General features: G+C 71.2%; 47 protein-coding genes and 4 pseudogenes. 19 read left to right on the top strand and 32 right to left on the bottom strand.

The window, feature by feature from the left end:
• Positions 1–124: 124 nt before the first annotated feature.
• From ACZ63F_RS02965 to ACZ63F_RS02955, 3 genes and pseudogenes are all read right to left on the bottom strand, one after another.
• Complete coding sequence (locus ACZ63F_RS02965; RefSeq protein ID WP_469708100.1) at positions 125–1,225, bottom strand: PP2C family protein-serine/threonine phosphatase; 1,101 nt, start codon at positions 1,223–1,225, stop codon at positions 125–127.
• Between the two features lie 182 nt (positions 1,226–1,407).
• Positions 1,408–1,524 (bottom strand): annotated as a pseudogene (locus ACZ63F_RS02960) (IS5/IS1182 family transposase); the annotation flags it as partial.
• Between the two features lie 87 nt (positions 1,525–1,611).
• A pseudogene (locus ACZ63F_RS02955) lies at positions 1,612–1,680 on the bottom strand (DUF6233 domain-containing protein); the annotation flags it as partial.
• Between the two features lie 331 nt (positions 1,681–2,011).
• On the opposite strand from ACZ63F_RS02955, the gene ACZ63F_RS02950 reads away from it, so the two are divergent.
• Complete coding sequence (locus ACZ63F_RS02950) at positions 2,012–2,305, top strand: hypothetical protein (RefSeq protein ID WP_469708097.1); 294 nt, start codon at positions 2,012–2,014, stop codon at positions 2,303–2,305.
• Here ACZ63F_RS02950 and ACZ63F_RS02945 read toward each other — a convergent pair.
• From ACZ63F_RS02945 to ACZ63F_RS02930, 4 genes and pseudogenes are all read right to left on the bottom strand, one after another.
• A pseudogene (locus tag ACZ63F_RS02945) lies at positions 2,285–2,539 on the bottom strand (transposase); the annotation flags it as partial. The gene ACZ63F_RS02950 and the pseudogene ACZ63F_RS02945 sit on opposite strands and share 21 nt — an antisense overlap.
• A 15-nt stretch (positions 2,540–2,554) precedes the next feature.
• Complete coding sequence (locus tag ACZ63F_RS02940; RefSeq protein ID WP_469708095.1) at positions 2,555–2,791, bottom strand: DUF2283 domain-containing protein; 237 nt, start codon at positions 2,789–2,791, stop codon at positions 2,555–2,557.
• 135 nt (positions 2,792–2,926) lie between these two features.
• On the bottom strand, positions 2,927–3,553 hold the full coding sequence (locus ACZ63F_RS02935) for an EamA family transporter (RefSeq protein ID WP_469708093.1): 627 nt from the start codon (positions 3,551–3,553) through the stop codon (positions 2,927–2,929).
• A gap of 213 nt (positions 3,554–3,766) precedes the next feature.
• Positions 3,767–4,186 carry a MarR family winged helix-turn-helix transcriptional regulator gene (locus tag ACZ63F_RS02930; RefSeq protein WP_469708091.1) on the bottom strand — a complete coding sequence of 140 codons (420 nt, stop codon included), beginning with the start codon at positions 4,184–4,186 and terminating at the stop codon, positions 3,767–3,769.
• Positions 4,187–4,777: 591 nt separating this feature from the next.
• Between ACZ63F_RS02930 and ACZ63F_RS02925 the strand changes: the two genes are divergently transcribed.
• From ACZ63F_RS02925 to ACZ63F_RS02915, 3 genes are all read left to right on the top strand, one after another.
• Positions 4,778–10,867, top strand: a complete 6,090-nt coding sequence (locus ACZ63F_RS02925; RefSeq protein WP_469708089.1) for a DNRLRE domain-containing protein — start codon at positions 4,778–4,780, stop codon at positions 10,865–10,867.
• A gap of 120 nt (positions 10,868–10,987) precedes the next feature.
• Entirely contained in the window at positions 10,988–11,632 is a 645-nt protein-coding gene (locus tag ACZ63F_RS02920; protein WP_469708088.1) for a hypothetical protein, read from the top strand.
• A gap of 227 nt (positions 11,633–11,859) precedes the next feature.
• Positions 11,860–12,630, top strand: coding sequence for a transposase (locus ACZ63F_RS02915; RefSeq protein ID WP_469708087.1), 771 nt, complete (start codon positions 11,860–11,862; stop codon positions 12,628–12,630).
• Positions 12,631–12,651: 21 nt separating this feature from the next.
• Here ACZ63F_RS02915 and ACZ63F_RS02910 read toward each other — a convergent pair whose 3' ends face one another.
• The gene (locus ACZ63F_RS02910) at positions 12,652–13,068 is read right to left on the bottom strand and encodes a nuclear transport factor 2 family protein (RefSeq protein WP_469708085.1); all 417 of its coding nucleotides are present in this window, start codon (positions 13,066–13,068) and stop codon (positions 12,652–12,654) included.
• Positions 13,069–13,374: 306 nt separating this feature from the next.
• On the opposite strand from ACZ63F_RS02910, the pseudogene ACZ63F_RS02905 reads away from it, so the two are divergent.
• Positions 13,375–14,153, top strand: a pseudogene (locus ACZ63F_RS02905) (IS5 family transposase); the annotation flags it as partial.
• A gap of 31 nt (positions 14,154–14,184) precedes the next feature.
• Here the strand turns inward: ACZ63F_RS02905 and ACZ63F_RS02900 are convergent.
• From ACZ63F_RS02900 to ACZ63F_RS02890, 3 genes are all read right to left on the bottom strand, one after another.
• Positions 14,185–14,586, bottom strand: a complete 402-nt coding sequence (locus ACZ63F_RS02900) for a hypothetical protein (protein ID WP_469708083.1) — start codon at positions 14,584–14,586, stop codon at positions 14,185–14,187.
• Between the two features lie 971 nt (positions 14,587–15,557).
• Positions 15,558–16,115, bottom strand: a complete 558-nt coding sequence (locus ACZ63F_RS02895) for a hypothetical protein (protein WP_469708081.1) — start codon at positions 16,113–16,115, stop codon at positions 15,558–15,560.
• Positions 16,116–16,362: 247 nt separating this feature from the next.
• A complete protein-coding gene (locus ACZ63F_RS02890) occupies positions 16,363–17,640 on the bottom strand; it encodes an MFS transporter (protein ID WP_469708079.1) in 1,278 nt (425 codons plus the stop codon).
• 76 nt (positions 17,641–17,716) lie between these two features.
• On the opposite strand from ACZ63F_RS02890, the gene ACZ63F_RS02885 reads away from it, so the two are divergent.
• Complete coding sequence (locus ACZ63F_RS02885; RefSeq protein ID WP_469708077.1) at positions 17,717–18,601, top strand: LysR family transcriptional regulator; 885 nt, start codon at positions 17,717–17,719, stop codon at positions 18,599–18,601.
• A 648-nt stretch (positions 18,602–19,249) separates the two neighbouring features.
• On the opposite strand, the gene ACZ63F_RS02880 is transcribed toward ACZ63F_RS02885, so the two are convergent.
• Complete coding sequence (locus ACZ63F_RS02880; protein ID WP_469708076.1) at positions 19,250–19,948, bottom strand: helix-turn-helix domain-containing protein; 699 nt, start codon at positions 19,946–19,948, stop codon at positions 19,250–19,252.
• Between the two features lie 205 nt (positions 19,949–20,153).
• On the opposite strand from ACZ63F_RS02880, the gene ACZ63F_RS02875 reads away from it, so the two are divergent.
• Entirely contained in the window at positions 20,154–20,537 is a 384-nt protein-coding gene (locus tag ACZ63F_RS02875; RefSeq protein WP_469708074.1) for a hypothetical protein, read from the top strand.
• A gap of 261 nt (positions 20,538–20,798) precedes the next feature.
• On the opposite strand, the gene ACZ63F_RS02870 is transcribed toward ACZ63F_RS02875, so the two are convergent.
• Together ACZ63F_RS02870 and ACZ63F_RS02865 are read right to left on the bottom strand one after the other, a co-directional pair.
• The gene (locus tag ACZ63F_RS02870) at positions 20,799–22,274 is read right to left on the bottom strand and encodes a bifunctional aminoglycoside phosphotransferase/ATP-binding protein (protein WP_469709303.1); all 1,476 of its coding nucleotides are present in this window, start codon (positions 22,272–22,274) and stop codon (positions 20,799–20,801) included.
• A gap of 103 nt (positions 22,275–22,377) precedes the next feature.
• Positions 22,378–23,247 carry a universal stress protein gene (locus tag ACZ63F_RS02865; protein ID WP_469708072.1) on the bottom strand — a complete coding sequence of 290 codons (870 nt, stop codon included), beginning with the start codon at positions 23,245–23,247 and terminating at the stop codon, positions 22,378–22,380.
• Between the two features lie 328 nt (positions 23,248–23,575).
• Here ACZ63F_RS02865 and ACZ63F_RS02860 point away from each other — a divergent pair, with 328 nt between their 5' ends.
• From ACZ63F_RS02860 to ACZ63F_RS02845, 4 genes are all read left to right on the top strand, one after another.
• Positions 23,576–24,271, top strand: a complete 696-nt coding sequence (locus ACZ63F_RS02860) for a CBS domain-containing protein (protein ID WP_469708070.1) — start codon at positions 23,576–23,578, stop codon at positions 24,269–24,271.
• 426 nt (positions 24,272–24,697) lie between these two features.
• Complete coding sequence (locus ACZ63F_RS02855; protein ID WP_469708068.1) at positions 24,698–25,048, top strand: DUF1918 domain-containing protein; 351 nt, start codon at positions 24,698–24,700, stop codon at positions 25,046–25,048.
• Entirely contained in the window at positions 25,032–25,916 is an 885-nt protein-coding gene (locus ACZ63F_RS02850; protein WP_469708066.1) for a universal stress protein, read from the top strand. The genes ACZ63F_RS02855 and ACZ63F_RS02850 overlap by 17 nt, the downstream gene beginning before the upstream one ends.
• Before the next feature lie 367 nt (positions 25,917–26,283).
• Complete coding sequence (locus ACZ63F_RS02845; RefSeq protein ID WP_469708065.1) at positions 26,284–26,742, top strand: Crp/Fnr family transcriptional regulator; 459 nt, start codon at positions 26,284–26,286, stop codon at positions 26,740–26,742.
• An 18-nt stretch (positions 26,743–26,760) separates the two neighbouring features.
• Here ACZ63F_RS02845 and ACZ63F_RS02840 read toward each other — a convergent pair whose 3' ends face one another.
• The 5 genes from ACZ63F_RS02840 to ACZ63F_RS02820 are packed head-to-tail and all read right to left on the bottom strand — an operon-like array spanning position 26,761 to position 31,483.
• Positions 26,761–27,240, bottom strand: coding sequence for a hydrogenase maturation protease (locus tag ACZ63F_RS02840; protein ID WP_469708063.1), 480 nt, complete (start codon positions 27,238–27,240; stop codon positions 26,761–26,763).
• On the bottom strand, positions 27,237–28,568 hold the full coding sequence (locus tag ACZ63F_RS02835; protein WP_469708061.1) for a Ni/Fe hydrogenase subunit alpha: 1,332 nt from the start codon (positions 28,566–28,568) through the stop codon (positions 27,237–27,239). The genes ACZ63F_RS02840 and ACZ63F_RS02835 overlap by 4 nt, the downstream gene beginning before the upstream one ends.
• Positions 28,565–29,488, bottom strand: a complete 924-nt coding sequence (locus ACZ63F_RS02830) for an NADH-quinone oxidoreductase subunit B family protein (protein WP_469708060.1) — start codon at positions 29,486–29,488, stop codon at positions 28,565–28,567. The genes ACZ63F_RS02835 and ACZ63F_RS02830 overlap by 4 nt, the downstream gene beginning before the upstream one ends.
• A 1-nt stretch (position 29,489) precedes the next feature.
• Entirely contained in the window at positions 29,490–30,308 is an 819-nt protein-coding gene (locus ACZ63F_RS02825; protein ID WP_469708058.1) for an FAD/NAD(P)-binding protein, read from the bottom strand.
• The gene (locus ACZ63F_RS02820) at positions 30,305–31,483 is read right to left on the bottom strand and encodes a 4Fe-4S dicluster domain-containing protein (protein WP_469708057.1); all 1,179 of its coding nucleotides are present in this window, start codon (positions 31,481–31,483) and stop codon (positions 30,305–30,307) included. Before ACZ63F_RS02820 ends, ACZ63F_RS02825 begins: the two co-directional genes overlap by 4 nt.
• Before the next feature lie 453 nt (positions 31,484–31,936).
• On the opposite strand from ACZ63F_RS02820, the gene ACZ63F_RS02815 reads away from it, so the two are divergent.
• Entirely contained in the window at positions 31,937–33,451 is a 1,515-nt protein-coding gene (locus ACZ63F_RS02815; protein WP_469708055.1) for a DUF1254 domain-containing protein, read from the top strand.
• A gap of 241 nt (positions 33,452–33,692) precedes the next feature.
• Here ACZ63F_RS02815 and ACZ63F_RS02810 read toward each other — a convergent pair whose 3' ends face one another.
• Complete coding sequence (locus ACZ63F_RS02810) at positions 33,693–34,367, bottom strand: CBS domain-containing protein (protein ID WP_469708053.1); 675 nt, start codon at positions 34,365–34,367, stop codon at positions 33,693–33,695.
• 727 nt (positions 34,368–35,094) lie between these two features.
• Here ACZ63F_RS02810 and ACZ63F_RS02805 point away from each other — a divergent pair.
• Positions 35,095–35,535, top strand: coding sequence for a universal stress protein (locus ACZ63F_RS02805; protein WP_469708052.1), 441 nt, complete (start codon positions 35,095–35,097; stop codon positions 35,533–35,535).
• A gap of 146 nt (positions 35,536–35,681) precedes the next feature.
• Here ACZ63F_RS02805 and ACZ63F_RS02800 read toward each other — a convergent pair whose 3' ends face one another.
• The 9 genes from ACZ63F_RS02800 to ACZ63F_RS02760 form a co-directional block, all read right to left on the bottom strand.
• Positions 35,682–36,302: a V-type ATP synthase subunit D gene (locus tag ACZ63F_RS02800; protein ID WP_469708050.1), complete on the bottom strand. Its 621-nt coding sequence runs from the start codon at positions 36,300–36,302 to the stop codon at positions 35,682–35,684.
• A complete protein-coding gene (locus ACZ63F_RS02795) occupies positions 36,299–37,696 on the bottom strand; it encodes a V-type ATP synthase subunit B (RefSeq protein WP_469708048.1) in 1,398 nt (465 codons plus the stop codon). Before ACZ63F_RS02795 ends, ACZ63F_RS02800 begins: the two co-directional genes overlap by 4 nt.
• Before the next feature lie 161 nt (positions 37,697–37,857).
• A complete protein-coding gene (locus ACZ63F_RS02790; RefSeq protein WP_469708046.1) occupies positions 37,858–39,579 on the bottom strand; it encodes a V-type ATP synthase subunit A in 1,722 nt (573 codons plus the stop codon).
• Positions 39,576–40,085 (bottom strand): hypothetical protein, encoded by a 510-nt coding sequence (locus ACZ63F_RS02785; protein ID WP_469708044.1) that lies wholly within the window; start codon positions 40,083–40,085, stop codon positions 39,576–39,578. The genes ACZ63F_RS02790 and ACZ63F_RS02785 overlap by 4 nt, the downstream gene beginning before the upstream one ends.
• Entirely contained in the window at positions 40,082–40,309 is a 228-nt protein-coding gene (locus tag ACZ63F_RS02780) for a V-type ATP synthase subunit F (RefSeq protein WP_469708041.1), read from the bottom strand. Before ACZ63F_RS02780 ends, ACZ63F_RS02785 begins: the two co-directional genes overlap by 4 nt.
• Before the next feature lie 2 nt (positions 40,310–40,311).
• A complete protein-coding gene (locus tag ACZ63F_RS02775; RefSeq protein ID WP_469708039.1) occupies positions 40,312–40,728 on the bottom strand; it encodes an ATP synthase subunit C in 417 nt (138 codons plus the stop codon).
• 4 nt (positions 40,729–40,732) lie between these two features.
• The gene (locus ACZ63F_RS02770; protein ID WP_469708037.1) at positions 40,733–42,157 is read right to left on the bottom strand and encodes a V-type ATPase 116kDa subunit family protein; all 1,425 of its coding nucleotides are present in this window, start codon (positions 42,155–42,157) and stop codon (positions 40,733–40,735) included.
• A complete protein-coding gene (locus ACZ63F_RS02765; protein WP_469708035.1) occupies positions 42,144–43,076 on the bottom strand; it encodes a hypothetical protein in 933 nt (310 codons plus the stop codon). Before ACZ63F_RS02765 ends, ACZ63F_RS02770 begins: the two co-directional genes overlap by 14 nt.
• Positions 43,073–43,507: a hypothetical protein gene (locus ACZ63F_RS02760; RefSeq protein WP_469708033.1), complete on the bottom strand. Its 435-nt coding sequence runs from the start codon at positions 43,505–43,507 to the stop codon at positions 43,073–43,075. Before ACZ63F_RS02760 ends, ACZ63F_RS02765 begins: the two co-directional genes overlap by 4 nt.
• Positions 43,508–43,675: 168 nt before the next feature.
• Between ACZ63F_RS02760 and ACZ63F_RS02755 the strand changes: the two genes are divergently transcribed.
• A complete protein-coding gene (locus tag ACZ63F_RS02755; RefSeq protein WP_469708031.1) occupies positions 43,676–44,518 on the top strand; it encodes a CBS domain-containing protein in 843 nt (280 codons plus the stop codon).
• 88 nt (positions 44,519–44,606) lie between these two features.
• Positions 44,607–45,515 carry a universal stress protein gene (locus ACZ63F_RS02750; RefSeq protein ID WP_469708029.1) on the top strand — a complete coding sequence of 303 codons (909 nt, stop codon included), beginning with the start codon at positions 44,607–44,609 and terminating at the stop codon, positions 45,513–45,515.
• A 57-nt stretch (positions 45,516–45,572) separates the two neighbouring features.
• Here ACZ63F_RS02750 and ACZ63F_RS02745 read toward each other — a convergent pair whose 3' ends face one another.
• Positions 45,573–46,727, bottom strand: coding sequence for a site-2 protease family protein (locus tag ACZ63F_RS02745; protein ID WP_469708027.1), 1,155 nt, complete (start codon positions 46,725–46,727; stop codon positions 45,573–45,575).
• A 530-nt stretch (positions 46,728–47,257) separates the two neighbouring features.
• On the opposite strand from ACZ63F_RS02745, the gene ACZ63F_RS02740 reads away from it, so the two are divergent.
• Positions 47,258–48,952 carry a sensor histidine kinase gene (locus ACZ63F_RS02740; protein WP_469708025.1) on the top strand — a complete coding sequence of 565 codons (1,695 nt, stop codon included), beginning with the start codon at positions 47,258–47,260 and terminating at the stop codon, positions 48,950–48,952.
• A 302-nt stretch (positions 48,953–49,254) separates the two neighbouring features.
• Positions 49,255–49,911: a CBS domain-containing protein gene (locus tag ACZ63F_RS02735; RefSeq protein WP_469708022.1), complete on the top strand. Its 657-nt coding sequence runs from the start codon at positions 49,255–49,257 to the stop codon at positions 49,909–49,911.
• 149 nt (positions 49,912–50,060) lie between these two features.
• Here ACZ63F_RS02735 and ACZ63F_RS02730 read toward each other — a convergent pair whose 3' ends face one another.
• Positions 50,061–52,466 (bottom strand): SpoIIE family protein phosphatase, encoded by a 2,406-nt coding sequence (locus ACZ63F_RS02730; protein ID WP_469708020.1) that lies wholly within the window; start codon positions 52,464–52,466, stop codon positions 50,061–50,063.
• 696 nt (positions 52,467–53,162) lie between these two features.
• Here ACZ63F_RS02730 and ACZ63F_RS02725 point away from each other — a divergent pair.
• Both ACZ63F_RS02725 and ACZ63F_RS02720 read left to right on the top strand, forming a co-directional pair.
• A complete protein-coding gene (locus ACZ63F_RS02725; RefSeq protein WP_469708018.1) occupies positions 53,163–54,038 on the top strand; it encodes a universal stress protein in 876 nt (291 codons plus the stop codon).
• Positions 54,039–54,123: 85 nt separating this feature from the next.
• A complete protein-coding gene (locus tag ACZ63F_RS02720) occupies positions 54,124–56,529 on the top strand; it encodes a glycoside hydrolase family 65 protein (protein WP_469708016.1) in 2,406 nt (801 codons plus the stop codon).
• A gap of 55 nt (positions 56,530–56,584) precedes the next feature.
• Here the strand turns inward: ACZ63F_RS02720 and ACZ63F_RS02715 are convergent, their stop codons facing one another.
• The gene (locus ACZ63F_RS02715; protein ID WP_469709354.1) at positions 56,585–57,103 is read right to left on the bottom strand and encodes an adenine nucleotide alpha hydrolase family protein; all 519 of its coding nucleotides are present in this window, start codon (positions 57,101–57,103) and stop codon (positions 56,585–56,587) included.
• Positions 57,104–57,314: the final 211 nt, after the last annotated feature.

The following is a 57,314-nucleotide window of genomic DNA, read 5'->3' as shown; positions in this document are numbered from 1 at the left end:
TGCAGGACCGGTTCGACGGCGGCTTGGTCAGGCGGTCCAGCGCCGTCGGCATGCTCCTCACAGCCGGCGTTGCGTCAACGCATCTGCTGGGGCTCGCGTGCAACGGGCGTCCAACTCCCTGCTGCTAGCGGCGCATAGGGGGCCGAGCAGTCTGTCCACCAACCGATGGCCCGTTCGTGTGGTGTATTCCAACGGGATGACGTTCGATTGCGATCAAGGCGGCGTCGTCGCCGAGTTGTCCGCCGACGTGGTTGAGAAGGTCGTTGCGGAGGCGGTCGAGGAGCGCCGCGGGATGGCGGTAGTTGTGTGGGATGGGCCGTTCGGCGAGCGGGTAAAAGGCGCCGTCGGCATTGCGGGCTTCCAGGGCGCCGTCGGTGTAGAGGAGGAGCATGTCTGTGGCATGCAGGCTGAAGGTGTCGAGGTGGTAGGTGCTTTGCGTCAATGCGCCCAGGCCCAGCGGGGGCGCGGGGTGGCCGGCTTCCAGGGGCACGACGTCGTTCGCGCGCAGGAGCAGCGGTGGGGGGTGTCCGCAGGTGACGCTTCGCACGAGGGGCCTGTCGTCGGGGATTTCGAGGATGGTGGCGGTGACGAACGCCTCTTCGACCTCGTCGCGTTCCACGTCTTCGAGCGCGTTGCTGCGGACGCTTGAATCCAGGTAGTCGGCGAGTTCGGGCAGGGTGGCCAGCCGACGGGCGGCGTCGCGGAACGTGCCGATGAGGTGGGCAGCGCCGCTGACCGCAGGCAGACCCTTGCCGCGAACGTCGCCGATGATCAACCGAGTCCCAGTGGACGTGCGCACGGCGGCGTACAGATCTCCGCCGATGCGTGCTTCCTCCTCGGCCGCCAGGTACACCGAGGCCAGACGAAGCGGTCCGAGCCGGCTGGGGAGGGCAGGCAGTATGGCGCGTTGCGCGGTCTCGGCGACGGCGCGCACCTGGATCAGCTCTCGCTGTCTGCGTTCCGCCAGGTATCGGCCGATCGTGACGACCACCGAGGTCGCAAGCAGAGCAACCACCTGTGGCGGGTTCACCGAACCGCGGACCATGCAGATGGCCATCAGGGCCCCCACGGCCATGACCGTGACCAGTGCGGTCACACGAGAGTCCGCATACCAGGAAGCTATCGCAGGCACCATGATCAGCAGGTCGCCCAGATGAACCGAGTGAGGCACCTGAACATCAATCAGCGTGATCGTCAGAATAAGCAGCACGGCGACTGTCAGCACGGATCGTGATTGCGACAAGTCACCCGAGAGAGGGAGCGACGCAAAAGGCTTCACTCCTCGCCGCACCGTGGGTAGCTCCTGCCTGCGGCGTGAAGCCCCGTGCGCAGGTTCGGAGAGCGTGAGCACCATGTATCACTCCGTGACAATAGTCCGTTTTGTCGATTTTGATGAGATTATCACTCTATACGCAGGGATCCGCGCCAGTGCAAGAGCGTGAAGGCGGACTCGACGCCCCACCGATGGACGCCCAGGCCGGAGCCGTGTTCGGTCCCGCGGCGGGCGATGACCGGGCGGATGCCCAGATCGAGTCCTAAGCCATCGGCGATGTGCAGTGAGGTGTCCGGGCGGCAGATCGGGCAGGCCGGCACCCCGTCGGCGGTCAGGAGGCGGCGGGCGGCGGCCTGCCCGACCGGCTGTCTCCGGCGGCCGGTCATCCCGCAGTCGCCGGCGTGCACCGCTAGGGGGTGTCCCGTCCCACGGTTGAGTTCGAGGATCCAGTCCGGCGCCGGCGGGCGGCGGGCCCGGCCGCGCTCCTCTTCGGCCTGCCGCTGCCGCAGGTCGGCGGCCTTGCGGTCGATGCGCTCCAGCCACGGGCATGCCGGATCCGCAGCGTCTGGAGCCGGTCCAGGTCGTCCGGAAGGTGCCGTGAGTTATCGAACACATTTTTCATTCTAGGCGCGTGACCATGCCGTCGCTCTCGTACGTTCGATTTTCTGTTCGATAGCGATGCGGGGGGGTGAGCGCCGGATGAATGCGGAGTCGACGGGGCGTCGGCCGGGTGTGGTGATGCATGTGCGCTGCCCGGACCGGCAGCCGGAGGGGACCTACCGGCAGGTCCTGGAGCAGCTGCACGAGCTGTCGGCGGTGGTGGAGGCCCTGCCGCCCACGGCGGCGCTGGTCGACCTGCGCGGCGCGCTGCGCTACCACCGGGCGGCCGCCTCGCACCTGGGGGAGATCCTGCGGTTGCGGACGGTCTCCCGTTACGGCGTCGACGTCCGGGTCGGCATCGGCCCGACCGTCACCGTCGCCGCGACCGCCTCCGCACAGGTGGAGCGTCCGCCTCGGCTGGGGATGCTGTAGCAGCCGCTCCCTGGTACCGTCCGCCGACCAGCGGCGATGCCTCTCATGCACCGTCTTCCACGGCCCGTACCGATCCGGCAGATCCCGCCACTGCACACCGGTCCGAATGCGGTACAACACCCCGTTGACCACTTGTCGATGGTCTCGCCACCTGCCGCAACGACGATTGCTCACGGGCAGAAGCGGCTTGAGCCGCTCCCACTGGGCATCCGTCAGATCGCCCCTACTCCCCAGAGCCGTGTCAACGACTCACGTGCTCGGTGGATTCGGCTCACGGTCGATCCTCTCGGCAGCGCCCAGCAGATCGGGGTGCAGCCGGCGTCCGGCGCTGAACAGTTCGATGCCCAGCAGCCGTCCGTCCGAGTCGTAGTCGAGTATCGCCGTGTTGTCCTCGACGGGTACCTGCCGCACGGCCTGTCCCGGGCCAATCTTGTCGACGAGGTAGACGTACGCCATATCCGCTGAGGCGTCGTATTCGACCCGCATCGCTGGCCCTCCCCATCGTTCGCCGACCTGGGGCGTCAGGGCCGGCGTCTACCGCAAGCCTACTGACGCCGAAGATCGCCAGGACAGTGCCTAGCGGCGCCCACCGGCCCCCGGCGGTAGAAGGGGCCATCGGGCTCATCGCAGCGCGATGAGCCCGATGGCGAGCCCCGCACAGGCCAGACCAGCGGCCTGACGGCGATTGAGACGCTCGTTCAGGAGCACGAGGGCGAGGAGGACGGGGATGGCGGGGTAGAGAGCCGAGAGCACGGTGGCGATGGCCATGAGCTGTTGCCTGGTGGCCTCCAGGTACAGCACGATCGCCAGTGTGCCGAGGGCACCGGCCGCAACCGTGGCCGCCCATGACCGTCCCGTCAGCCTCCAGCCGGCGCCGTAAGATCCCACGACTACTGCGATGACGGCGACGGAGACCACTCGGCTCAGCACCACCGGCCACAAGCCGCTGTCCTTGCCCACCTGTGCCATGGCCAGGAACTGAACACCAAACCCCACGCTGGCTGCCAGGGCACTGGGCACCCCGGCGGACACCGTCCTTCGCTGCCTGTCGCCCGGGGCCGGCGAACTCTGCGAGACCAGCCACAGCGCCGGCAGGACAGCGGCGATGCCCACCCATGCGGGGAGTGCCGGGCGTTCCCCGAGGAAACACACCCCGACAAGGACCGGCAGAGCCACAGCCCCGACGTCGCTGACCGGGACGACCACGCTCATCGCCCCTTGGGACATCGCCCGGTACAGGAAGGCCACTCCCACTCCTGTCCCCACCCCAGACAGGGCCCCCACCCGTAGTCTGCGAGCGTGGCGGCCCCGTCGTTCAGGAACAGGGCCAGAAGTAACCCCAAGGCAGTGCCGCCTAATTGGGCGTGCAGTGCCACGGTCAGCCCATTGTGTCTGCGTGAGACCAAGCCGTTGACGAAGTGCGTGATGCCGAAGCACAGAGCGGACAGCAGAGCGAGCAGCTCACCCAAGGTCAGGCTCGTCGCTCACTCGGTGGTTCCGGTCCGCCTGACCCACTGGGCAGATCGCACCGTCCCTGACGCAGACACCCCGGTCGCACAGCCGACATATGCGCTCGGCGTCACCGGGCCGCCGGTACAGGCCCGTCAGAAGCTTGTTCAGCAACTGGCCGAGCTGCTCCTGCTCGCGATCGTCGAGGTGGCACAGGACCTGTCGCAGCATGTCGCCCCGAGAGCTGAGGAGCCCATGTGCCGCCTGCGTGCCCAGATCGGTGAGCTGGAGGCGGACCCACCCTCTCAAACTGTCCTCTTTGTGTACCAGTCCCTGTTTCTCCAGGCCGTCGACCATGCGGGCCGCCGCGGACTGGCTCAGTCCCACCCGCCGCCCCAGCTCCGTCACACTCAAGCCGGAATCCGTGGACAACGGCGATTTACCCCTCAGGGTGTACCAGGTGCCCCTTGCAAGTATTTTGTTGCTTTCGTGCTTATTGATTCACTCATTCCTTTATTTTTTAGGAAAGCCTTAAGAGGGTTCACTGAACCTGCCCGCCGCCCCGTCCGTCGATCATGTGCAGTATAAAACGCGCAAAAAGCCCAATTAGCCACCGATGAGGCTGCGGTATTGGAGTGCAATTTTTAGCGTTCGTTGATCACTTCCAGGGTTTAAGTTGACTAACCCCAGTGACTCCGTAGGCATGCCGTGGACCTTCCGTGAAGATCAGTTCGTTTCTGTTGGCTCCGCAATGCGGAGTGTCAGGGGAGGGACCTGATCGTGCATCGCAGACCTGTGACCCGTCACAGACCAAGAAGGGGCCGCGTGCACCAAGCGCGTCGGCTGCGGCAGATAGCCATCGGCGTCGTGATGCTCATGGCAGCTGAGACGGCCCTGGTAGTCGAGGGGGGCGGGCTTGCGTTCGCCGACAACACGACGAGTGCGTCATCCGTTTCCGCATCATCTGACACGAGTAATGTGTCGGGTCCTGCGGAGGCACAGGACGAGGCTTCGGCAGTGCTGATGGCCCGTCTGCAGGACCGGAAGATCGAGGTGCTGTCGGCCCGGACGACGGACTCAACGACGTACGCGCTGCCCAGTGGGGAGCTGGAGACCGAGGCGTACGCGGGTCCGGTCCGGGTGAAGCAGGACGGCGCCTGGAAGGCTATCGACACCTCACTGTCCGACACCGGTGCGGACTTGACGCCCGAAGCCGCAGCCGCGGACATCGCGGTCTCGGACGGCGGTGACACAGATCTGGCCTCAGTGACGAAGGGTAACGATTCCTTCGGGCTAGGCTGGCAGGACAAGCTTCCCACTCCCGAGGTGAAAGACAGCACCGCCTCCTACGACCTGGGCAGCGGCCAGACCCTGTCCATCACCGCGCTGGCGCAGGGGTTCTCGGAGAACATCCAGCTCACCCAGCAGCCGGACGGCGACGCGGTGTCGTACCGGATTCCGCTGAATCTGGACGGATTGAAGCTGTCCCAGGCCGACTCCGGGCACCTGCTGCTGAAGAACAGCGCCGGCGACCTGGTGGCCGAGGCCCCGGCTCCGATGATGTGGGACGCCAGCAAGGACCCGGTCTCGGGTGAGTCCGCGCACCAGGAGCAGGTCTCCACGAAGATCGAGACCGCGGACGACGGCTCGCAGACGCTCGTCCTGACGCCGGACACGGATTTCCTGGCCACCGCGACCTACCCGGTGACGGTCGACCCGACCTCCACCCTCGCGGTGACCACGGACACCTGGGTGCAGAACCCGGACTACCCCGACTCTCAGGTCTCCTCACAGGAGCTGAAGTCAGGCACGTACGACTCCGGCACCGACACGGCACGGTCGTATCTGAAGTTCGACGTCTCGAAGTTCACCGGCAAGCACATCACGTCGGCGACCATGTCGCTGTACAACTACTACTCGGCGACCTGCTCCACCTCCGGGGCGGCCACGGACGCGAAGCGGATCACCTCCTCGTGGTCCTCGTCGTCGATCACCTGGGGCGCACAGCCGTCGACCACGACCACGGGCATGGCCTCCAACACCGGGCACTGGGGCTACACAGGCTGCGCGGCGAACTGGTCGAACTGGAACCTGCAGTCGATCGTGCAGGCATGGGCGGACGGCTCGACCAACTACGGCCTCCAGATCCGCGCCGACAGCGAGAGCGACTCCACCACCTGGCGGCGCTTCCGGTCGGCGAACTACACCACCTCCGGCTACGCCCCGAAGCTGGTGGTGACCTACAACTCGTACCCGACGACGAGTGCGCTGGCGATCTCGCCGAGCTCAGTGAACGCCTACAACGGCAAGCGGTACGTGACGACGTACACGCCGACGCTGTCGGCGAAGGTGACGGACGCGGACGGCTCCACGGTCAAGGCGCAGTTCGAAATCACCAACGACCCGTCGTACAGCGGTGAGACCTCCTACTCCTACACCGGCACGTCCTCTTCGGTGGCCTCCGGCAGCACCGCGACGCTGACCATCCCGTCCGCGAGCCAGCTGGCCGCCTCGCATCTGCGGATGCGGGTGCGTGGCTACGACGGCACGGACTACGGCGCCTGGTCGTCCTACATCTACTTCGTGCCGAACGTCGCCAAGCCCGCCGCACCCACCATCTCCTGCGACGCGTACCCCTCTGGTGCTTGGACGGACAAGTCCAGCAGCGGTGCGACCTGCACGCTCGACACCTCATCGAGCGACGGGCAGGGCTACGAGTGGGGCCTGGACAACTCGGCCGTCCCCAACAAGGTGGTCGACACGACTGACGGCAACGGCGGAGACCCGCTGACCGTCCACATCACCCCGGCCAACGGCTGGCACACCTTCTCCGCGAAGACCATCGACTCCGGCGGCAACATCTCCACCTCCACCACCTCCTACTCGTTCGGCGTCGGCAAGGCCAGCCTGAACTCGCCGACGACCGGCGACACCACCGATGACGACGTGACGCTGGCGGCGACGCAGTCGGGGGCGTTCACGGGGCTGACCTACCAGTACGAGATCGGGTCCGCCGACCCCTACGGCTGGCAGCCGATCCCGCTGACGTACGTGACTAAGGCGTCCGACGGTACGGCGGTGTCGTCCTGGCCGCTGTCCTTCTCCGCTTCCTCCCAGCCCGTCGACCTGGACTGGGCCGCCACCAGCCAGCTGGGCGACGACGGCCTGGTACAGGTGCGGGCGCTGTTCACTGACGGCACGAACACCTACGCCACCAGTCCGGCCACTGTCACCGTCGACCGCCAGGCCGACAACGTAATCACCGAGGCCGTCGGTCCAGGGTCCGTGAACCTGCTGACTGGTGACTACGGCCTGGACGCTACGGATGCCTCCGCGTTCGGGGCGTCGGTGACCCGTACGTTCTCCTCCCGCGACCCGCTGGGCGCGTCGGAGCAGGACGGCCAGGTTGCGATCTTCGGCCCCAACTGGATCTCTGGCATCAAGGCCGACACGGCCGACTGGGGATATATCAAGCCGACATCGGCCAGCTCTGTCGCCGTGGTGGACTCCTCCGGTGCCTCGACCGGGTTCACTCTCCTGGACGCCACGGCAGGTACGTGGACCCCGGAGCCGGGCTCCGAGAGTCTGACCCTGACCGGCACGTTGTCCGGATCCTCCTTCACGCTGAAGGACACCGACGGCACCACGGCCACCTTCACCAAGCCCAACGGCAACTCGACGACCTGGCAGCTCGCCTCGTCCTACACGGTCAGCAGCGACTCGGCGACCACCACGACGGTGGTCTCGCACGCGGTCGCGGTGGCCGGCGGGGGGTACCTGGCCGAGCCGCAGTACGTCATAGCCCCCAGCAGCGCCGTCTCGGCGGCCACCTGCGCGGGTGACCCGTCCACGGTGGGATGCCGTGTCCTGGAGTTCGTCTACGCGCCCTCCACCACCGCGACCGCCTCGACCCCCGGTAACTACGCAGGCCAGGTGCAGCAGATCAACCTGTGGGCCACGGCTCCGGGCGCCTCGGCCGCCACCGCCACCCCGATCGCCGCCTACGACTACACCAGCAGCGGCCAGCTTGCCGATATCTGGGACCCGCGGCTGTCCACCCCGCTCAAGACTTCCTACACCTACGACAGCGCAGGCCGGGTCACCACTCTGACCCCGCCCGGTCAGCTGCCATGGACCTTCACCTATGACAAGGTCGGCAGCAACAGCGACGCGGGCGACGGCATGCTGCTGACCGCATCGCGCCCGACCCTGCAGGCCGGCACCACCGGCACCACCGACGGCGGTACAGCCACCACCAGCGTGGTCTACGACGTCCCGGTCTCCGGCTCAGCAGCCCCATACGACCTGTCCGCCACGGCCACCGCGAACTGGGCCCAGAGCGACAATCCCACCATAGGCACCGCCATCTTCCCGCCCACCTCCGTTCCGTCCAGCCACGACGGCACCGCCCTCGGGTCCGGTGCCTACACCAAGGCGACCATCACCTACCTGGACAAGAACGGCATGGATGTGAACACCGCGAGTCCGGGCGGCCACATCACCACCACCGAGTACGACGACCTGGGCAACACCACACGCGAGCTGACCGCAGCCAACCGCGAACTGGCCCTCGGCACCACCACCAGCTCCGACCCCCTGGTGGCCGGCGCGATCGCGAATGCCAGCTCCACCGCAGACGCCGCCAGCCTGCTGTCGACCACTACGACCTACGAAACCGTCGACGACGGGCTCGAACTGAACTCCGACGTGTACGGACCGCTGCACACAATCACCTTGCAGCACGCCCTGGCAGGCGGGGCCAGCGCCGCCGACCTCGCGGCCGGAGACGAGACCCTGGCACGAGCCCACACCGCCTACGCCTACGACGAGAACCGTCCAGACACCGCCACCGTCTCCGACCTGCTCACCTCAACCACCACCAGCGCCGCCGTTCCCCTCTACCCGTCCGACGGCGACAAGCAGACCACGGCCACCACCTACGACTGGACCACCGGCCTGCCGCTGACCACGGTCACCGATCCCTCGGGTCTGGCCATCACCACCACCTACAGCTACGACAGCGACGGCAACCAGACCAAGGAAGTCCAGCCAACATCCTCCGGTTCCGACGCCAAGACCACACTGACCAGCTACTACACCGGCACCGGTACCGGCACCTGCGCCGGCCGCCCGGAGTGGGCCGGCCTGGTGTGCACCAAGTCTCCCGCGAGCGCGATCACGGGCGGCGGCAGCAACCCGGACCAATTGCCCACCCAGACCTACACCTACGACAGCTACGGCCAGGTCAAGACCTTGACCGAGACCGCTAACAGCGCCACCCGCACCACGACCACGGACTACGACAGCGCCGAGAGGCCCCAGACAGTCACGACGACCGGTGGCGCGGGCACCACCACGCCCTCCACGACCTACGCCTACGACACCGCCACCGGCGCCGTCTCCTCCACAACCTCCAACAGCCAGACCGTCACGGCAACCTACGACAAACTCGGCCGCCAGGTGACCTACAACGACGGCACCGGCAACACCACATCCACGGCCTACGACAGTTCAGACCGCCCGGTCAGCCGCACCGACTCGGCTCCCTCCACCACCACCTACACCTACGACGCCACCACCGGCCTACCCACCACACTCACCGACTCCGTCGCCGGCACCTTCACCGCCACCAACTACGACGCTGACGGCAACCTCACCGGCGAAACCCTCCCCGGCAGCTACACCCTCACCCAGACCTACGACACCGCAGGCGACAAAACGGCCCTCGCATACGCCGACTCCAGCAAGACGCCCGTCCTCACCGACACTGCCGACTACACCGCAGGCGGCCAGCAAGCCAGCCACATCGAGAACAACGGCGTCGCAACCGTAAGCACCTACAGCTACGACACCGCCGATCGCATCACAAAGGCGAGCGACGACACCGGCAACGCCTGCACCACTCGCAGCTACGGCTTTGCCAGCAACGCAAGCTACAACCGGACCTCACTGACCACCGACGCGAGCACCACAGACTGCCCCGACGCCACCAGCGGCACGACCAGCACCACGACGGCCACCCACACCTACGACAGCGCCGACCGCATCACCGACACCGGCTACACCTACGACGCCTTCGGCCGCACCACCGCACTGCCGGGCGGTACCGCCCTCTCCTACTACACCAACGACCTCGTCCGCCAGGAAACCACCAGCGCCACCAAGCAGACCTGGACCCTCGACGCCGCTCACCGCCTCGCCGCCTCCACCCTTATGAGCAGCACCGACGGCGGAACCACCTGGACTACGACCGCCACCCGGGCCAGCCACTACGACGACGACAGTGACAGCCCCGCCTGGATTGCCGAAGACACCTCCGGGACCATCACACGCAACATCACCGGCGTCGCAACGGGTCTTGCGGCCACCACCACGGCCACCGGCGGCACAACGCTGCAATTCGCCAACCTCCACGGAGACATCGGCGCCGAACTCGTCATCAGCACCACAACAGCCACCGCCTACACCTACGACGAATTCGGCAACACCACCAACTCTCCACGCTACGGCTGGCTCGGCAGCATGCAGCGGGCATCCGACACACCCGACAGCGTCGTCCTCATGGGCGTCCGACTCTTTGACGCCGCCACCGGACGATTCCTCCAGACGGATCCGATCCCTGATGGAAGCGCCAACGCGTACGAATACGCGGGCCAAGATCCCGTGAACAACATGGATCTGGACGGCCGGCGCATCAAGGAACGCGAAGTTCGCCACTGCACGAAATACGACTGCGTAACACTGATAAGAAGGTGCGACTCCAGTCGGCACATGAAGTGCTCGCTCCAGTGGAACCTCTCCTTCCGGGACTGGTGGAGAAACGCGCGAATCACCGCCGGGTGGAAATGGGACCTCTACGACTGGGGAGTCAAACTCGGCGGAGGCAGCTACAATCACTCAGAGTGGGGCGACTACGGATTCCATGCCAACTGGTACGGAAATGACGGCTACGACCCCGACAAGCGCGGATACTTCCGTTGCTACGGAATGACATGCTGGTCCGACCCCAGCGACTCGATATTCTTCATGGCAGAGGGCACCGCCTGGTATGGCGGTAGAGAGTACGTTTTCAGCATTGGCCAGAGCTTCTCCGGAGGAGGAACCTACCACTGATCGGCTGATCGGCTGGGCCGGCCAGGGCGTGAAATCCCTGGCCGGCCCAGCGGTTTCCGAAAAAGTGGGTGACCACCCGAGCATTTCTGACGGCAAATCAAGTCTCTATAGGGAGGAAGCGTGGATGCAGAGGAATTCCAGCGCACGATGGACGACCTCGGCGGCAAAATATATGTTGCCCTTCGAGAGGGGCGGCCGGTAGCAAGTCTTGCTGTAGAACTCGCATGCTTCCTCTTTGACTGGGGTCGCGCAACTCCAGCGGTCCGTCAGTTGATCGAAACGAGGCTCGCTGATCTTTCAGGAACTCAGTTGGCAGGATTGGCGGCAGAGCTTCTGCAAGACATTAATTTCGATCCCGGTTTCGTACTCGCGCCCCATCGGATCGACAACCTTAAGATGGCACTTCAGGGGGTCCAAGCGGACCTATCCGGAGTCCGGTTCGTTGACGGACTGCACCTGAGGTTCGACGAAGAAGAATACGGAGCCAGGGCAAGGGTAGCTTTGCCTGGTCAGTCGCTTCTCAGCAGTGGAAATGGAGTCCCTGCGGCAGCCGGGGATGATCTAGCTGACTCTTTGGTTGCTGTCGCGGAAGAAGTGCAGGACGAGATTGCTGACCGATTTTGGCTCGTATGGCCGGAGTGTCCGATGCACAAGCTAGGGATTCATCCGGTCAAAGCAGAGTCATCAGCCTGGTGGCATTGTCGTGCGGATGGAGGGCACTTCGTCGCACGCATCGGGAGCATGCCGCACGCGTATACTCCCTAACCTCCCCTTTTCGCTTCGAGTGGCTGCGCTGGTGTGATCGCCTTGAAGTGGGGTTCTGGTTGTTGGCTGCCGGAGGGCATGGTCGAGGCCCGACGCGCGGTTCGGGTTCTCCAGGGTTCCTCGGGTAGTGGGTGGGCATGGACGGTGCCGGGGTTCAGTTGGCTGGCCGTGGCAGCACCGCTAAGAGTTGTCCCGTAACTGCTGGTCACGGGTGAGATGATCTTGATGTGGCTGGTGTGATCACGGCGTCAGAGCCGTCCTGGATAGCCCCGTTCGCCGGGCTGAGCCCGCGGCAGTTCGGCAAGCTGGTCACCACCCTGCGGCGCGAAGGCGCGGACTCCGCCTGCAAGGGCCGGCCCTGGAGCCTGCCGCTGCACGACCGGGTCTTGCTGGTCACCGCGTATTGGCGGACGAACCTGACGCTGCGGCAGCTCGGCCCGCTATTCGGTGTCTCCAAGTCGACTGCCGCCCGGATCATCGGTCACCTCGGGCCGTTACTCGCCCTGCGGCAGCGCCAGCGGTTCCGCAAGGAGACCGTGCTGATCGTGGACGGCACTCTGGTCCCCACCCGCGACCACACAGTCGCCGAGCAGTCGAAGAACTATCGGTACTCCACCAATCACCAGGTCGTCATCGACGCCGATACCCGGCTCGTCGTCGCCGTCGGCCGGCCCCTGCCCGGCAACCGGAACGACTGCAAGGCATGGGAACTGTCCGGTGCCAAGGCCACTGTAGGGAAGGCCGTTGTCATCGCCGACGGTGGATACGAGGGCACGGGCCTGGTCATCCCGCACCGCCGCGAGCCCGGCCAGGACGAACTGTCCGCTTGGAAGGAGGAGCACAACGCCTCCCACCGCAAAGTCCGGGCCCGTGTCGAGCACGTCTTCGCCCGCATGAAGACCTGGAAGATCCTGCGCGACTGCCGCTTGAAGGGCGACGGTGTCCACCACGCCATGCTCGGCATCGCCCGCCTGCACAATGCCGTCCTCACCAGCTAGGACCAGGTGAGACGTGCTTGGTTAGCCGGGCTTTGTGCTCCCGCTCAAGGGAGTTCGGCGTGGCGACACCTTGCGATGACTGATCCGCCAGCCGTCAGCGGTGCGCACGACGGTGTCGGCGTAGGAGACGGAACCGCAGGAGCCGTCTGCCTTGATGCCCAGCCCCTTCGACCGGACCTGCACCTGACCGTCTGCCGACGCGATTACGACGACGTTGGTGACGTGATGCGCGACGGGGTTGGCGGCTCCCAGCGCCCAGGCCGCTTCTCGGATGGCCGCCACCCCGAACAGCGGTGCCTGGCCGAAGTCGGTGAGGTCGTAGACCACATCGGAGGTGAACAACTCCTCCAACCGGTCAAGGCTTCCGTCGTCAACGACGTGACCGTGCAACGAGACAAGCTCGGTGATGGCCAAGCGATCTTCAAGAGCGAGCGACACACGCATCCTCTCCGGCCCGGCTTGGAGAGCGCCAGGCCGAACATCGATCCGTCGATAGCACGGCACCACACCGCTCAACACGTTCGGGCGCGTCTGGCAGGAACAGGGCCGTGCACGTCGTGATCGTCCCTTACCGACGGTCAGCCTGCCACCCGACTTCTCCACCTGCGCCCTGTCACCGTCAGTCGAAGAACGGTTTCGGGACAGCCCTTAGAGCTTGTAACACGATCTTGTTGAGGTGTCCTGGTCGGGCGTGACTGATGTGACGATTCAGCCGTTCGGGACGGTGTGAGTACTCGGCCGTGGATCGTGGATGACGACTTGTGGGCATTGATCGAGCCATTGCTGCCGCCCTGGCCTGAGCGATCACCGGGGCCGCGGCCTGTGCCGGACCGGCTGTGTCTGCAGGGCATCCTGTACGTGCTCCACAACGACATAGCCTGGCAACTGCTGCCCCTGGAGTTGGGGTTCGGCTCCGGACAGACCTGCTGGCGGCGTCTGGAGCGGTGGCAGCAGGACGGGGTCTTCGACCGGCTGCACCGCATTCTGCTCGCCGAACTGAATGCCGCGGGTGGGCTCGACTGGTCCAGGGCGTGTGTGGACGGCTCCCACATCCGTGCGAAAAGGGGGGAGCCGACACCGGTCCGTCACCGGTCGACCGCCGGAAGACGGGCAGCAAGCACCACTTGATCTGCGACGGACGCGGCACCCCGCTCAAGGTCATCACCACCGCGGCGAACGTCAACGACGTCACCCAAACCCTCGCCCTGGTCGACGGCATCCCGCCCGTGGCCGGGCGAGCCAGCCGGCCACGCCGCCGCCCCGATTCGCTGCTCGGGGACAAGGGCTACGACTCCAACCCCAACCGCGAGGAGTTACGCAAGCGCCGGATCCTGCCGGTCATCTCCCGCAAGGGCGCCCCGAACATCAAGGGCCTGGGCAAGCTCCGCTACGTCGTCGAGCAGACCTTCGCCCTGCTCCACCAGTTCAAACGCCTCGCCGTGCGATGGGAACGCCGAACCGAACTCCACGACGCCTTCGTCTCATTGGCCTGCGGCCTCATCTGCTGGAGGCGCCTGAAGAAACACCGATCACGATCGTGTCACGAGCTTGTGGCTACAACTCACACCACTCACCCAGAGGGCCGGCCACCCGCGTCTGCGTGAAGTCGTGCACCAGGTCCCACGCCCGATCGATATCCAGGACAAAGTCGCCCGTGAACGCGGCGAGATCGTCCATGATCGGGACCTCGACCTCGGCACCCGAGGGCGTGGTGCCGTCTCCTACGAGCAGAGACACCCGCCCGGTGTCACTCATCAGGTGAACGACCGCGTGATCATCTCGAAAGGCCAGGGTCAGCACCGGGAACTCCCTGTTCGGCGACCGAACCTCGACGTATCCCTGGCCACAGGAACGCAAGTCATCGAAGCGATCTGACAGATCCTTCACCTCTGTGCATCGCTCAACCGGATCGAACAGTCCCGATTCCGGCGACGTCGCCGCCCACACCACGCTCACCGAGTCCCGCTTCCCCCCACACAGGCCATCGCCCACGATCCAGGGCCACGCTCCCACGCTCCACCACGACACGACTACCCGGGCTGAGTCACAAGATCGTGTTACGAGCTCTTAGGCAGGCCCAGCAGGACACGGTGGCGCATCCGCAGATCGGTGGACTCAACGAACACCCGCTTGAGGCCTCTAGCCAGGCGTCTTTGAGCTCTTGCGCCTCATCCAGAGCGGGATCACGTACCCCAGCGGGTCCATACGCTGGGGACCGATTTGCACGCAAAGGCACGTGGGCGCAGTACCAGGCCCGCACGGCCCCCGCTCGCTCAGCATCCGTTCCGGTCCGTAGGTAGTCGACCAATGCTGCCATCACACGGCGGCGTCCGAACGCGTAGACCGCTGGCTCGACGAACCAGCGGCAGAAGCTGGGATCTGGGTCGTAAACGGCTGCCGCCATCAACGGGTCGAACAACTCCTCGGGCAGACTTGCACGTTCGAGCAGGGGCTTACGCACCACCGCGGCGAGGTGGCGGGCATGTCGGCCGTCCCGCCCCACAGCGACGACTTCGACACCCAGCAGCCGGGCCACCTCCGTCGCGCACATCAGGAATGAACACGGTTTCATGCCGCTCTGTTCGGTTTCGACCACGACAGCATTCTGGACTGGCTGCGTCTTCAGGCATAGCACCGTTGGCTGCTGCCCCTTGCACGCAAGCGCACTCGCTCGGCCCCTCCCTGGGATGGAACGATCGAGGTGTGGCTGGTGTGATTACGGCGTCGACGCCGTCCTGGATAGCCCCCTTCACCGGGCTGAGCCCGCACCGCTTCTGCGGTCCCGGGGACTGAGCGCGGGGTCTGCCCACACCTGGCTGTACAGGGGATCCTCCACCAGCTCGGTCAGGGCCGGGGTGAAGGCGCGGGCCATTTCACGCGGCGACGCAGGCGTGGAATGCGCGGCGGGCTGCGTGGTCACTGCGTGGTCACTGTGCGCTCCGTGCCTGGGCGTGGCGGGCGATGCTGGCGGCGAACAGCGGGGTTTCCCGCCGGTTGTGGTCACCGGAGGCGGCCTGCCGTGCGGCGGCGGCCTCCTCGAAGGTGCCGCCGGTCTTCTCGAGGAAGTCCATGAACTCCTGGGTGGGGTGGCTGGTGACCTGGTTGGTGTAGGTGACGGTGCCGTCGCCGTTGTCCTTGGCCGACAGGTCCCAGATCACCTGGACCGTCGTCCAGCCGTGCGGGGTAAGCACATCGGAGGTGGACACCATGTGGCAGTGGTGCTTCTCTGCGATCTCGGCGACGTAGTGCTGGATCACCAGCCCGGTGCCGATCATCTCCACGTTGATCGACATCGGCCGGCCGTCGTCGGTCGTGGTGTAACCGGCCGCCTTGTGGTCCGGCGGAGCGCAGCGCTGGTACTCCTTGTCCGGGAGGTTAAGCAGCCACTCGGCGATGTCGATCGCCTCCCAGGGCGCGTCGAGCGGAGCGTGCTCCGTCGAGGCGGACAGCACCAGATCGGTCAGGACCTTCTTCGCATCACTCATGATGTGTTTCCTTCTGTGGGGGCCACGGCTGGTGCCGGGCCGGCTTGTGCAGGTCATGGCCGACCGGACACTGCCAGTTCGACCACCCTTGGTGATCTGCCGACTGCCTTGTGGCCGTCGACCGGAGGGGGGCGACCAGGGGTTCGCCGCCTTGTGCCGTCACCGTAGAACCGGTGGTCGAGGGGTCCATGCTCGTCAGCGCACGGCCGCTGTACCCACCGTGCACCGCGCGTCGAGCACGCGCAGTTCATGACGCGGGAGAGATGGATGGACGGTGGGCATCCCGTAGACGAGGCCCTTCACCCCCTCGCTGTGCTCTGGCTGCGAGCGCGGCTCCCAGTGCGGCCAGGGCTGCGGCGACCAGTGCGGTGACAGTCCAGCCGCCGTGTGCGAAGAGCAGTGCCCCTGCCGCGGAACCGAGCGACCCGGCCGCGAAGTACACCGTCATGTAGAGGGTGTTGAGGCGGGCGCGTGCCTCGGGATGCTGTGTGAGGGCGTGGGTCTGATTGGCGACGTTGCTGACGCGGGCACCGGAGTCCAGCAGCAGTGCCCCGACGATGAGGGCACCGACCGACAGGCCCCATACACCGGCGACGAGGAGGCCGAGAGCCATCGTCCCCGCGGCCGCCACCGCGAGACGTCGCCGCATGCGGCCGTCGAGGAAGCGGCCGATGGCCAGTACCGTGGCGGTGCCGACGACGCCCACCAGGCCCAGCAGTCCGGCACTGGTGGTCGACCAGCGGTGCGCCGGGCCGGTCACGTACAGCGTCACCGCGGTCCAGAAGACGTTGAAGCCGGCGAATCCGGCGGCCGCGGTCAGCGCCGCCCAGCGCAACCCGCGCTGACCACGCAGGAGAGGAAGAAGCGAAGCCAGCAGGGCCCGGTAGCCCAGCCCATGGCGCACAGGCGGCTCGGGCAGGCCTCGCAGCGCAAAGTGCACGATGAGCGTCATCAGCGCCGACAGCACATACACCGAACGCCAGCCGAGGAGACCGTCGAGCGCCCCGGCGATGACCCGGGCACCGACGATGCCGCCGAAGAGGCCGGCCGTGATGCGTGCCGTCGTGCGCCCCACCGCCTCGCGCGGCGCAAGCGACGCCGCGGCCGGCATCAGGATCTGTGCCAGCACGCTGGTTGCTCCCAGCAGCACTGATGCCGCCGCGAACAGCGCGTAGTCGGTGGCGGATGCGGCAAGCGCCAGAGCGATCAGCCTGCCGGCGCTCAGCCAGCGCATCAGCCGGTGCAGTCCCGTCCTTTCCAGGGCGGGCACCACCAGCAGCAGCCCGGCCGCGTAGCCGACCATGGTGATCATGGGCAGCAGTCCGGCGAGCGCGTCGGACACGCCGAAGGAGGCGGCCAGTGGCCGCAGCAGCGGCTGCAGGTAGTAGACGTTGGCGACGCTCACGCCGGCCGCGACCGACATCCACGTCACCTGCCCCTTGCTGAACCCGGGCGGGCCAAAGGTGTCCGCAAGCTTCGTCTTCGTCCCGTCGAGGCTCCTCGGCGCCTGTGTCACGTCTGCCATGCCTCTACAGTGGAGATAAACAAGGAAGAGGTCAAAGACCAGTTTTTGATGTCATTAATAAATGAGGTTGATGATCGTGGAATTGAGGACCTTGCGGGTCTTCGTGGCCGTGGCCGAGGAGCAGAGCTTCACCCGCGCCGCCGAGCGGCTGTCGGTGGCACAGCCCGCTGTCAGCCACCAGATCCGCTCCCTGGAGAAGGAACTCGGCGAAGCGCTCTTCGAACGCAGCACACGCACCGTCCGACTGACCGAAGCCGGACGAGTGCTGCTCCCCCTGGCATCCCAGACCCTCGCCGATGCCGACCGAGTGACCGCCGAATTCGCCTCCCGCGCCGCCCTGGTCACCGGCACACTCGTCCTGGGCACCGTAGACGGGGCCGAGCACACCCCCCTGCCCGCACTCCTGGGCACCTTCCACCGCCAGTACCCGGGCGTCGCCGTGCAGCTCGTCGAAGGACGCAGCGCCGGACTCATCTCGCGCGTCGAAGAAGGCGAACTGGACGCCGCCGTGGTGGCCCTGCCCCAGCAGCCCCTCGCCGAAGACCTGCGCAGCGTGGTCATGCTCGAGGACGAGATCGTGGCCGTCGTGCAGGCCGACTCTCCCCTGGCCGGCCGGGAGAACATGCCCATCGAGCTGCTGTCCGGCAAGACCCTGGTCAGTTACGACCCCGACAGCGGACTCCGGCCACGCCTGCAGACCGCGTTCGACGCCGCCGGCATCGACTTCACCACCCAGTACGCAACCAACGACGGGGGCCTGCACGCCGCCCTGGTGGAAGCCGGAGTCGGCATCTCCCTCACGGTGAGCACCGACCGGGCCGTCACCGGAAACCCCCGGATCCGTGCCGTCCCGATCAGCCCCTCCCTCACCTACCGCAAAGCACTGATCTGGCGCGGCATCCCCCAACCCACCCGGCCACTCCAAGCCCTCCTCGCCCTCGGCGGCCCCGCAGCATCCTGACGACGTGCTCCACCAACGCGGAGGCGACTCTTAACCGCTGCCGTCCTTGCTATCCGATGGAGCACTGGCCTCCTGGGGGTCAGATGCACCTGGGACGGGGATCAGCCGACCCGATCGGGGACACGGTTATCCGGCCCCCGGGGGGAACCTGCTTGTCCGTGGTGGAAGACATCCACGGCGCGCGAAGGCGTGTTCTCGACAGCGGCCTGACGGGCCTCCTCCCGCAGCCCGCGGAACCGCGGGGGGTCCGAAAGGCGCCATTGGTCACCAACTTTGTGGCCCGCACGCAGGAAGAGATCGAACGGGCTCGCCAGGAATGGGCCGATGGCACCCTGTTCGGCGAGGTGAAGGGCTACGACGGAGCGCCTCCAGCTGCCCCCGAGCTACCGCCGACACCCCTGAAGCCTCGGGGTCGAGTGCGCTGAACTGGTCCTTCACAGCCCGAGTCACGGAGCGGGCGGGGCGAGGTGGAACGTACCTGGCCCCGTGTCCCGCGCGGCAGAGCCGATCCCGTCCCACCCCGTGGAAGGGTTCGCGCCCGGCCCGCGTTCCGGTCCGGTCACCGAGGTCTTCCCCCCCTGCGGGGGGGGTGCTGCATCGTCGGACGGCCGGCTCCACCGCGTACGGATGCGTGGCGCTCTCTCCGCCTCATACCGTGATGCGACGTCCGGAGACGGTGAAGTGATCGATGCGCACCCACAGGCTGCGGGCACCCCCCGCCCACGGTGCGCTGTAGGCCCGCTCCGTGAGCCGGCGCTGCTCCTGAGGGTCCGTGACCGCACGAGCCGGTCCCGTCACCAGGACGCTCCAGCCCTGGCTGAACGCCTCGTCGATGTGGTCGATCTCGAAGGCCACCTCGCATCCGTCGGCCAGGGAGGGTGTCGCACCACGTGCGGTCCGGAAGACGATCGTGCCGTCCACCATGCTGTAGTTGACGGGCACGATCACCGGTCCGGTGGCTGTCGGCACCGCGAGTCGCCCGACCCCGTGCATTGCCAGCAGAGTGCGGCACTCAGCGGGGCGCATCCTGGTGAACTCCGGTGCGTGCCCCGCCCGTCCGGTTCCAGGTGGCAGATCGACGGTGCCGCCGGTGAGGTCGGCGACGTTCGTCTCCAGCGCCTCGGCCAACCTGCTCAGGGCACTGCTGCCCAGCGCGGCTCCCGGGTGCTCCTCCAGGTACCTCAGGTAGGTGACGGCCATCCCCGTGCGCGCCGCCACCTGTCGCCGGGTGAGGCCGAGTTTCACCCGCCGGGCGGTGAGCCTGCGGCCGAGGTCGTCCGGCGGCGCTTCCGCGGTGGTCTCCACAGGCGCATCCAACGCCGCACTCGTCCTCGTCCGTTCGGTCATGTTCGTTCACCTTCTTCTCGTCAGGCCGTCGGCACGGCGATCTCGTGCCGCTCCGCGCCGAGCGCCACCCTGGGCGCTACCGGTCTCCGCGGCCCCGGCGAAGACGTGTACGCCTCCTCCAGCTGCTCCAGCGGGAAGGTGCGGGCGATTGGAGGTCCGGTCGGCAACCGACCGCACGCAGCCGTCCGCAGCAGGGTCGGTGCGAATGGCTGTCCACCAGGCCGGTCGTGATGGCCACGATTTTGATCCACAGGTATTCGGAATGCGTGACGCCCCCATTGCCGTGCACGCCCACGTCGTCCACGTGCCGGGGGACCGCGCGGGTGCACGGCCCGCAGCTCCACGGTACGCCGACCACCTCGTTCAGCACGTCCACGAGCAGGTCGACGGCCGGCCGGCCGCTCGCGGCGAGGGTGACCGGCCGGACGCCCTCAATGGCGACAAAGGTCCCGCCGCCATCGGCCAGGCGGCCGCAGCGCAGGTCGGCGCGGGCGGTCAGGACTCCACAGCTGAGCGGGCCACGCGGATCGGCGGGAAGGTCGAGCCGGCGACGGGCCGAGCGGAGAGAAATTTCCGCAAGGGCTATTGACTTTTATCTCATTCTGTGCAGTGTGGTGAGTAGCCCACAACACCGAAAGAGCAGCGAAGTCGACGCGGACGTCCAGTCGGCGGAGCGTGCTTGGACAGGATGTGGTTCAGGCCCCCGGCAAGCCGGCGCGACACCGGAGCGACAGTGACGACTGAAGCCCCAGGACACGCGCAGCACTACCGGGGACTGTTTTGCTTTCGGAGCCTTCGCCCAGCCCCGGTCGTCCCCGTGGGCTCCTGCCGACCCGGCAGCCCGCGCCTGTCAGTCCGGCTCCATGTAGGGGCGGCGGAAGACCGGGGCCTGACCGGTGCCCCACGGCCGTACGGCCGTCAGCGCCTGTGCGACCGCGGACTCCAACGGGCCGCTGGTGTCGACCGGAACGGCTTCGGGCCACGGCGGTTCCAGGGCCGCCATGGCGGCGGCGATGTCCGGGCCGGCGTCGGACGGGCCGGGAGCACGGGTGCTCAGACGGGCCGCCGACACGTGTCCCGGGACGTGGCAGTGGAGGGCCACCAGGTCGGCGCTGACGCGTTCGGCCGTGCGCCGTGCCGCGTCACGCTGTGCCGCGTCGGACCAGCTGGCGTCCAGCACGACGGACTCGCCCAGGGACAGCAGGACGGCCGCGCGGTCGAGCAGTGCGGCGTAGGTCGCGGCCGTCCATCGGGGCGCGTACAGGCCCTCGCCGTAGCCGGCTGCCGCGGACTGCTCCGGCGGGATGCCCGCCAGCTCCTTGCGGATGCGGTCGCTGCTGAGCAGGGTGACGCCGAGCCGGTCGGCCAGGGCTCCGGAGAGGGTGGACTTCCCGCTGCCCGGAAGTCCGCCGACGAGGACGAGGCAGACGGTGGAGGCACGCAGATGGCGCAGGGTCATGGAAGCGAGCCGGCGGGACGCCGCTTCCGCACCGGGCGTGCCCTGGCGGGCCTGGATCACCGAGACCTTGGCACGGACGAAGGCGCGGTAGGCGACGTAGTGGTGCCACAGGGAAGGGGGCGCGGGATCCCCGGAGTGCTCGCCGTACCGGGCGAGGAAGAACGCCGCGGCCTCCGGGGCGCCGAGGTGTTCCAGGTCCATGGCGAGAAAGGCGGCATCGTCCAGGCCGTCGACGTAGCGGAGACGGTCGTCGAACTCCAGGCAGTCCAGGACACGGGGGCCGTCGTCGAGGCAGAAGACGTCCTCGGCGAGCAGGTCGCCATGGCCGTCGACCACCCGCCCCTGCTCGATACGGGCGTCGAACAACGCCTTGCGCCCGGCGAGATAACGGCGCACAAGCCGCTCTGCCTCCGGTGCCCCGTCGAGTCCGAAGCCCTCGTCGGCCCGTGCGCGGACCTGCGTGAAACTGGCCTCCCAGCGCGCTGACAACGCGTCCCGCGTGCCCTGCTCGGCCACGTCCCGGCCGCGGGGCGCCGCCGCGTGCCACGCGGCGAGCTGCCGGGCGACGGACCGCAGGACGTCGTCGACGGCGGCCCCCTGCCGTACCAGCCGGGACAGGCGGCGGTCCGCCGGCATGCGGCGCATCACCACGAGCGGTTCGGGCGCCGTCGCGCCAGGGCTGCGGAACTCGCCGAGCCCCAGGTAGACGTCCGGGGCGAAGCGGCGGTTCAGAGCGACTTCACGCTCGCACGCGACCCGGCGGGCCTCGACGGTGGTGTAGTCCAAGAACCCCGGATCCACCGGCTTCTTGACCTTGTAGGCACGGTCGCCGACGAAGAACACGATCGCGGTGTGGGTCTCGCACACCGCTGCGCGCGGCGGCGGCTCGCCGTCGTGCCGGGCACCGGACCGGAGCACGGACACATCCGGCGATGGCGCCGACCGCACCGTCTCCCCGCGGGGGCCCGGCTCAGCCATGGGGAACGACCGCGACGGGGCACCGCCCGTGATGGATGGCGGCCTGCGCCACCGGACCCAGGTGGGGCGCCACACCATGACGGTGTTCGCGCCGGCCGACGACCAGCAGCGCGGCGCCTTCGGCCGCCTGTACGACGGCCTTGGCCGGGCTTTCGAGACCGATGCCGTCGGCCACCTCCACGAGCGGGTACTTCTCGCGCCAGGGATGGAGCGCCTTGCTCAACTGCTGCTGCACGTCCCGCCTGATCTCTTCGGCGACGTCGTGGTCCACCCCCCAGGGCACCCGGGCATGGATCGGCAGGCTTCGGCCGTGGACGGCCAGCAGAGGAACGCCCCTGGCCGCGGCGGAGTGGAAGGCGAAGTCGAGCAGGTCGTCGCAGGACCCGTGCAGTTTGAGGGCCACGACGACGCGCCCCGGGACGGCCGAGGGCGGTCCTTCCTCCCGGCTCTCGGCGCGGACCAGCACCACCGGCCGCTCGGCCCGTGCCACGACGGGCATGCTGACGTCGCCGAGGAAGTAGCTCTGGACGGACTCCAGCCCCCGCGAACCGAGCACGGTCATCTCGGACTCCGCCGCTGCGTGGAGCAGGGCGTTCTGGGCGTCGTCGGCGACCAGGCTCCCGACGACCGACAGGCCCGGATGGCGTGCCTGGAGTTCCGCGCGCGCGGTGTGCACGAGCCGCCTCGCCCAGTAGTTCTGGTCGACTTCCGCGGGGACACGGGCCGGTTCCGGCGCCAGCAGCGGCCACGCGTGCAGCAGCCGCAGGGTGAGCTTGCGTTTCTCGGCCTCGTCGGCGGCCCAGCGGGCAGCGGCAAGACTCTCGGGCGAGCCGTCGAGGCCCACGGTGACGACTGGTTGCATGGCGGCGGCCTCCGTCTCGTATGAAGCTGGATGGACGGTGAGCGGGCCGGACGGGTGGCTGGTCCGGGCGTCGCCTGCAAGCCGGGCGCGATGTGTTCTCTCCATCGAGGATCCCCCCGATCCCCTTCCCGCCGCACGCGGAGGAACGGCCGGCTGCGTGGAACCGGCACGAGAGGAGGCAGGGCGGTGACGATTCCATGTCACCTGCGCGCAGAGAGGAACGGCATGCTTGAGAGAGCCCAGGAGCCGTGGGAGTGCGGCCCGGAGTTCAGCTCGCCCCGGCCCCCCGACGCGGGCTGACACGGCATCGAGAACCGACGGAGTCGCCATGTTCGGCTACCCGCACATCGTCAGCGATGTCATGACCCACACGGTCGCCTCCGTCGGCCGGTCGGCCTCGTTCAAGGACGTGGTGGGCATGATGCAGGAGTGGCGGGTCAGCGCCCTGCCCGTGCTCGCAGGCGGGGGGCGGGTCGTAGGAGTGGTCTCCGAGGCCGACCTGCTGCCCACCGAGGAGCTGCGGGACAGCTCCGAGGAGGGCTACGCGCTGCCGCGCTCCGACGACGTGGCGAAGGCCGGCGCGCCGACCGCCGGGGACCTGATGTCGTCACCGGCTGTCACCGTCCGGGCGAACGCCACCCTGGCAGAGGCCGCGCGCATCATGGCCCGCGCGAAGGTCAAGCGGTTGCCCGTGGTCGACGACGCCGGTCTGCTCGCGGGTGTGGTCAGCCGAGCCGACCTGCTCAAGGTCTTCCTGCGCGGCGACGAGGACATCGCCGAGGAGGTCCGGCGCGAAATCGTGTCGTACCTCTTCCCGCTGCCGGACTCCGCCGTCCACGTGGACGTGGAGGACGGAGTCGTCACGCTGGCGGGCAGAGTCCGCGACACCTCCCTGGTCCCCGTGGCCGCACGGCTGGTGCGGGCCGTCGAAGGAGTGGTGGACGTGGCGTTCGACCTCGCGCCCGGCGGCGGTCCCCGCCGGGCGGACGGGCTCCCGTCGCCGACCGACCAGGGCCTGGTGTGACACGAGGGCCGCGGCCGGCCCTGGTGCGTCCGGCGCCGGCAGGTCCTGCTCGTCCGTCCCGCCGCGTGGCCAGACGGGTCTCCAGGGGACAAGCACATCCGGCGGCGATCACCATGCCCGGCGTCACCACCACCGACCTCTCCACGTGACCTGGCAGCCGGGCCCGCCGCCCTGGACGCCGCTGGGCCGGCCGAGGTGCGGATCGAAGCCCGACCGGGCCCCGAGCATCGCGCCGGCTCCACGGGCCCGGCGGTCTGCCGCGCCCCGGCGCTCTCCGACCGCGCCCGGTGATCTGCGCCGGGCACGGCGGATGGGCCACCAGGCCCGTCCCAGGGGCCGAACGGCCACTGGCAGATCATCCTGACCGCGGCACTCAATGGAATCGGCGGCGCTTCTCCGCGTCACCGAAGGAAGGAGGCGAGGGCGATGTCCGCTCCCGCACCGGTGAAGAAGGGCGACCGGGCCGTGCCCGGTACTGCCCACGAGGAGATCGGGACGTCGATGCGTGCGTGCGTCGGTGACGAGATCGTCGTACGCGGCACCGCGTCCGGGGTCGTCGCGCGAGACGGCGAGATCGTCGGAGTCCACCACCCGGACGGCAGCCCGCCGTACGACGTGCGCTGGGCCGAGGACGGACGGGTGACCCTGTACTTCCCCGGGCCCGACGCCTGCGTCAGGCATCTGGCGTCCGGACCGCACCTCGTCGGCATGTCCGCACGGGCATCGTCGGCTCCCGGCGAGCCGGTGACCGGAGGCGGCCATGTCCCGGCCCGGTGACCGTCGTCCGATCGTGGTGGGTGTGGATCCCGATCCCGCTCACCGGATGGCGCTGGAGTGGGCGGCCGACGAGGCCGTCCGTCGTCGGCTGCCGTTGCGTCCGGTCCACGTCGAGGGTGTCCCGACCAGGGGCCTTCGCCGGGGGCCGGAGATCCCTCCGTCGTGGGAGGAATGGAACGAGGCACTGCACAAGGCGGGGAAACGGGTGCTCGAAGAGGCCGCGGACTTCGTCACGAGCCGGCACCCGCAGCTCGACGTGGAGCCGCTGCTCTCGGAAGGCGACCCCGTGTGGGTGCTGCGGGAGCAGAGCCGCGACGCCACGGCCGTCGTGCTGGGCTCGCGACATCTGAGCCGGGCGCAGGAGGTGTTCGGATCCGCCTCGGTCGCCGTGCCCGTCATGGCCCACTCGCGGTGTCCCGTGGTCGTCGTGCCCGAACCGGCGCACTTCACGCAGGACCCCGCGTACTACGTCGTCGGCGTCGACGGCAGCGAACACTCCGCCGCCGCGGTCGACGTGGCCTTCGAGGAGGCGTCCCTGCGCCGTGCCGAGCTGCGGGCGCTCTTCGTCTGGCAGAACGGGCCGCTGAGGATCTTCGACGAGTACGAGCCGCAGCAGGAGTGCCGCCGGCTGCTCTCCGAGATCGTGGCCGGCCGCCGGGCCCGCTACCCCGAGGTGGACCTGCGCCACGAACTGGTCGTCGGGCATCCCGTTCAGGTACTCGCCGACGCCTCGGCCCACGCGCTGGGCCTGGTGGTGGGCACCCGGGGTCGCGGAGGCTTCACCGGCATGCTGCTGGGCTCGGTCAGCCAGGGAGTGCTGCACCACGCGCGCTGCCCCGTCATCGCGGTTCCGCCCGCACCCGCGTGAGCCGCGGCAGCCGTCGGACAGCCCGTCGCGGTTCGCAACGGGCAGACGCGCCGTCCCGTGCGACGGCAGGAGGCGAGATCCGGAGTAAGTGCGGCCGCGACGCGGGGTCTCTGTCCATCGTCCGCGCGGGCGGGCCGCCCGGCAGTGCCGGTCGGGTCCTTCGCCGGGGCCGCACGGCCCACGAGCGGACGAGCCTGCCGCCTACCGGGTCTGCCGAGGGCACCGCCGTGGCACAGGGGACGAGGGCGTGAACGGGCCCGGCGGCGACGGAAGAAACGATGAGTCACGCCGTGCTGCCGGCCGGTGGTGCCGGGCCGCCGATGCGCTCAGGCTGGAGGTGTCCGCCCCGCTGAAGGGAGTCTGTGCGATGGCGTCCGCGACCACCATGACAAGGGCTCTTGAGTCCGTGCACCGCGAGCGGCTGATGCGGCTCGCCCGTGAGGTCTCCTTCGCGGCCGGGACCCGGCTTTTCGAGGAGGGGGCGCGCGCCGACCGTTTCTGGGTCGTGCGCACCGGGACCGTCGCCCTGGACCTGCATGTGCCCGGCCGGCGCCCCGCCGTCATCGAGACCCTCGGGCCGGGGGAACTCGTCGGCTGGTCCTGGCACTTCCCGCCGTACCTGTGGCATCTGGGGGCGGAGGCGATGAGCCCGGTGCGGGCGTGGGAGTTCGACGCGGGGGCGGTCCTGGAGGCGTGTGCCCAGGACGCCGGGTTCGGCCGGGCGATCGCGGTCTGGGTCGGACAGGTGCTCGCCCAGCGGCTGCACGCCTCCCGGGTGCGCCTCCTCGACCTGTACGCCCCCTACGGGAGCGGCGGACTGACCTGACCGTGTGGAGCGGACGCCCTACGGCCCATTACCCCGCTCGTACGCCTGTCGTACGGAATCGGTCACTCGGTCGGTCAGTTCGGGCAGAGCCGAGCGCACCGCGTCGCTCAGACCTGCGCCGAGTCCCACGTCGGCCACCTCCACCGCGTGCACCACGAGCCGCGGCGGCAGCCGGTCGAGCGCCTCTGCCAGGGCCAGACACTCTCCCAGGCCGAAGCTGTGCGTGCTCGCCGTGGCCCGTGCGTGCCCGGCGGCCTCCGCCGAGGTCAGCGTGTGCAGCTCACCTGGCCGGGCCGGGTGGGTGCGGAGGGCTTCCACGACGATCACGGTGTCCGCGTCGCGCCACAGGTCGAGCAGCCTCGCGGGTTCGCCGTCGCTGACCGCCAGCGCGGTGCCGTCAGGGACCCGCCCCCGCAGTGTCTCCACCACCGCCGGGCCGATCCCGTCGTCACCGCGCAGCGGATTGCCCACGCCGACCACCAGGACCCGGCCGCTCACGGGCGTTCCACGGTCACGTCGAGGAAGTGGGCGGCGCAGGAGATGCAGGGGTCGTGGTTGCGGATGGCCCGTTCGCACAGGTGGGTGAGTTCGTCGTCGTCGGCGGCGGGTCCGTCGCGGTCCAGGCGTGCCTGGACCGTCCTGCGGACGTCCTCCTCGATGGCCGTCTGGTTCTGGGCGGTGGGCGGGATGATCCGGGCCCCGGTGAGTGTGCCGTCCGCGGTGAGGGCGTAACGGTGGTACAGCAGGCCGCGGGGCGCCTCGGTGGCTCCCACGCCGGTCCCCTCGCGCGGCGGGACCTCGACGGCGGGCCGGGCAGGCCGCTCGTACCCGTCGATGATCCGCAGGGCCTCCTCGACGGCCTGGACGACCTCGACGGCACGTACGACGATGCTCCGGAAGGGGTTGTCGCAGACCGCGCCCGCGGCCGGATCGCCCAGCCCGGCGTCCCGCGCCGCCTCGGCCGCCACGGGGTGCAGCCAACGGCCGCTGATCGCGTACCGCGCCAGCGGGCCGGTGAGGAAACGGCGGCCGTCCAGGGTGGCGGTGAGCGCGGTGGAGTGCGGTACGTGCTCCTCCCGGACGTGCTCCTCGAAGTCGGACAGGGGGAACTCGCGCAGCGCCGGACCCGTGACCGTGGGCGTACCGGAGTCGATGGCGTACCGGCCGGGGTCGCGCAGCGCGAGCAGGTCGTGGTCGCACACGGTGTCGGGGAAGTCGAAGGCCCCCACCCAGCGGACGGTCTCCAGCGCATCGTCCCGGGCCTGCCGGAGCCGGTCCGCCAGGGGGCGGAGTTCGTCCGGTGCCGGGGTCCGGTGGAAGCCGCCGATCCGGACGTTGACCGGGTGGACGGGCCGGCCGCCGAGCTGTTCGAGGATCGCGTTGCCGGCCTGTTTGATCCGCAGGCCGCGTTCGACCGCCGCCCGCTGGTCGCGGGCGAGTTCCACCACGTCCGCGCGGCCGAGGAAGTCCGGGGCGTGCAGGAAGTAGATGTGCAGGGCGTGGCTCTCGATCCACTCGCCGCAGTACAGCAGGCGGCGCAGGTCCGCGAGAGGGCCGTCCACCGTGACTGCGCAGGCGTCCTCGATCGCCTGGCAGGCGCTCATCTGGTAGGCGACCGGGCAGATGCCACAGATACGGGAGGTGATGTCGGGGGGCTCGGTGTGGCCCCGGCCGGTCAGGAGGGCCTCGAAGAACCGCGGCGGTTCGTAGATGCGCAGCCGTGTCCCGGTGACCGAACCGTCCTGGACGCGCAGGTGGACGGCCGCCTCGCCCTCCACCCTGGCCAGTGCGTCCAGCCGCAGGACACGGGTTCCGCGAGAGTTCATGCGGGCCTTTCCGGGCGGGTTTCCGAGTCGGTCCGCGAGCCGGTTGGCGAGCTGTGCCGCTCCTCGGCCGCGAGTTCGGGTACGGGGGCATGTTCCGGCGCGGTGGCGTTGAAGGTGTGGAAGACACGCAGGATGTCCCGCTCGCTCATACCGTCGCGGTGCAACTGGGCGACCATGGACCGCAGGTTGGGCTGGTTCGACGGTCCGAAGCAGCCGTAGCAGCCGCGTCCGTAGGCGGGGCAGATCGCGCCGCATCCGGCATGCGTGACCGGCCCCAGACAGGGGGTGCCGTGGGCCACGGTGATGCAGGTGGTGCCGCGCCTCTTGCATTCGAAGCAGACGCTGTGGCTCGGGATCCGGGGTCGGCGTCCGGCCAGGTGGGCGGTGATGACCTCGATGAGCTGGCGGCGGTCGATGGGGCAGCCGCGCAGTTCGAAGTCGACCGGGACATGGGCGGAGATCGGCGTCGAGGTCTCCAGGGTGGAGATGTACTCCGGGCGGGCGTAGACCGCGGCGAGGAACTCGTCGACATCGGCGAAGTCGCGCAGGGCCTGGATGCCCCCGGCGGTGGCGCAGGCCCCGATGGTCACCAGGGACCGGGAGACACGGCGGATGTGCTGGATCCGCTCGGCGTCCTCGGCGGTGGTGATGGACCCCTCGACCAGGGAGAGGTCGTACGGCCCCTTTCCGGCCAGCCTGGCGCGCTCCCCGCCGGGGCCGCCCTCGACCGGGGTCATCTCCAGGAAGTGGTCGATCCGTACCCGCTCGCTGAGGTCGAGCAGTTCGTCCTCGCAGTCGAGCAGGGTCAGCTGGCAGCCGTCGCAGGAGGCGAACTTCCACACGGCGAGCGAGGGCCGGGGGTCCGGGGCCGGTTCGAGTTCGGGGTCGGGTTCGCGTTCGGGGTCGAGTTCGGTGGCCATGTCACAACTCCCTCACCAGGAGCAGGTGTGCCACGCGGTCGTAGCCGACGACCGGACCGTCCCGGCACAGCAGGAGCGGGCCGAGCTGACAGTGGCCGCAATGGCCGGTGGCGCAGCGCATGTTCCGTTCCAGGGACACCTGGACGCGGTCCGGTGCCAGGCCCCGGGCCACGAGCTCGCGGGCGGTGTGACGCATCATCACCTCGGGCCCGCAGACCAGCGCGCAGGTCCGTTCGGGACGCAGGTCGAGGCGGTCCAGGAGCGTGGTGACCACGCCCACCGCGCCGCGCCAGCCGGCGCCCGGCCGGTCGACGGTCACCGCCACCCGCGCCGGTCCGCGCCAGCCGTCGATCTCGTCCCGGTAGACCAGGTCGGCCGGGCTACGGGCGCCCACCAGGACCGTGAGCCGGCCGAAGCCGTCCCGCCGTTCCAGGGCGGCGTGCACGACCGGCCGCAGCGGGGCCAGCCCGATGCCACCGGCGACCACCAGCAGGTCCTGTCCGGCCGCGGCCGCCAGGTCCCAGCCGCTACCGTACGGCCCGCCGAGCGCGACGGTGTCCCCCACACGCAGCCGGTACAGCGCGGACGAGACCGCGCCGACGGCGCGCACGGTGTGCACGAGGCCGCCCCGGGGACCGCGCAGGGCGCTGACCGAGACGGGCACCTCGCCGACCCCGAACGCGTAGATCATCGCGAACTGTCCGGGGGCGAACGGCGCGAGTCCGGGTCCGGCGGGCACCAGCTCGATCGACCGGGTGTCGGCCGTCTCCGCCCGGGTGCCGACGACCCTGTAAGGGAGTGGCGGCGCCACGCCGGTCATGGTGACCCCGCCGTCGGTTTCCCGGACCGTGTCCAGTCGTACAGGGCGGCCGCCTCCTCCGTGATGTCGATGCCGACCGGGCACCAGACGATGCAGCGGCCGCAGCCCACGCATCCGGACGACCCGAACTGGTCGTACCAGGTGCCGAGTTTGTGGGTCATCCACTGCCGGTAGCGGGCGCGGGAGGAGGCCCGGACGGGGCCGCCGTGCAGCAGGGAGAAGTCGAGGTCGAAGCACGAGTCCCACAGCCGCCACCGCTCGGCGTGGTCGCCGGTGAGGTCGGTGACGTCCTCGGTGGTGGTGCAGAAGCAGGTGGGGCACACCATGGTGCAGTTGCCGCAGGTCAGGCAGCGTCCGGCGACGTCGTCCCAGCGGGGCGCGTCGAGCGTTCCCGCCATCAGCTCCCGCAGGTCGGCCTCGGGCATGGTGCGGCCCATGCGGTCCGCGGCCGCCGCGACACCCGCGCGGGCCGTCTCACGCGTCCCCGGGTCGGCCGGGCGGACAGGCAGTTCGGCCAGGATCGCGGCGCCCTCCGGGCTGCCGCTGCGGACCCAGAAACGGTGCCCGTCCCCGTCGACCACCTCCGTCATCACGAGGTCGTGGCCGGGGCCGGCGGCGGGTCCGGTACCCATCGAGACGCAGAAGCAGGTGGCGCCGGGCTCCGTGCACTCGACCACGATCAGCAGTGCCCCGGTGCGCCGTCCCTCGTAACCGGGGTCGCGGTACGCCCCGCCGGTCAGCACCCGGTCCTGGACGGCGATGGCCCGCAGGTCGCAGGGGCGCACACCGAGGAAGGCGTAGCGCGGGGGCGCGGACCGGTCGGCGGTGAGGACGAGCTGCCCGTCCACCCGGTCGGCGCTCCACTCCAGCACCCGCGGCCGGTGCAGGAACGGCTTCCAGGACTGCGGGCCCGCCGCATGCGCGAAGGCCGCGCCGTCGGACCGCTCGACCAGCCGGTACCGCCCGGCCTCCAGCTCGACGCCCCAGCCGTACGGCAGCTCGTCGGCCGACCGCAGCTCCGCGAGGACGATCGCACCGTCCCGCACCGTGGGTCCCACCACCGTGAAGCCGCGTCTGATCAGCACATCCACCAGCGCTGCCATGCCGTCCTTGCCCATGACAAGGCCGTCGGACGCGGGGTCCGGAGGGGCGTTCACAGCGGCATCGGCGGTCATGACCGGCCTCCTTCGGCACGGCGGACGGCGGCACGGCGGACGGCGGCACGGCGGACGGCGGCACGAGTCCTCCCGCTGTCTCCGGTCCACGGGGCAGCGGTTCCGGCCGTTCGACGGGCGGGACGAGCCGTACGCGTGGTGCGCGGGCCCGTTCGGCCTCCGGCCGCAGCCGGGCGGCCGGTCCGGCACCCGCCGCACGCGCCGGCGCGGCTCTTCCGTGGCGCTCCTGCGGCCATCGTCTCAAGTGCCCGGCGACCGTGCCACCGAGCCGTCCGGCCAGGTGGGACGCCCACGCCCCGGGAGTGAGCATGGCCGCCGTGGGTGAGACGGCCGGGCCTTCCTCCGGCTGCGTCGACCTGCGACACGCGTGAGGATGGCCGCTGAGGGGGGGTGATCACGCGGCCGGGGTCCGGGAACCCTGACCTCGACGCGGTTGAGCGAAACGGTGTCCACATGGCCGAACCTTCACAGCACCCTGCCTGGCGGCGGATACCCGAGGACGTGGCCGGCGCGGCGGTCACGGTGGCACGGGCCGCCGGGCACGCGGTCCGCCATCCGAAGTCCACGGTCGAGCGCGCACGCCGGCTGCCGGACATCGTGCCCGCGCTGGGTCAGGCGGTGAAACCGATCCTGACCGGGCGCATGGACGACTGGCGCGGTGAGTACGCCTACACGTTGGGCGAGCAGGCGTTCGTCTACGGGTTTCCGTACATCTACAACGCCAGGCTGAGGTACGACTGGGTGACACAGCCGCGGAACCCCTCGACGGTTCCGTACGCGCCCGTCAACCACTTCTGGCACGCCGAGCGGCTGCTGGACGCGACCTACCGCGACGGCGGCTGCCCCAACAACGACACCCTGTACTCGGTGGCCTGGGTGGACCTCGGCGGCGAGCCGGTGGTCCTCTCCCATCCGGACATGGGCGACCGGTACTTCACCTTCGAACTGGTGGGGATCACGTCCGACAACTTCGACTACGTCGGGCAGCGCACCACCGGCTCCGGCGCGGGCAGCTTCGCCCTCGTCGGCCCGCAGTGGCGGGGCAGCCTCCCGGCCGGGGTGCGGCAGCTGAAGAAGGCCCCCAGCCCTTGGGTCCTCGTCCTCGGCCGTACCCTGGTCAGCGGCCCGGACGACGTGCCACGCGTCCAAAGACTCCAGGAGCAGTACCGGCTCACTCCGCTCAGCCTGTTCGGCGAGCCGGACGCGAAGGTCCCCGAGAGCCGTGACGTCCTGGCGCCGATTCCGGCGGAGGAGGATCCCCTGGGACCGTGGAAGACCCTGAACGCGATGCTGGCCGAAAACCCTCCGCCTGCCCATCACCAGGTGCTCCTCCAGCAGTTCGCCCAGATCGGCGTCGGCCCCGGCCTCGATGTCGAGGCTCAGCCGGACCCGGTGAAACGAAGCCTGATCCGGGCCGCCACCGTCGGCGTGCCCCTGCTCAGACAGCAGATCCTCAGCGGCGACTGGGCCCACCTCGTCCACGGCTGGCGCTACCCTCCCCCGCAGATGGGACGCTTCGGCGACGACTTCCTCAAGCGCGCCGCCGACCAGTCGTTGATCGGCGTCACCGCCAACGACCCGGCCGAAGCCGTCTACCTGCTCAACTTCGACGACGCGGACGGCAACAAGCTGGCCCCCGACGGCGGGTACGAACTGCACTTCCCCAGCGGCTCGCTGCCACCCGTCGACGCCTTCTGGTCGCTGACCGCCTACGGGGAGGACATGAACCTCATCCCCAACCCGGCGGACCGCTACTCGGTGGGCGACCGCAGCGCCGGTCTGCGGCGGGACCCGGACGGCGGACTCACCATCCACCTGCAGAGCGAGCCGCCCGGCGAGGGCAGGGAGGCCAACTGGCTGCCCACCGCGAAGGAAGGCACCTGGTTCGTGGCCCTGCGCATGTACCGGCCCCGCCCCGAGGTGATCGACGCGACCTGGGAGTGCCCTCCGCTGACCCGCGTCGCCTGACGTCCCGGCACGCCGGCGGAGCCGTCACCGCCCCGCCTACGACGCGGGGCGGTTGCCCCCGGTCCCCGGCCCCGGGCGATCCGGTGCCGGGGGCTGTCTCCCGGTGCGGGAGAGGCGGGCCGGACGGATGATCGGAGGAGGCCCGTAGGTGGCGGATGCCGGCCGGTTCCTGGTCGACAGATCCTCGGACGCGGCCGGTTCCGCTCCGTGACGCCGGAGCACCCGGTAGGTGGAAGCGGACTCAGGCCCCGGGGGGAGAGGGCCGGGCGTCGTCCCTCCGCCACGTCAGGTTCCCGGCGACCGAGACCACTCCGTCCACGCCCCTGCACAGCTGCTCGACGACGGGAACCAGACTCCGGTACTCCACGGTGCCGCTGAGTTCGACCCGCCCGTCATGCACCTCCACGGCCACGTCCGCCGGTTCGAGCCCCAGCGTGCGGTGCAGCAGGTCCCTGGTGATCTCCTCACGAATGGCCTCGTCACCGCGCAGGAAGATCCGCAGCAGATCAGCACGGCTGACGATGCCCAGCAGCCGGTCCGCCTCGTCCACCACGGGCAGCCGCTTGACGCGCTGGGTCTCCATGAGGCGGGCCGCCTCCACCACGCTCCACTCCGGACGCGCGCACACCGCGGGAGCCGACATCAACTCCTCGGCCCGGGACCCCTCGGCCTTCGCCCGTTCCCAGGCTTCCAGGTGCGGGACGGGGGTCCTGCCCGACGGATCGGCCTGGTCGGCGCTCTTGCGCAGCAGGTCGGCCTCGGAGACCACCCCCATGGGGCGCCCCATGTCGTCCACCACGGGCACGGCGGTGACGTCGTTCTCCGCCAGCAGCCTGACCAGTTCCTTGAACGAGGTGTCCCGCTGTGCCCGGACGACGGGCCGCGTCATGAGCTCCTCGACCGTTCGGTGGTGCATGGTGCCTCCCGGATACGAGCCACCCACCGCGCGGTCGGGGCGCTCTCGCCCGTGCCGCAGTGGGCCCCGCGTGGCAGGTCTGGTACAGCACCATTCTGCGGAGCGGACGGCGATCATGCGAACTCACCTGCGCGACCGGCTGGTCGTCGAAAGCCCGCGAGACCGGCGCGGCCAGGCGGAACGCCGGGCTCGTGGACGGCCGGCCGGCGGTCCCGGCGCACAGGACCAGGCCCGTCGGCGTCAACCGAACAGACTCCGCACACGGATCGTCTCGACATGCCGCCACGTGCCGTCGGTCAGCAGCAGCCAGTCGGGCCCTCTCCCCCGCCGGCGGACGGAACCAGCCGTCGGCCCTGCGGCCCGGCGCCGGGCCGGGCTCGCCGACGGCAACCGGGCACCGGAGCGCGCACGCGCTGCCCGCCCGGCACCACGAGTGCGCTTGCCCATCGTCACTCCGCCCGCTCATGGAACCGTCGCTTCCGCGCCCTGCCGTGACAGACACCCCCGGCTGAGAATACCTGCCGTGACAGACACCCCCCGGCTGAGACTGGTTGAGCCTGCCCGCGCGACCAGGACGCTCGGTGAAACACACTCCAGCATCCCTCCCGAGGTGCCCCCTCCGATGGGGCCGAACGGCACCCGCGAGGACCGTGCGGCCCCTGCCCAGGGGGTCGGCGGCATAGGACGGTGGGGCGTACGACGATTGCGGAGCGGAGGGCCGTGCCACATGGAACCGGATGTCCCCGTACCGAAGGTGGTGGTCGGTGTCGACGGGTCGCCGTCCTCGTACGACGCCCTGCGCTGGGCCGTGCGGTACGCGGGACTGGTGCACGGGACCGTCGACGCGGTCGCGGTGTGGCAGCTGCCCGGCCTGTACGGCTGGTCGGCACCGGCCGTGGACATCGACGTCGACGAGGAAGAGGCCCGGCAGGGGATGCGCAGGGAGCTCACCGAGGTACTGGGCGCGGAGGCGGACTCGGTCCGCACCCATCTGGTGCACGGCGACCCCGCCGACGTCCTGTTGCGGGCCGCCGAGGGCGCCGAGGTCCTGGTCGTCGGCAGCCGGGGCCGGGGCGGGTTCGCGCGTGCTCTGCTCGGCTCGGTCGGCCTGCACGTGTCGCAGCACGCGTCCTGCCCGGTCGTGATCGCGCGGTCAGGGACGGGATGACCGGAGAGCCGCACCTCGGGTGGCGCGGCGGCGTCGTGGACAGTGCCCTTGCGCAAGGCGGGTCGCGCAGCCGGGCCGCGTCGCAGGTGCACAGGAAACCTTGGCGGGCCGGGGGGCCGCGGCGTGGGGCCGGACACCGGTCCCGGTCACCGCGCGCCGCGTGCGGCGGCCCAGCGGCGTCGTACCGCCTCTTCGTGCTCGGCCTCCTCCAGGGCCAGTTCCGCCGCCGCGAGTTGCCCGCGCAGCTCGGGGATCCAGTGCCGGCGGAGGGCGCGGGCCCGCTGCCGGGTGCGTACCGCCTCGGCGGCGAGCAGGTCCGCGGCGGCCCGGTGGGCGGCATGCTCCGCGGCGGCCCGGACCGCCGCACGGTAGGCGGCCTCGGCGTGCGCGAGCGCGGTGTTGGGCGGGGTCGGCTCCTCAAGTCTGCGCACGGGATCCGTCCAGGACACGGTCGCGGGATGCCGTACCCCCATGAGCGCGGCCCATCCGACATCAAGCCGGGCGTGGTCCGACGGTACCGCCTCGGCCAGCGCCGCCTCGCCGCCGAGCAGCACTCCGCGCACCAGCCAGGTGTCCGCCTCGGCCAGCCGCTGCCGCCACACCGCGCCGGCCTCCTCCGCCGCTTGACGCGCCAGGCGCTCCCGGTCAAGCAGCAGCCGGAGTTTGCGTTCGAGCAGATCCGCTCCGCGCAGCGCGGTACCGAGGCTGCGGCGCAGTCGCAGCCGTCCGGCCCGCCCGGCCGGCACCCGGCTTCCGTGCCCGCTCACGGCGTCTCCTCCCGCGGGGCCCGGTGGGTGTCCAGCAGCGCGGCCGGGATCATGCCGAGCTGACTGCGCGGCAGCGTCAGCAGGACCTCCCAGGCCCGGTCCAGGGAGTCGTCCAGGGTGCGGTTCTCGTCCGTGGCCTGGGCGAGGAACCGCTGCCGGAAGGCGTCCTCCAGGTCCAGGTGGCGCAGGTCGACCGGGCTGAGCGCCGGCCGGCCGATCAGGTCGGCGAGTTCCCGCACCTGCCGGGCCCGGGCCAGCGCGGCGAGCAGCTGCGCGGCCACGTCCGGGTGATCGGGGCGGGTCCGCCCCTTCCCGGCACCGTGGCGCATCAGCCGGGACAGCGAGGCCAGCGGGTCGATGGGCGGGTACACACCGGCCGCGTGCACCTCGGCGGAGAGCACGATCTGCCCCTCCGTGATGTAACCGGTGAGGTCGGGGACGGGGTGGGTGATGTCGCCCGCCGGCATGGTGAGTACCGGAACGACGGTCACCGAGCCCGGCCGTCCCCTCAGTCGGCCGCACCGCTCGTAGAGGGAGGCGAGGTCGCTGTAGAGGTAGCCCGGGTAGGCCCGGCGGGCGGGGATCTCGCCACGCGCGGCCGACACCTCGCGCAGTGCCTCGGAGTAGGCCGTCATGTCCGTCATCACCACCAGGACGTGCCGGCCCTCGGTGAACGCCAGATGCTCGGCGACCGTCAGGGCGATCCGCGGGGTCAGCAGCCGCTCGATGACCGGGTCGTCGGCGGTGTTGAGGAGCAGGACCAGTTCCCGGGCGGCCGAGCGCTCCGCCAGTCCGGCGCGGACGAACGCGGCGTCGGCGTGGGTGAGTCCCATGCCGGCGAAGACCACCGCGAACGCCTCCCCGCCGCAGGTCGCCTGGGCCGCGATCTGCACCGCGAGCTCCAGGTGGGGCAGCCCGGCCGCGGAGAAGACCGGCAGCTTCTGGCCACGTACCAGCGTGGTGAGGACGTCCACGGCGGTCACCCCGGTCAGCACCGGCTCGTTCGGCGGCTCCCGGCGCACCGGATTGATCGGCGCGCCGCCGACCGCCGCGTGGGTCGCGCCCAGCACCGGTGGCCCGCCGTCGGCCGGTTCGCCCCGCCCGTTGCACACCCGGCCCAGCCACCCGGGGCCGACGGGAACGCGCAGGGGCGAGCCGGAGAAGGCGACGCGAGTGCCGCCGCGTTTCATGCCGGCGGTGTCCTCCAGCACCTGCACCACGGCGAGGTCCCGGTCCACCTCCAGCACCAGACCGTGCCGTCGTTCACCCGAGTCGAGGGTGATCGTGGCGGACTCGTCCCAGCCGACCCCGCGCACGCCCTCCAGGACCACCAGGGGGCCACGCAGCTCGCGCACCCCGGTGTACTCGATGTCCCCGGGGCCTATGGGATCCACGGGACTCGTGAGGTCCGCCGGCTCCATGGGCTCCGCGGGGTGCGCAGGATTCACAGGGTCCGCGGGATGCACGGGCTCCGCGGGATGCACGGGCTCCGCGGGATGCACGGGCTCCGCGGGATGCACGGGCTCCGCCGGTTCCATGGGCTGCGCGGGCCCGCTCATGTCGCCGCCTCCGCGAGCCTGGCCAGCACCGTGTCGCGGGCAGCCGCCACCGGTACCGTCTCCGCCGGGCCGGCGTCCTCGCGGGCCCGCAGCAAGGGAGTGAAGTCGACCGCCTCCACGGCGTCCGCCGCGGTGCCGGAGTCCACCAGTTCCAGGCAGCGGTCGACCACCGTCAGCGTGGCCTGCACCAGGGCCGCCGTCTTCTCGGGCGCACTGTAGGCGTCCGCCGGGGACAACGCGCTCTGCTGGATCACGGCCTCGCGCAGCAGCCGTCCGGCGAGCACGCTGATCCGCTCGCGCGGTGGCAGGGCCGTGATGCCGACCAGCTCGACCAGGTCGGCGAGCCGGTCCGCCTCGGCGAGCAGCCGCGCCACCCGTCCCCGCCGATTCGCCCAGTCGGGGTCTCCGGCCCGCACGTGGGCGGCGGCGAGCGTGGAGGCGTCCCGGGAGAAGGAGTCCGTCCAGGAGACGGCCGGGTAGTGACGGGCGTAGGCGAGGTCGCGGTCCAGGCTCCACAGGCACCGTACGAACCGTTCGGTGTGGGCGGTGACCGGTTCGGTGCGGTCGCCGCCCGGCGGGGACACGGCACCCAGCACCGTGACCGATCCGGTGGCACCGCCGAGGGTGCGCACGGCCGCGGCCCGCTCGTAGAACGCGGCCAGTTGGGAGGCCAGGCCCGCCGGATAGCCCTCCTCTGCGGGGAGTTCACCCATCCGCGAGGCGAACTCGCGCAGCGCCTCCGCCCAGCGGGACGTCGAGTCGGCGATGACGACGACGTCGAGGCCCATGTCGCGGAAGTACTCTGCGACCGCGGCTCCCGTGTGCACACTCGCCTCCCGGGCCATCATCGGCATGTTGGAGGTGTTCGCGATCGTCACCGTGCGCTCCGACAGCCGGCCCCCGGTGCGCGGGTCGGACAGCTCCGCCAGGTCCTCGATGACGTCGGCCATCTCGTTGCCACGCTCCCCGCAGCCGACATACACGATGACGTCGGCGTCGCACCACTTGGCGATCTGCTGGAGCAGCATGGTCTTGCCGGTGCCGAAGCCGCCGGGGACGGCGACGGTGCTTCCCCTGGCCACCGGGAAGAGCAGGTCGACGGCGCGCTGCCCGGTGTGCAGCGGCACATCGGCGGGCAGCCGCCGCGCCACCGGGCGGGGCCTGCGCACCGGCCAGGTCCGCGCCATGCGCACCTCGTGCCCGTCCACCACCGCGAGCACGGTGTCGGCGTCGTACTCGCCCGGGACCACGACGCCGCTCACCGCGCCCGAAAGGCCGGGGGGCACGAGCAGCCGCAGGGGCACGGCCGCGGTGATCTCGCCGAGGACGTCACCGGACGCCACCCGGGTGCCCTCGGCCACCCGTGGCGTGTACGGCCAGGTGCGCCCGTCCGAGGCGAGGGCGGGTCCGCCGGTGAGCAGCAGGTCCCCGGCGCCGGACAGCGGACGCAGCAGGCCGTCGAAGACACCGCCGAGCAGCCCGGGGCCCAGCCGCACCGACAGCGGGTGGCCCTGCGGTTCGGCGGGGTGGCCCGGTGCCAGCGCGCCCGTGTACTCGTACGCCTGGACGGTGGCCGTGTCCCCCTGGAGGGCAACCACTTCGCCCGGTAGCCGGGCGGTTCCCAGCAGCACCAGGTCGTGCATGGCCACGGAGTCCGGACACGCCATCTCCACCAAGGGGCCGGCGACCCGCAGGACACGGGAGGAGGTGACGGTCATGGCCGGCCCCAGAGGCTCTCGATCCGTACCCCCAGGCGTTCCACCGCGCGGTCGGCGAGGGTGTCCGCGCGGAGGTCGAGGTGGCGTCCGGGCACATCGGCGGTGACTCCACCGTCCGGCAGGGCCGTGATCCGCGCGTCCGCGCCCAGCAGCGCCCGAGCGGTCCGGGCCAGACGGCCGGGCGGGACGGCTCCCTCGGCCAGCGCCCGCCGCACGCCGGAACGGACCTCGGCCCCGAGGTCCGCGTAGACCTCGGCGCGGGCGGCCAGTTCCCGGCTCCAGGCGTCCTCGGCGGCGCGCACCCGCTCCCGGGCGGCTGCCGCGCGTCCGTCCCCGGCGCCCAGCTGCCGCGCCTGCGCGAGGACCCGCTCGGCGTCGGCGCGTGCGGCACGCAGGGTCTGCGCCGCGTCCGCACGGGCACGCTCGACGGCGGCCTCGGCCTCGGCCCGGGCGGCCCGCAGCAGTTCGGCGCGCACCGGGTCCAGCTCGTCGGCAGATGCCGTCATCGGGGCATCACCACCGTCGGCGGCCGCGCCGGGTCCGGCGCGGTGGCCTCGGCCCCGAGCGTCTCGGCGGCCGCCGCGGTCAGGATCACCAGGGCGACCGTGCCGGGCAGTTCCCGCCAGGCGCGCCGGATCTCGTCCGGATGCTCCGCGGCCAGCACCTGGACCCCGGCCAGGGCCAGCCCGCCCACGCTCGTCCGCGCCCCGATGGCGGCCACCGTCCCCATGGTCACGCCTTTCCGATCAGCAGGATCGCGACCACCAGCCCGTACACGGCGATGCCCTCCGCCAGACCGACGATCACCATGGCCCGGCCGAACATCTCCGGGCGCTCGCTCAGCGCGGCGAGCGCGGCGGCCCCGGTGTAGGCGACCGCGATGGCGGCGCCGATCGAGGCGCCGGCCACCGCGATGGCCGCCCCGATCAGGGCGGAGCCGCCCGCACCGGCGCCCCCGGCCGCGGCCTGTGCCGAGGCTTGCGCCGGTCCCGTGAGCGCCGTGGCCAGGACGGCGCACGCGCCTGCCAGCAGGACCAGGTTGGTCGCCAGGAGCCAGCGGAAGGCGTGTCTGGTCCGGCGTCGCCGCAGCAGCCGTACGGCACCGAGCATCGCCACCAGGACCGGCAGCACGATCAGCCAGGCGAGCATGTGATCACCTTCGTAGGAGCGTGTCGGCGGGTTCCGCCGGAGGAACGTGCCAGGGACGGAAGGGGTGGCCCTCCGTCTCGAAGAGCCGGGAGAAGATCTCGTAGAACTCCAGCCGCAGGGCCTGCACCCCGGCCACCAGGGCCTCCAGGCCGAAGGAGAGCGCGGTGCCGACGGCGAACAGCAGGGCGGCGCCCGCCCACCAGGCCGGACCGTGGGCCGCCAGGCCGGTGGTGCCGCGCCACACCAGGTCGGCCAGCGCGGCGTGGGTGAGTCCGAAGGCGGCGAGCCGGGCGAAGGAGAGGGTGTTGGTGCCGGTGCGTACGACGACGTCGAAGAGACGTACGCCGGTCTCCGCGAGCCCCGCACCGCCGCCCGCCGTGTTCCGGAACAGGCCCAGGGCCACCAGCGCCAGCCCGGCGGACGCGAGCGCGGCTCCGGCCGAGGCGGCCGGCGCCACGTGCAGGACCAGCCCCGCGGCCGCCGACGCGAGCCCCAGGTAGAACAGCAGCCCGGCGACACCGGACGCCGCGTACAGCCCCGTGGCCCAGCCGCCCTCCCGTACCCGGTTCACCGCGCCCGCGGCATGCGCGAGGGCCAGCAGCCCGGCCCCGAACACCACCGCCGCCGCCAGCAACCGGGCCGGGCTCGCCAGCGGCGCCAGCCACAGCACCGGCAGCAGGCCGGTCGGCCCGAAGAACTCGCCGTAGGCGGCGCCCGCGGCCATCGCGGCCAGCCCGGCGCCCGCGAGGAACGGCCAGAGGCGGTGCAGCGGGGCGAGCCGGCGGGGCCGTCCGGAGCGCAGGACCAGCGCGCCGAGGACCAGCAGGGCCCCGTGCCCGACGTCGCCGAACATGATCCCGAACATCGCGAGATAGGCCAGGCCCGCCGGCCACGACGGGTCGAGGTCCGCGTACGACGGTGTGCCGTACGTCGTCACCAGAGGCGTGAACGAGACCTCCCCGGCGGGCCGCAGCAGCGTCGGCGGATCGGCGCCGCGCGGAGCGGGCAGCGGCAGCAGCGCGCCGCCCGCCGCCGCGAGCCGCTCGGCCACCCGGGGCACCTCGGCCGCCGGGCACCACCCGGCGAGCGCCGACACCTCCCCCTGCCGCACGGCGCCGCCCGCGCGTTCCTCCAGTTCGGCCTCCCCGGCCAGCAGGCCCGTCTCCCGCCGGTCCTCGAGCCGGTCCAGATCGGGTGCGGCAACAGCCAGCGCGGTACGGCCCCCGCGGCCCCCGGTCTCCGGGCCGCCGCGCCCCTGAAGCCGCCGCAGCCGCAGCGCCGCGGGACCCGGGGCCGTCTCCTCGACGCGGTCCAGCTCCACACAGCCCGCTTCGGCGATCCGCACCAGCGCGTCCCGCAGCGCGACCTGCGGCACGACCACCGCCACGCGGCGCATCCGGACCGGTGTCATCGCCTCAGGCCAGGGCATCGAACGCCTCCCTGGGCCGCCCGCCCCGGGCCGCCGACTCCAGGGCGGCCCGCACCCGCCAGGCGTCGACGGAGAGCACCGCGACCGCGCCGACGACCACGCCGGGCCCGTGCCGGCCGTCCCGCAACAGGGCGGCCCCGTCGTCGTGCACCGAACGCCACCAGCGGACCTCCGCCCGCCACAGCCCCTCCGGCTCCTCGACGCCGGCCAGGAGCCGCCGGGCCGGCGCCGGGAGAACGTCGCGGAACTCCTGGTACGAGGCAGCGGCCGGTGCCCGCGTTCCGAGGAGCCGGGCCGCGTCCCGTCGTACCGGCTCAGGCAGGGAGCGGCCGTGCACGAACAGTTCACGTGCCGTCAGCAGAGCCGCGCGGGCGACGGCCCAGCCGCGCGCCTGCGGCACGGCGACGGCGGTGCGCCGCGCGGCGGCCATCCGCATGCCCGTGACCAGCGCCCACGGCGTCTCGCCGCCCGGATCGCCCCACGCCGACGCGGCGAGCACGGCACGCAGCTCCGCCGGGGTACCGGCCTCGGCAAGGCGCCGCCAGACCGTCTCCAGCGCCCCGAGCCGGTACGGCGGACCCGGCGCGTCCGTGCCGCGGCCGTCCGGCGGGGCCAGCCGGGCGACCACGTTGGCGACCTCGAACCCCGAGACCAGCGGGACGAGCAGCCGGGCCCCGCCCCGCGGCAGCCAGCCCGCCAGCACCCGCAGATGCCACAACAGCGTCGCGGACACCGCGCGTTGGGCCTCGGGCAGCCCGGCCGCCTCCCGTGCGTACCTGACGTACGGCGTCCCGGCCAGCAGCCGCAGCGCCGCGTCGAGCGACGGGCACACCGCGATCTCCCGCGCCCCGGCGGCACCCGGATACCGTTCGGCCATCGCCCGCGCCCGGACCGCTCCGGCCACCCACCCGGCACTCATGGTGCCGCGCCCGTCCCGGCCGCCCGCAGCGCCTGCGCCACCGCGTCCGCCACCAGGGCGGGCAGCCCCGCCCGGCCGCGGTCCCGCACCGCGTCGGCGGCCCGGTCACCGGCGGCGCGAACGGCGTCGGCCGCCCGCAGCGCGTCCCGTACGAAGGGTTCGGCAGCCTGACGTCGTGCCTCGGGAGCCTGTTCCCGGGCAGCCGCCACGATGCCCACGGCCTCTTGCCCGGCCGCCCGCCGGATCGTCTCGGCGGCCTCTTCCCCGGCGGCCCGGATCCGGTCCGCCTCGCGCTGTACGTCCGTCAGCCGGGCCAGCGCCGGGGCCAGTTCCGCAGCGCGTTCCGCCTCCCGGTCGGGGGGCACGCCGGTGACGGCCGCCCCCGGTGTCCCCGTCGGACGGAACCGCTCCAGGAAGTCCCGCAGACTCATCTCCCGGCCTCCTGCCGGTCGGCTGCCCCTCCAGTGTCACCATCCTCGCCCGCGCCCGCACCGGATAGGGCCGTCACTCCGTCCCATCAGGGCCGTTCGGCACTGGACGGCCGACGGCGGGCCACGAGACTGGAACGGTAGGCAACCCGACGGACTCCGGAGGCCACCGTGAACCAGCACGAGAACTTCTCCACCGGGGCCGAGGCACGCCGGTCCCTGCCCTCCCGGCCCTGGAGCCCCCGCGAGGACGCCCGCCAGGATCTGCTGGTGCGCTACCTGGGCGCCGTGGCCGCCGCGGCGGCCCAGCACGCCGGGCCGGAACAGTCGTCGCCGTCCCCGGCGAAGGCCGCTCCCGAACCCGCGCCCGGCTCAGGGATGCCGTTGGTCCGGGACATGATGGACGTGCCGGCCGCCTCCGTCCACGACGACCTGCCGTACCGGGAGATCGCGAGGCTGCTCGCACGCGAACACGTCGGTGCCCTGCCGGTCGTCGACGCGCAGGACCGTGTGATGGGCGTCGTCTCCGAGTCGGACCTGCTGGCGAAGGTGGCCGTCGAGGCTTCCGGCCGCCGTCCCCGGCCGGTCGGCAGGCTGCGCGAACGGCGGCTGCACGACAAGGCCCAGGGCGAGACGGCCGCCGACCTGATGACCAGTCCGGCGATCACCGTGCTGCCGGGTGCCACCGTCGCGGAGGCCGCCTGGCTGGCCGCGCTGTCCCGGCTGAAGCGGATCCCGGTCACCGACCACGAGGGCCGGCTGGTCGGCGCGGTGGGCCGCGACGCGCTGCTGCAGGCCCTGATCAGGGACGACGCCGGGATCCAGGCCGAGATCGAGGACCGGATCCGCGCCGTCTGCGCCCCGGGCGACCGGACGGCCGTCACGGTGACCGTGCACGACGGCATCGTGGAACTGTCGGGCCGGCTTCCGGTGGCGACCGGGGCCCGGCTGGTGGCCGAGACCGAGGCGATCGCCGACGTGGTCGAGGTGAAGAACCTCCTCACTGCGGTCTGACCCGCACCCCGCGCTGTACGAGTTATGCGGCCACGGCACACCGGGTTCCGCGTCTGCGGTCGCAGTCCTCTCCCGGAAGGCGGACACCATGCCCCGCACCGTCACCGTGGGTTTCGACGGTTCGCCGGAGAGCCGCGCCGCCGCCGACTGGGCGGCCTGCGAGGCGAGGCTGCGCGCTCTGCCCCTGAAGATCCTCCATGTCCGCGAGCCGGTGCCCCGGGGGCCGGCACCGTCGTCCGGCCTGTCGCCCCACCCGGAGAACCGGCGCGACCGGACCCACCGTGACCCCGCCCAGGATGCGGCGGAGTTGCTGCGCACGCGCCACCCCGGCATCGAGGTGATCACCGACCGGGTGACCGGTGACCCGGCCACTGCTCTGGCGGAGGCGGCAGACGCGGCGGAGCTGCTGGTGCTTGGCTCACGCGGCCTCGGCGGCCTCGGCGGGTATCTCGTCGGCTCGGTCAGCCTGTACGTCATCGCCCACACGGCCCGGCCCGTGGCCCTGATCAGGGCGGAGGAACAGCCCATCGGGGAACACCGGAGGACAACCGCGCGCGGCTCCTCCGCCGCGCCCTTCAGGCCCGTGGTCGTCGGGGTGGACACCGGCGACACGGACGCCGCACTGCTGGAATTCGCCTTCGACGCCGCCGTACGCAGGGGCGCGGCCCTGAGGGTCGTGCACGCCTGGACCGAGCCGCCCGGCACCTTCCGCCGCTTCCACGGCCTGGAGCTTCATGCCTCGCTCGCACGACAGCAGGCCACCACTTTGACGGACGCGCTGTGTCCCTGGCAGCGGAAGTTCCCAGGCGTCGACGTGATCGAGGCAAGCCGCTGCGGCAGCGCGGCCCAAGTCCTCGTCAACGCGGCCCGCGACGCTTCCCTGGCCGTCGTGGGCCGCCGGATCCGCACCAGCCCGATCGGCGCCCACATCGGCCACGTCACGCACGCCGTCCTGCATCATGTGGCCGCGCCCGTCGCCGTGGTCGCGCACGACTGAGCCTTCGGCCACGGGCACCCGAGCCTTCCGCCACGGGAGAGAAACCGAGCACTCCGGCTACGGGAGAAGAGCGGACGCGCTGCACGCCGGGGGTGGGGTCGGCCAGGTCAGGGCGCGGGTGACGTCGGCGACGGTGAGTATGCCGACGAGCCGACCCCGGTCGAGCACCAGGGCACGGCGCACGGGGCTCTCCTGCAGCCGAGGCAGCAGGTCGAGCACGGGTTCGTCCGGAGCGGCGGTCACGACGTCGTCGAGGGGAAGCATCACGTCCCGGGCCGTCGTGTGCGCACGCGCCTGCGGCGGCACCGCCTCCACCCGGCGCACGGTGAGCAGGCCGGTGACCGAACCGTCCGCCGCCAGCACCGGGAAGGCCGCATGACGGTAGGGGCCGAAAGGGCCCTCGGCGAGGAAGTCGGAGAGGCTCGCCGTGGCGGGGACGGTGACCGGGGCCGGTGTCATGACCCGACGCACCGCAACTCCCTCCAGGACGCCCCGGAGCTGCGCCTGGCGGGACTCCGCGGTGGCGGCGGCGATGAGGAACCAGCCGATCAGCGCGGGCCACAGGCCTGAGAGGCTGCCGACGAACAGCACGTCCGCGAACCCGGTCACCACCATGAACCAGCCCAGCGCCCGGCCCGCCGCCGAAGCGCCCCGGGTGGCGCGCAGCCGGTCACCGGTGCGGTGCCACAGGTACGCCCGCAGCAGCCTGCCGCCGTCCAGCGGGGCGGCGGGAAGCGTGTTGAAGACGGCCAGCAGGATGTTGATCGCGCCCAGCCAGGCGACGGCCTCGACCACCAGCCCGGACACGTGCAACGCGTCCAGTCCCACGGCGGCCCCGGCGAGCACACCCCCGGCCAGCACGCTGGTTAGGGGGCCCACACCGGCGATCCGCAGCTCGGCGGCAGGCGACGGAGCCTCGCCGCGCAGCCGCGCCGCGCCGCCCAGCATCCACAGCGTGATGCCCTCCACCTCGACACCGTTGCGCCGGGCGACCACGGCGTGCGCCAGTTCGTGCGCGAGCAACGACAGGAGGAACACGACGGCGGCCAGTACGGCGAGACCCCAGTACGCGACCGGGGAATGACCGGGATGAGCGGCGGGGAACCGGCCGCGTGCCAGCGCGACGGTGATCAGCGCGACGATGACCACGACACTCCAGTGCAGACCGACGCGGACACCGGCGATCCGGCCGAGGGACACCGACTCGTCCATGAACTTCGCCTCACCTTCCCGGCTTGCGCATGGCGGGGAACCACGCCCGCGGCACCTACAGCGTGCGACGGTGGCGGTCGTCTCCGGAGGGGGCCGACCGGCTCTCGTCGAGGACACCCTGCCCCCGACACGCCCGACACGCCCGACGCCCCGCACCCCGCACCCCGCACCCCGCACCCCGCACCCCGCACCCCGCAGGACATTTCATGTGCCCGACCTCCCCAGGCACGGCGCAGCACGCTCGGCCCGTCCGGGTCGTCCAGCCGGGCCGTGCCTGCCTCGTACTCAGGACGCACGGCCTTCGCCGACGGCGATCCACTCCGCTGCGCTCCCCGGACCGCTGCACGGGCAACCCCTGGTATGCCCGTCGCCCTCCCGGAACCTGAGCCCCTCCCGGCCGACCGGCCGACCGCCGCTTCGGCGTGCCGTCCCCCGCCGGGGAGGAATACCGTGGAAAACGCCCCCGTCGATGCCGAACCCGTGTGCGCCGAGGGGGGAGGAGTGCGGTGGAAACTCCCGACGAACCAAGCGTGCTCCTGCCGCAGCTGAAGCTGGACGATCTGCTGGATGAGCTGCAGGCCAGGCTCGACGCTGCCCGGGGCACCCGGGACCGCGTGCACAGCCTCCTGACGGCACTCCTTTCCGTCGGCCGCGAGCTGCATGTGCAGGAGGCCCTGCGCCGCGTCGTCGAGGCGGCCGCGGCCCTGGTGGACGCCGAATACGCGGCGCTCGGCGTCATAGGACCGGACGGCAGGACCCTGTCGGCGTTCCACACCGTCGGTGTCACCGAGGAGCAGGTCGCGGAGATCGGCTCGCTGCCCGAAGGACACGGCATCCTCGGGGAGCTGATCCGCCACCCGGAGCCGCTGCGTCTGGAGAAGCTCTCCCAGCACCCCGCCTCGTACGGCTTCCCGGCCCGTCACCCGGCGATGAACAGCTTCCTCGGGGTACCGATCCGTGTCCGTGACCGCGTCTTCGGCAACCTCTACCTGACCGAGAAGCGTGGCGGGCTGCAGTTCGACAAGGAGGACGAGTCGCTGCTGTGCACGCTGGCCGTGGCGGCCGGCGTCGCGATCGACAACGCCGGCCTCTACGAGGACTCCCGGCTGCGGGAGCGGTGGCTCCGGGCGAACGCGGAGATCACCCACAGTCTGATGTCCGGCAGCGGCCGTGCCGAGGCTCTGCACTTGATCGCGGAACGCGCCCAGGAGATCTCCGGTTCCGCCCTGGCGGCGGTCGCACTGCCCCTGGAGGCCAGTGCGTCACTGGGCGTCGAGATCGCCGTGGGTCTGGACGCGGAGGCCCACCGGGGTCTGGTGCTGCCCCTGCGCGAATCCCTCATGGGGCTGGCGTTCTCCGCCGCCGCGCCGGTCGCCAGCGACGATGTCGTCCACGATGCCCGAATCTCCCCCGAGCCTCCGCGCTTCCAGGGGCTCGGCCCCGCCGTGGCGGTTCCCGTCGGTACTGGCGCGGGCTGCGTGCGGGGCGTGGTATTGCTGGCCCGCGAAGCCGGGCGGCCGGTCTACTCCCCGGGGGAGACCGAGATGCTGCAGGGCTTCGCCGCGCAGGCCGCGATTGCGCTGGAGCTGGCCGAGCGGCGGCAGGACGCCGCGCGGATCACCGTACTCCGGGACCGCGATCGGATCGCCCGGGATCTCCACGATGTGGCCATCCAGCGTCTGTTCGCCGCCGGGATGGCCCTGCAGGGCGCCGGGCGCCTCATCGAGCACCCGCAGGCGTCCGAGCGGGTGCTGCGGGCCGTCGACGACCTGGACGAGACCATCAAGATCATCAGGTCGTCGGTCTTCGGCATCCGGACGCGCACGGACACCGTGGGCAGCGGGCTGCGGACGAGAGCCGTCCAGACGGTCGACCGGGCGGTGCCCGTCCTGGGCTTCGCACCCAGCCTGCGTATGGAGGGGCCGCTCGACACCGACGTGCCTCGCGAGATCGGCGACCATGTCGTGGCCGTCCTCTCCGAGGCACTGACCAACATCGCCCGGCACGCTCGCGCCAGCCGGGCCGGGGTCGCGCTGGCGAGCGACGGCCGCGAGCTGCGTCTGACGGTTTCCGACAACGGGGTGGGAATCCCTCCCGGTGGCCGCCGCAGCGGGCTGCGGAACATGGCCGAGCGGGCGGAGCAGCTCGGTGGGCGGCTGGAGATCGTACGTCCCGCCGGCGGCGGCTCCACACTGGAGTGGCACGTCCCACTGCGGACGGCGTAGCCGCCGGCCCCGGCCGCCCGCGGGGCCGACAGGGGCGGCAGGCCGGAAGCGCTCGGCCACGGAGCCGACCGGCCGGAAGCCGCAGTGCGCAGGTTCCCACCGCGTCAGCCGGGCCCCTGGAGGACGCAGGTTCTCTCGACGCGTCCGGCGGTTGCGTCGGGACGTGTCCCGGCGACTCCGTCGACAGGTACCGCCCACCGGGGCCGAACGGCCCTGCGGGGGGCCGAGGGGCCCCTGTCCCGCACATCCCTACGGGCACACGCTGGATCAGTGCCCCTCACGGACGACCATGCGGAGTCATCATGTACGGCACTCCCCACCTCGTAGGCGATGCCATGAGCCACCCGGTCGCCGCCGTCGGCCGGTGGGCCTCGTTCAAGGACGTGGTGGGGATGATGCAGGAGTGGCAGGTCAGCGCCGTGCCCGTACTCGAGGGCAAGGGCCGGGTGATCGGGGTGGTCTCCGAGGCCGACCTGTTGCCCACGGAGGAGCTCCGGGACAGCCCCGCGAAGGGCTACGCGCTGCTGGGCCCCGACGGCATGGTGAAGGCCGGCGCGCTGACCGCGGGGGACCTGATGTCCTCGCCGGCGATCACTGTCCGTCCGAACGCCACCCTGGCCGAGGCCGCGCGCATCATGGCCGGCGCGAAGGTCAAGCGACTGCCCGTGGTCGACGAGGCCGGTCTGCTCGCGGGCGTGATCAGCCGCGCCGACCTGCTCAAGGTCTTCCTGCGCGGGGACCAGGACATCGCCGAGGAGGTCCGACGCGACATCGTGACGTACGTCTTCCCGCCCCCGGGTTCCACCATCCACGTGGACGTGCACGACGGGGTCGTCACGCTGGCAGGACGGGCCCGCGACACCTCCCTGGTGCCCGTGGCCGCCCGCCTGGTGCGGGCCGTCGAAGGAGTGGTGGACGTGGAGTTCCACCTCGCGCAGGGCGAGGACAGCAAGGTGTAGGTGTCGTCGCCGGGTCGATGGGACACCTCGTTCGCCTCGGTGCGCACGGCTGCGTGACACCGACGCGGCGTTGTTGATCGTTCAGCAGCGACAACATGCCGGCGGGCCAGGTGGGTTGAACGGCCCCCTGCCTCTGTGGACCACCCTTCTCAGCACCCGATCTCGGCCCAGATCGTCTTCCCCTGGGCATGGTGACGTGTCCCCCATCGATCGGCGAACTGGGCGACGAGCAGCAGGCCGCGGCCGCCCTCGTCATAGGTGCGGGCACGCCGCAGGTGCGGGGCGGTGCTGTTGCTGTCGGAGACCTCGCAGATGAGGGCACCGTCGCGAATGAGGCGCAATTGGATGGGGGGCTGCCCGTAGCGGATCGCGTTGGTCACGAGTTCGCTGATGACCAGCTCCGCGGTGAAGGCCGCCTCGGACATTCGCCAGGCCGCCAGTCGAGCCTCGACCTCCGCGCGGGCTCCGGCCACCGCGGCAGGGTCGGAGGGCAGGTCCCAGATGGCCACCTGACCGGCGTCGAGGATTCGGGTGCGGGCGACGAGGAGAGCGACGTCGTCTTGCGGCTGTGGGGGGAGCAAGGCCCGGATCAGGTCGTCGCAGACGGTTTCCGGCGAGTGCCCGGACTCGTCCATGCACCGGAGCAGCCGCGCGAGGCCCTGGTCGAGGTCGTGGTCGGGTCCTTCGACGAGGCCGTCGGTGTAGAGCGCGAGGAGGCTTCCTTCAGGCAGTTCCCACTCGACCGTTTCGAACGGCAGCCCGCCTACGCCCAGCGGGGGTCCAGGGGGTACGTCGACGAAGTACGCCCTACCGTCGGGCGTGACGACGGCCGGAGGCGGGTGGCCTGCGGTGGCGGCCGTGCAGCGGTGTGCGACCGGGTCGTAGACCACGTAGAGGCACGTGGCGATGAGCCCGGTGGGGACCTCGAGACCGGACTCGGCCTCGGGGTCCGGGGCGGGGTCCTCCTCGGTCGCCAGGTGGCCGACGAGATCGTCGAGGTGGACGAGCAGCTCGTCGGTGGGGAGATCGACGTCGGCCAGCGTGCGCACCGCGGTCCGCAGCCGGCCCATGGTGGCGGAGGCGCCCAGTCCGTGGCCCACCACGTCCCCCACCACCAGCGCGACCCGCGCACCCGACAGGGGGATCACATCGAACCAGTCGCCTCCCAGCCCCGCCCTGGTACGGGCCGGGCGGTAGCGATGAGCCGCCTCGACCGCGTTCTGGCCGGCGAACCGCCGGGGGAGCAGGCTGCGCTGCAGGGCCAGTGCGGTGCCGCGTTCGAGGGTGTAGCGGCGGGCGTTGTCCACCGCGACAGCGGCCCGTGCGGCGATTTCCTGGGCCAGGAGCAGATCGTCGTCCTGGAACGGCTCCTGGCGCTGGTGGCGGGTGAAAACGGCTACGCCCAGGGTGATGCCACGGGCACGCAGCGGGACGACCATGATCGAGTGGACTCCGAACGTCCGGACCACCCGCGACCGCTCGGGGTCCGCCTCCCCCCAGTCCCTGATCGCCCGGTCCAGACCCCGGTGGCGCGAGGGACGGCCGGTGGCCATACAGCGGACGGGCGGCGTGGACTCCGGGTAGTAGTCCACGTCTCCCGGCCGGATCACCGCTTCGGGCACGCCGGGGAGCACGGACTGCTGCCCGGCGCGGCGCAGGGCGACGGTGCCGGTGGCGGACGGACTCGGTTCGACCCCGCGGAACAGCGAGTCGAGAAGGTCGATGGTGACGAAGTCGGCGAGCCGGCCCACAGCGACATCGGCCATCTCCTGGGCCGTCTGCATCACGTCGAGAGTGCTTCCCACCTGGGTGCTGATGTCGTTCAGCAGTGCGAGTCGCTCCCGGGCCAGGTGCTGTTCGGTGACGTCGAGCGCGGTGAGTTGCACACGCCGCACCTGCCCCGCCGGAGTCTTGAGCGGAGACACGGTGATGGACCAGACTCTGTCGCGCGCCTCGGGCCGGGCCCTGCCCCGCACGTGGAACTGCTCGGGTTTCCCGGTTTCGAACACATGGCGCATACCGTTCTCCACCGAGTGGCAGATGTGGGGCGGCATGATCTCGGTGACCCGCCGACCGCGCATTTCCTCTTCGGTCAGAGCCAGTTCGCGAACGGCGCCGGCGCTTGCCCGCAGGGCCCGCAGTTCGCAGTCGTACACCATGACGGGCACATGGCCCTGGGCGAAGGCTTCCTCCGTCGTCGTAGTGTCCTGTTCCGCTTCGCCCGGCTCGGTGGCGACGACGAGCCGTTGTGCACGGCCTTCAGCGTCCAGCGACGGATACGTGCGCAGCCACGCCTCCAGGCGCCGGCCGTCCCGGTGCCGGAGCGGGACGGCGCCGCTTCGCCGGTCGAGTGCCTCGGTGAATCCCCCGTCCAGGTGCGCGTCCGCATCGAGGAGACGGGTTGCCGGACGTCCGACGACGTCCTGGCAGGAGTAGCCCAGCAGTCGCTCGGCGCCTGGGCTCCACCCCGTGATGATCCCCCGTGCATCGACCACGGCCGAGGCCGCCGGATCCGGGAACGCTCCGGAGCCCTTACCCGCGGTGTCATCGCGCATTTCGATCATCGCCCATCCGGCACACGGAAACCGGAGCCGTGGGGACCGACGCCGCGCCTGCCGGCGGCCCCTGCCGACGCCTGTCCTCCTCCACTTCTACCGTTCCCCGCGCACGCTCGCAGGTCGGCGCTGTGCCTGTCGTGTGGCCTTGCACCGGGCCGAGTTCGACGAACCCCGTCAGATCGGCCTGTTGCCGGCCACGGAGCAGCCGGAGAAGGCCGGACCCCGTCAGACAGCGGTGAGCAGGTTCTGCCGACCAGCAGGAGGCCGCGACGAGTCTGCGGGACTTCCCGGAAGGGCTCCACCCTGCGGGGGCACCTGGTGCGACAGCCGCCGGGTCCCCGGCGACCCTACGGCACAGCGCCTCGCGGAACTGCCGCGGGCCGAACACCGGGGCCGGACGCCGGTTGCGCAGGAACGTCCGGCCGTGGAGGCCGGGGCCGCCGCCGTTCGACGGTGGGACGCGGAGGGGGAACCGGACGGCGACCCGCCGCCGGTTGTTCCGTGGTGAGGAGGACGCCATGCCGCACACGGCGCAGTGGAAGGTGAGTCTCCGGCTCTTCGCGCAGGCGCCGCCGCAGCCGGGAGCCGGCCGGCGTGTCGCGGCGGTCCGCAGACGGTGCGACGGTGTTCACAGGGGCCTGTCCGCAATCACCGGGCCCTCTCCGCAACCGGACGGCGAAGGCGGTGACGACGATGGAACTCCCCCTGGTCGTGGGTGTCGACGGGTCGGACTCCAGTCTGCTGGCGGTCGACTGGGCGGTGGACGAAGCAGCACGCCAGGGGCTGCCGCTGCGCCTGATCCATGCCTCCCGGTGGGAACGCTACGAGGAGGTCCGCCCCTCGTTCGGCGCCGGCCGTCCGGCAGAGGAGGTCCTGGCACAGCACATCGTCGCCTCCAGTGCCGAACGCGCCGGGCAGCGCGATCCCGAGGTCAAGGTGTCGGCCGAGGTGTTGCCCGACGACCCCGTGTCCGCGCTGCTGGCAGCAGGCTCCGACGCCTTCGCCCTGGTCACGGGCGTCCGAGGGCTCGGACGGACCGCCGGGATGCTGCTGGGCTCGGTGAGCCTGGCGGTCGCGGCTCGTGCCGCGTGCCCGGTCGTCGTGGTCCGTGGCACGGAACACGCCCGCCAGGGAGCCGGCGGCCGGGTCGTGGTGGGGGTAGGGGATTCCGAGGGCAGCACCGATGCCGTTCGGTTCGCCGTGCGTGAGGCCGAGGCTCGCGGCTGCGGTCTGACCGCCGTACGGGCATGGCGCACCCCGACCGTCGAGCCCGTGGACCACATGCCGACCGCCGGCGACGACGCCCGGCTGCGCGAGCAGCAGGCCTCCGCCGCCCTCGACGACGCGCTGTGCGAGGCCGAGCGGGAGCACCCCCGGGTGGACATCCGTCGACGCGCGGTCGAAGGCCCCGCGCATCGCGTCCTGCTGGACACGACCGCCGAGGCCGACCTCGTCGTGGTCGGCGCCCGGCGCCGGCAGGGTCACTTCGGCCTGCAGCTCGGCAGGGTCGCGCACGTCCTGCTCCACCACTCCGAGTGCCCGGTCGCCGTCGTCCCGCAGCCGGTCTGACACTCGCCACATGGCCCTGGAGGCCTGTACCGGCCCGGCAGGAGAATGCCTCCGGGGAGCCTCCGGGGGGAGGGAAAGGTGGCGGATGTCGGAGTGGACATGGGAGTGGACGGGTTACGACCCCGCCGCCGAGCGGTTGCGTGAATCTCTCTGCACGCTGGGCAACGGCTACTTCGCCACGCGGGGCGCGGTGCCCGAGTGCAGGGCAGGCCTGGTCCACTACCCGGGAACCTATGCGGCCGGGTGCTACAACCGGCTGGAGTCGACCGTGGCGGGCCGGCAGGTGGTGAACGAGGACCTGGTCAACCTGCCCAACTGGCTGCTTCTCCGGTTCCGCCGACGCCGTGCCGGGGACGGCGCCTGGGGCCCGTGGTTCTCCCCCCACCCGCACACGCTCCTGGAGCACAGGCACACCCTGGATCTGCGGCGCGCGACGCTCACCCGGTCCTTCCACCACCGCAGCGACGGGACAGGCGTGCTCGGTGTGGAGCAGACCCGGCTCGTGCACATGGAGGACCCTCACCTGGCCGCGCTGCGGACGGTCTTCACAGCGGAGGACTGGTCGGGAGAGATCGAAGTGGAAAGCTGCCTCGACAGCAAGGTGATCAACGGCAACGTGCACCGCTACCGCGCCCTCGAGCGCGGTCACCTGACCGGAGTCCGGACCGGAACTCGTGACCCCCGCACCGTCTGGCTGAGCTGCCGGACCACCGCGTCGGGCGTCGTGGTCGCCCTGGCGGCCCGGACGACGGTCAGCGCCGAACGGCCCCCCGTGTCATCGGCGTTCCGCCAGACCCGCCATCGCGCCGTGCACCGCCTGGTGATCCCGATCGCGCCCGGCCGACCCGTCACCGTGGACAAGACCGTCGCGCTGCACACCTCACGGGACACCGCGATCAGCGATCCGCTGGGCGCGGCGCTCGACCGGGTGTCCGCAGCGGCGGACTTCTCCGCCCTGCTGGACTCCCATGCCGCCGCGTGGGAGCGGTTGTGGCGGCGCGCGGACATCCAGGTGCCGGGCGAGGCGGGCCGGATCCTGCGGCTCCATCTCTTCCACGTGCTGCAGACGCTGTCACCGCACACCGCGGATCTGGACGTGGGCGTGCCCGCGCGGGGGTTGCACGGGGAGGCGTATCGCGGTCATGTCTTCTGGGACGAGCTCTTCGTGTTGCCGTATCTCGATCTGCACTTCCCGGAGGTCTCCCGGGCGTTGCTGGACTACCGCTACCGGCGCCTGCCCCGAGCCTGCAGGGCCGCCGCCGAGGCCGGCCGGACCGGGGCGATGTATCCGTGGCAGAGCGGCAGCGACGGCCGTGAGGAGACCCAGGAGTGGCATCTCAATCCTGGTTCCGGCCGCTGGCTGCCGGACCACTCCCGGCTCCAGCACCACGTCGGTTCGGCGATCGCCTACAACGTCTGGCAGTACTGCGAGGCCACCGGCGACACCCCGTACCTGTACACCAGGGGCGCGGAGATGCTGCTGCAGATCGCCCGTTTCTGGGCGGACCTCGCCGTCCTCGATCCCGGCACCGACCGGTACCGGATCCGCAACGTCGTCGGACCCGACGAGTACCACGACGGCTACCCGGACGCCGCGCGGCCGGGACTGGACGACAACGCGTACACGAACGTCACCGCGGCCTGGGTGCTCACCCGCGCCCTGGAACTCCTGGAGCGCCTGCCGGCCTGGCGCCGCGACGAACTCTTCGAGCAGATCGGGCTCGGCCCCGACGAGCCGCCGAGGTGGGAGGAGGTCTCCCGTCGGCTGCGGGTGCCGTTCCACCAGGGCCTCATCAGCCAGTTCGAGGGGTACGACGCTCTCGCCGAGCTGGACTGGGACGGCTACCGCGCGCGGTACGGCACCATACGGCGACTGGACCGGATCCTGGAGGCCGAGGGCGACACGGTCAACCGCTACAAGGCCTCCAAGCAGGCCGACGTCCTCATGCTCGGCTACCTGTTCTCGCCCACCGAACTGAGGGCGCTGTTCCGGCGTCTCGGGTACGAGCTGGACGACGGCATCTGGCGCCGTACCGTGGACTACTACCTGCGGCGCACCAGCCATGGCTCCACCCTCAGCGAGCTCGTCCACGGCCTGGTGCTCGCCAGGGCCAGGCGGGCCGACGCGTGGCAGTACGTCCACGAGGCCCTGGAGGCCGACATCGCCGACATCCAGGGCGGTACCACCGGTGAGGGCATCCATCTCGGGGCCATGGCAGGGACCCTCGACCTGGTCCAGCGGGGCCTGACGGGGCTGGAGACCCGCGAGGACTCCCTGTGGCTGGACCCGGTCCCGCTTCCCCCGCTCTCCGAGTACGGGTTCACGGTGCGCTACCGCGGTCACTGGGGTGTCGGCGTACGACGCCGCAACGGGCGGCTGGAGATCGCCGTGCCCGACTCGGAGAGGTCACCGATCCGCGTGGTCCTGGCGGACCGGGCCGTGACCATCGCCCCCGGGGAGACGTGCACGCTCACGCTGCGGGAGAAGTGACCGGGACGACACGGTGCCCGGGCCCGCCGCGTCGGCGTACCCGCGGAGACCCCCCTCAGGCGTGCGCCACGACGGCCACGGGGCAGCCGACATGGTGGATGGCGGCGTGGGTGACGGGGCCGGTGTGCGGTCCGGCCAGGCGTTCGGTGATACGGCGCCCGACGACGAGCAGGCCCGCCTCGGCGGACGCGTGCACCAGCACGGTCTGCGGCCGGCCCGCCACCGGACAGGGGCCGGCAGGGCTCCGGCCTTGCCCGTTCGACCCTCTTCCAGGCCGCCCGCCGAGGGGCACGGTGGTGATCCCACGGGTTCGGAACGTGGTACGGCGTGGAGCGAGTGACCAGCGCCGGTGACTACAGACCGGCCGCGGCCCGGCCACGACGTCGTGCAGGGCGCTCTGCACCACCATGCCGAGCGGTCGCGGCGGGGGGGTCAGCACGGTGGCCCGCAGGAGGGTGAGCAGGCCGTGGGCGCAGACCGGGGCGAGTCTGCCGCGGGTGGCCTGGGTGGTGGTGCGCGGGCGGGTGACGGTGAGGACGGCGGCGGCGAGCAAGCTGATGAGGGTCCAGCGCATCCAGGAGTTCCAGCAGGTGGTCTGGCCTGGTCGAGGCCGCAGGCGGTCTTGCCGAGTGGGACGGCCGGCCGGTGACCGTGAACCGCTGACTCCGGGCCGCCGAAGGTGTGGTCCCCCGGGGGGTAGGTGCCGGGGGGCAAACCCTCCTCCCACGTTCTTCTTCCCCAGTGAGCAGGCTACCGTGCCGTTTCTCCAGTTATGCTCTCCCCCT

Source organism: Streptomyces sp. NPDC104761, assembly GCF_055583445.1.
The sequence above is the reverse complement of the archived record's forward strand: the minus strand, read 5'-3'. Positions and strand labels throughout refer to the sequence as shown.

Excerpts from the sequence above, each read along its gene's own strand:
- ACZ63F_RS02780 (WP_469708041.1), bottom strand. The coding sequence starts at position 40,309 with ATGGGGACGGTGGCCGCCATCGGGGCGCGGACGAGCGTGGGCGGGCTG.
- ACZ63F_RS02950 (WP_469708097.1), top strand. The coding sequence starts at position 2,012 with ATGCATGTGCGCTGCCCGGACCGGCAGCCGGAGGGGACCTACCGGCAG.
- ACZ63F_RS02865 (WP_469708072.1), bottom strand. The coding sequence starts at position 23,247 with ATGCAACCAGTCGTCACCGTGGGCCTCGACGGCTCGCCCGAGAGTCTT.
- ACZ63F_RS02940 (WP_469708095.1), bottom strand. The coding sequence starts at position 2,791 with ATGCGGGTCGAATACGACGCCTCAGCGGATATGGCGTACGTCTACCTC.
- ACZ63F_RS02895 (WP_469708081.1), bottom strand. The coding sequence starts at position 16,115 with ATGAGTGATGCGAAGAAGGTCCTGACCGATCTGGTGCTGTCCGCCTCG.
- ACZ63F_RS02720 (WP_469708016.1), top strand. The coding sequence starts at position 54,124 with ATGTCGGAGTGGACATGGGAGTGGACGGGTTACGACCCCGCCGCCGAG.
- ACZ63F_RS02785 (WP_469708044.1), bottom strand. The coding sequence starts at position 40,085 with ATGACGGCATCTGCCGACGAGCTGGACCCGGTGCGCGCCGAACTGCTG.
- ACZ63F_RS02770 (WP_469708037.1), bottom strand. The coding sequence starts at position 42,157 with ATGCCCTGGCCTGAGGCGATGACACCGGTCCGGATGCGCCGCGTGGCG.
- ACZ63F_RS02805 (WP_469708052.1), top strand. The coding sequence starts at position 35,095 with ATGGAACCGGATGTCCCCGTACCGAAGGTGGTGGTCGGTGTCGACGGG.
- ACZ63F_RS02850 (WP_469708066.1), top strand. The coding sequence starts at position 25,032 with ATGTCCCGGCCCGGTGACCGTCGTCCGATCGTGGTGGGTGTGGATCCC.
- ACZ63F_RS02790 (WP_469708046.1), bottom strand. The coding sequence starts at position 39,579 with ATGACCGTCACCTCCTCCCGTGTCCTGCGGGTCGCCGGCCCCTTGGTG.
- ACZ63F_RS02765 (WP_469708035.1), bottom strand. The coding sequence starts at position 43,076 with ATGAGTGCCGGGTGGGTGGCCGGAGCGGTCCGGGCGCGGGCGATGGCC.
- ACZ63F_RS02890 (WP_469708079.1), bottom strand. The coding sequence starts at position 17,640 with ATGGCAGACGTGACACAGGCGCCGAGGAGCCTCGACGGGACGAAGACG.
- ACZ63F_RS02760 (WP_469708033.1), bottom strand. The coding sequence starts at position 43,507 with ATGAGTCTGCGGGACTTCCTGGAGCGGTTCCGTCCGACGGGGACACCG.
- ACZ63F_RS02725 (WP_469708018.1), top strand. The coding sequence starts at position 53,163 with ATGGAACTCCCCCTGGTCGTGGGTGTCGACGGGTCGGACTCCAGTCTG.
- ACZ63F_RS02715 (WP_469709354.1), bottom strand. The coding sequence starts at position 57,103 with ATGCGCTGGACCCTCATCAGCTTGCTCGCCGCCGCCGTCCTCACCGTC.
- ACZ63F_RS02810 (WP_469708053.1), bottom strand. The coding sequence starts at position 34,367 with ATGCACCACCGAACGGTCGAGGAGCTCATGACGCGGCCCGTCGTCCGG.
- ACZ63F_RS02925 (WP_469708089.1), top strand. The coding sequence starts at position 4,778 with ATGGCCCGTCTGCAGGACCGGAAGATCGAGGTGCTGTCGGCCCGGACG.
- ACZ63F_RS02825 (WP_469708058.1), bottom strand. The coding sequence starts at position 30,308 with ATGACCGGCGTGGCGCCGCCACTCCCTTACAGGGTCGTCGGCACCCGG.
- ACZ63F_RS02855 (WP_469708068.1), top strand. The coding sequence starts at position 24,698 with ATGTCCGCTCCCGCACCGGTGAAGAAGGGCGACCGGGCCGTGCCCGGT.
- ACZ63F_RS02830 (WP_469708060.1), bottom strand. The coding sequence starts at position 29,488 with ATGGCCACCGAACTCGACCCCGAACGCGAACCCGACCCCGAACTCGAA.
- ACZ63F_RS02815 (WP_469708055.1), top strand. The coding sequence starts at position 31,937 with ATGGCCGAACCTTCACAGCACCCTGCCTGGCGGCGGATACCCGAGGAC.
- ACZ63F_RS02775 (WP_469708039.1), bottom strand. The coding sequence starts at position 40,728 with ATGCTCGCCTGGCTGATCGTGCTGCCGGTCCTGGTGGCGATGCTCGGT.
- ACZ63F_RS02860 (WP_469708070.1), top strand. The coding sequence starts at position 23,576 with ATGTTCGGCTACCCGCACATCGTCAGCGATGTCATGACCCACACGGTC.
- ACZ63F_RS02875 (WP_469708074.1), top strand. The coding sequence starts at position 20,154 with ATGGCTGTCCACCAGGCCGGTCGTGATGGCCACGATTTTGATCCACAG.
- ACZ63F_RS02730 (WP_469708020.1), bottom strand. The coding sequence starts at position 52,466 with ATGCGCGATGACACCGCGGGTAAGGGCTCCGGAGCGTTCCCGGATCCG.
- ACZ63F_RS02745 (WP_469708027.1), bottom strand. The coding sequence starts at position 46,727 with ATGGACGAGTCGGTGTCCCTCGGCCGGATCGCCGGTGTCCGCGTCGGT.
- ACZ63F_RS02750 (WP_469708029.1), top strand. The coding sequence starts at position 44,607 with ATGCCCCGCACCGTCACCGTGGGTTTCGACGGTTCGCCGGAGAGCCGC.
- ACZ63F_RS02820 (WP_469708057.1), bottom strand. The coding sequence starts at position 31,483 with ATGACCGCCGATGCCGCTGTGAACGCCCCTCCGGACCCCGCGTCCGAC.
- ACZ63F_RS02845 (WP_469708065.1), top strand. The coding sequence starts at position 26,284 with ATGGCGTCCGCGACCACCATGACAAGGGCTCTTGAGTCCGTGCACCGC.
- ACZ63F_RS02835 (WP_469708061.1), bottom strand. The coding sequence starts at position 28,568 with ATGAACTCTCGCGGAACCCGTGTCCTGCGGCTGGACGCACTGGCCAGG.
- ACZ63F_RS02735 (WP_469708022.1), top strand. The coding sequence starts at position 49,255 with ATGTACGGCACTCCCCACCTCGTAGGCGATGCCATGAGCCACCCGGTC.
- ACZ63F_RS02880 (WP_469708076.1), bottom strand. The coding sequence starts at position 19,948 with ATGACCGAACGGACGAGGACGAGTGCGGCGTTGGATGCGCCTGTGGAG.